This window comes from Halosimplex halobium (genome assembly GCF_051414055.1).
GTDB classification, from domain to species: domain Archaea; phylum Halobacteriota; class Halobacteria; order Halobacteriales; family Haloarculaceae; genus Halosimplex; species Halosimplex halobium.
In genome coordinates, this window is record NZ_JBLKNX010000022.1 from 1 (window position 1) to 53,173 (window position 53,173).

Below are 53,173 nucleotides of genomic sequence, written 5' to 3' on the forward strand. Positions count from 1 at the left end.
TCGGTGTCCAGTGTTTTGAAGACCTGTTCTACCGTAGCGTTATCTGGTAGGACGGAGCTGGTCGTAGACACATCAGATTCGTCCTACCGCTTCCTTGTGAGGACTTCTGCACCACCGCCATTAGTGCTGTATTTGCTGTGGGATAGGAAAAGCGTTGTTGGTGTGGTAGAATTCGGGAACTACGCCGTTAAACCTTGCAAAGAAAATACTGTGCGGTGTATTTTAGAGAAGTGGCCTTAGCCACACCCCTAAGACGGAACCAAACCCCCCGGGTAGGGTTCCGTCGCGCCGGCGACGCCCAGCTGGCGCTCGCCACCGCGGGAAAGTACAACCGAGGTTGCCGACTCGCAGCTGTAGAGTACAAATCTAATTGGAAAATACCCGGAAAACAGGGGCGAACGACAGTGATGCCTCTACTCGGGCGGGCTGCTACCCGGTGTTCAGGAACCGCCAGGCGTCGCTGATCGAGCCGTCACCGAACCGGACTTGCGCCTCGCGGTAGCGCTGCTCAGGCATCCCCGCGTCCTTCCACACGCGGAAGCCCTCGCGGATGGACTCACCCACGTCGCTCGCGACCGTCCCGTTGAATCGGAGCGTCATGCGGGCGTCGCGGGCATCGTCTACATCGACACCGTGGCGGGCCGCCCAGGCGATGAACGCGCTCATCGTCTCGTCCAGGCCGCGCTCGGCGGCTTCCATCGCCTTCGCCGTCGCCTCCGCCGCGCGTTCCAAGCTGTCGCGCGCCTCGTCGACCGCCGCGTGGACCATTTCGGCAACGTACTCCGAGCGCAACGACACCGACGCATACTCGCGCTCGACGAGATCGTCCATCTCCCGCAGCGCCCGCCGGACGGACTCGACGTGGCGGCCGTGCGCGTCCGCGATGTCTGCCGGGGCCACCTGACCCCCATCGGTCACCAGCGTCTCCATCGCCTCCCACTGCACCGGGGACAGCCCGTCTGCAAGGTGACGTACGACCACGCTCTCCTGGGACTGTTCGACCCGCGTCAGGTCCAGCCCGATAGGGTCCGGTCCGCTCTCGTCGACGGCGGGCTCGAAGTACGCATCCGCGACGAACGGCCCATGCCCATCGCTCGGCGCTACGTCCAGCCCGGCGTCGGCCAGCACCGACAGTACCGTCTGGTCCAGCTCCCGTCGGAGTCGGTCAAGGTCCCGCCACCGGACTGTCTCGTCGTCGTCGAGCAGCGACGCCTGGAGCGACGCGCCGACCTTCGGATGAGACAGCGGGTGGTCATCCGGCATCGACGCCGCTTCCCGGGCGTAGTAGTGTTTCACCTCTTTCGGGAGGGCGTGGTCCGGGAACGCCTCACGTACGCGGCTGGCGTCGAGCGTCGCCGTGTGGTAGTAGCCAGGCAGGTTCCGGCCGCGCTCGTCGTCGTCGTTCTGGACGACCTTGCGGTAGCCTGAGCGGTCGCTCTCCAAGAGGTGCCCCATCGCGGCCAGCGGGCCATCCCGGGCGTGGACGGGCCCGCTGGCGTCCGTGTGAACCCGCGCGTAGCGCTCGGCGTCCTGAATGTTCGAGTAGGGGTGCGGGTCCTCGAAGTACCGCGTCGCGATACCCAGGACTCCCGCCGCTCGTCGGAGCAATTTCGGGTAGCGGTCGAACGCGATGTTCGACCCTTTCACCCGGACGTTGATTCCCTCTCCGAACCCGTCGGGGACGGGAATCTCGACGCGGGTGCCGTCGTCTTTCTCGCCTTTCATCCCCGGCCAGCGGGGTGCTACGTGGGCCGTGAAATCCTGCTCGCCGACCGAGTCCTCCGACGGGTGGCGCATCACTTTGATGCGGTACTCGCGAATCGTTTCGATTCGGAAGTCGGTCCCCTGCGGTGTCTGACTGCCGGGGTGGACGATGTTACTCTCTTGGTAGGACAGCCGGGCGACCCACTGCTCACCGTCGGCGTGGAACTCCTCGCGCCGGGACCCATCGGCTTGCTTGACCGCGCTGTCGAGTCCGAAAAACGGCGCAAGGCCGTTATCGTTAAACAACAGGTTCGCGTTAAACTCGTGTGGGGCGAGTCGGACGGTTTGCACTTCGCTCACCCCTCGCGTTCCAATTCGGCGACGGCGCGCTGGACCCGCGCCTCGCTTTCTGCGACCGGTTGCTGACCGCCCCAGTCCCAACGAACGCGCTCGCCCGCCTCTACGTCGTACAGCCGCGACGCACGGACGAACTCCGTCACGTCGCCTCACCTCCGTCGAGACGGCGGCGAGCACGTCGTAGGAGGTTCCCAACCGTTCCCGGTGAGCGGCCGGTCTTGCGGGCGTACTCCCGCATCCCATAGCCGTCCTGCTCGATCGCCTCGTACACCTCCCGCTGGGCGTCTGACAGGGCCGACAGGTCTGCCTCGTACTCGAACAGCGACGACTGGTAGGTCACGGCCGTTCACCTCCGGTCGTCGCGGCAAACTCTCCGAGCGGCCGCTGTCGCAGCTCCGCGGGGAGCGACACGTCGGGGATACTCGGACAGTAGTGCAGCAGGTACTGGACGAACTCGCGGGGGATGGCCGACCGGATCTCCGATTCCGTCCACTCGGCGGGCACACCCTTCGCGGCGGCGAGTTCGTGGCGAACGTACTCCGAGCCGATAGAGATCTCCGCGGTACCACTCTCGTAGGCGTCGGGGACGGGGAAGCTCGTCTCGAAGTGCCGGCAATTATCGACCGGCAGCCCGAACGCTAGCCCGTTCAACCGTGCCGGCTCTTCCAGGTCGTCACACGTGGCGACGTTCTCGATGATGTACTCGTCCGGGTCGACAGCCGCGACGACTTCTCGGACGTTCAGGTCCGCGAAGGTGGGGTACCGCTCTTTCGGCGTCTCCTCCCAGTCGTAGCGGCCCATGTTGGCCCACGAGAGTTTCGAATACGCCTGACACCGCGGCGACAGCCACAGCAATTCAGGCGATTCGAAACTCCCCATGAACCCAGGGTTCGACGCGTCGCCCTGGACGAACTCACCCGGATAGGTGTCGCTGTAGTCCTCAATGTCGATGCCCAGGTGACGAACCGGAAGCTCGTCAAGTGCAAGGCCGACACCGCCCGGCCCGCTGTAGCCGTCGACGACGAACGGCTCCCCCGTCACCACCACTCACTCCCGAAACACTCCGGGTTACCGCAGAGGCTGTAGTGAGGGTACGCCGCGACGGGAACGTCGGTGAACTCGGCGTCGGTCCGGTACTCGGCTTCGACGCACGCCGGTTCGGGCTCGTCGGCGTCGGGGTCGAGCCGGTGGAGCGTGTCAGCGTACTGCGACCGGTTCCGAACGGCTGTCTCGGGGACTTCCTCCCCCTGACTGACAGCCTGGCTCATACCTGCAGCCCTCCCGTCGCAAGCGAGTCTTTGCGTCGGGGAATCGAAGGACGGCGGTGGGCCGCAGTTTGTCCCGACCTTGTGTCAGTCTCAGGGGGTCCTTCCGATACCGGAGTATCGGAAGATTCTCGGGATAGCAGCGCCGCTACCGGATGAACAGAATTGTATCCGAGTCGGGCGGCGAAGGAGTGGGCGCTGCAGGATTTGAACCCGCGACAGCTTGGTCCGAAGCCAAGCACTCTGTCCAAACTGAGCTAAGCGCCCGCACAAATCCCTACACGAGCATCGATGTTTAAACGTCCCGATCCGTGACGGGGGTACCCGAGAACACGACCAGCCGCGGGATCGTCGGCCTCCCAAGGGGGGGCGGATCCGCCGGCGGGAGCGGTCCCGTGGGCAGAGGCCATAATAAAGATTTTAACGACCGCCGCGACTAATCGACACGTATCGAGCGGACCGGTCGCGGTTCGTGTCGAAACGGTGGTGTATCCCGTAGGAATGTACGACCTCGGAACGGCGTTCGGGAACGCGACGGTGGCCCCGGGTACGAACCTGCTGGTTTCCGGACCGCCGCTGTCGGGCAAGCGCCGCATGGCCCTCGACGTGCTGGCTCACGGGTCCGAGCGCGGCGAAGGGGTCATCGTGGTCACCACCCGCGACAGCGCGAGCCGTGTCCTCAACGACTACGAGGCGCTCGTCTCCGACCCGGGCTCCGTGGACATTGGGATCGTCGACTGCGTGACGAAACACCAGGGTCGGAGCGCCCGCGACACGGACATCGTCAAGTACGCTTCCTCGCCGGAGGACATGACGGGGATCGGGATCAAGTTCTCCGAGTTCGTCGAGGAGTTCCGCCAGCAGCGGGGGATCGATAACGTCCGCGTGCTGGTCGACTCGCTGTCGACGCTGCTGATGTACTCGGACGTGCAGACCGTCTTCCGGTTCATGCACGTGTTTACGAGCCGCATCGACAACGCCGACGCGATGGGGATTCACGTCATCGAGTCGACGGCCCACGACGAGGAGACGCTGAACACGCTCCGCCAGCTGTTCGACAACGCCGTCACCGTCGAGGCGGACGGCGCGGTCTCGACGACTATCCCGGATGCGACGCCCGAGCAACTGGAGCGCTGACGCCCCCGGTATCCTGGAGCGCTGGCGGCCCGGCGACACCCGGGTGTGCCGAGGGCCGGCAGTCTTTTGCGCGTCTCGACCCACGGTACGGATATGCCAGTCGATTCCGACGAGCGACTCCGTGAGATACTCGAAGAGGACACGATCGCCGTCGTCGGGCTGTCGAGCACGCCCGGAAAGGCCGCTCACGACGTGCCGGCGTACATGCGCGAGCAGGGGTACGAGGTGATCCCGGTCAACCCCTACGCCGACGAGATCTTCGGTCGGGAGCCCTACGACTCGCTGGCCGAGGTCGAGGAGGACGTGGACATCGTGGACGTGTTCCGGCCGACCGACGAGGTGCCGGGCATCGTCGACGAGGCGCTCGACCGCGACGACGCCGGCACGGTCTGGCTGCAACTGGGTATCACCCACGACGAGGCGGGCGAGCGCGTCGAGGCGGCCGGCCGGAACTTCGTCCAGGACCGCTGTCTCAAGGTCGAACACCAGCGGCTGGCCGAGTAGCGGAGCGAGAACGACACCGCGCGGTCGGATCCGGTCAGTCGTTCGTCGTGGCGGTGTCCGGGTCGGTCGCGTCGGCCGAGGTGTCGGTCGCGTCGCCCCCGGACCCGCCGGCGTCGCTCCCGTCGGCCCCGGTCTCGCCCGATTCGGCGTCACCTTCGCCCTCCGCGTCGGGGTCGGGAAGCTCGTCGACGACGGCCTCGACGTCGACGCCCTGCTGTTCGGCGAGCGCCTCGACGATGGCGCGCTGTTCGGCCAGTTCCCGGTCCATCGCGTCGAGCTGTTCGCTGGTGGACTCGACCCGTTCCTTGAGGTCCTGGACCTGCTCGATCACCTGGTTGAGCCGCTCGTAGAGCTTCTCAGCGATGTCGGTCACGCGCTGGATCTTCTTGGCGGTGTCGCCGAATCCCATACCCGGCGGTTCGGTCGCCCCCGTTGTCCGCTTTTCGGCTCGATGCTCGGCTGGTGGACCGACGTTCGGCGTCTCCGGACGGCGGGGCCGCTGCCGGAGACCGGGGCCGTTAAAACCGGAGCGTCCGCAGTCGGGGACATGAAGCAGACGCGGCTCGCACCGCTGGTCGGCGTCGTCGGGTGCCTGCTCGTGCTCGTGTCGCTGGCCGCCCCGTACCTGCTGGTGCGGACGGCGCCCGGATCCGCGGTCGGGACCTACTACGCGGAGGGGGCGCTGAATCCGCTCGTCGCCGGGATCTTCGCGCTCGTCGCGGCCATCGTCCTCGCGGCGGGTCGCGACGAGCGGACGGATCCGCCGCTGGCCGCGGGGGTCGGCATCGCGTTCGGACTGTTCGCGACCGTCGTGATCGCGGTGTGGGCCGTGACGGTCCCCGAGCAGGTCCTGTTCGACATGGACGCGCCGGCGATCATCACCTACCACCGGTGGGCGAGCGTCGCCGTCTCGCTTCTGATCCCCGTCGCGAGCCTGTGGTGGTCGCGGACGCTCGGTCTGATCTGAGCGGAGGATCGGGAGCTGTCGGTCGCTTTTCGCGGTCGGTCCGCGGGACGGACCCGAAAGGTCCTTATGGTGGACGGCGGTAGGTCGGAGTGGACTAGGCCGGGCAGCTAGGCCCTGCTCGTCACCCGCGGTATGGCCTTCAGCGGGGGCCGAACACCGGGGGCGTCCGGTCAGACGGGCGTGGGCCCCGCGAGCCAACGTGGAAGCCTCGTCCTGCGGGGACGGCGGTCCGCGGCTTCGCGTCTGCAGGGACGCGCGGCCGCGGTTGATCGAGGGCACTCCGTCAGGCGCGGAAGCGAGCAGCGGACCCTCGGACACCCGTCGCTCGCAGGGTCGCGGGGTGGAGGAGGCAAGCGGGATTCCCCGCGCTCGAACGACCGGGCAACCCCGGGAGTCCGTCCATTCATACCACCTTTTTCATCGTCGCCTTTCCTCGCGAGCCTCCGGCTCGCTGCGGGAAGGCTCCTCGAAAAAGATGGGGCAAAAAGGCCGGCCGCTCACTGCGTTCGCGGCCGGTGAACCGGCGCCTGCGGCGCCCGATGCTCGGTGCAGACCAGCCTGTCCCCGGGTCGGCCGACGGAGCGGCCTCCCGGCCACCGCGACCGCTCCGAACCCGCCGCGACCGCTCCGAACCCGCCGCGACCGCTCCGAACCCGCCGCGACCGACGACGACCGTATCCCCGCGGAGCGCGTACCGGCGGTATGCCCACCGTCCGCACGAACGACATCGAGACGTACTACGAGCGCCGCGGCGACGGCCCGCCGGTCGTGTTCGTCCACGGGGCCATCGTCGACCACTCCCAGTGGGACCCCCAGCTCGACGCGCTGAGCGACGACTACACCACCGTAGCCTACGACGTGCGCGGCCACGGCCGCACCGGCGGGTCCCAGCGGGGCCGCTACTCGGTCGACCTGTTCGCCGACGACCTGGGCGCGCTGCTGGACGCGCTGGCGCTCGACGAGGTCGTCCTCTGCGGGCTCTCGACCGGCGGCTGCATCGCCCAGGTGTACGCCGCGCGCCACCCCGAGCGGGTGGCCGGGCTGGTGCTCGCCGACACCTTCGCCCCCGACTTTCTCTCGCTCGACGAGCGCCTCCAGCGCTCCGTCCTGCTCCGCGCGACCGTCCCGCCGGTCCGACTCGTCGGCTACGAGCGCGTCGAACGGGCGATGGTCTGGCTACAGGAACGCCTCTCGGGCGAGGGCGTCAGCGGCGACTACGAGCGGATCGAGCGCATCCGCGAGACGGGACCGAAGATGGCCACCGACGAGTTCGCGAAGGTCATCGGCGCCGTGGCGGGCTTCCACCGGACCGAGGTCCGGTTCCCCGCCATCATGGCCCCGACGCTCGTCCTCTACGGCGAGCACGAGGGGCCGTTCATGCGCCGACAGGCCCGCCACCTGGCGACCGAGATCGGCGGCGCGACGCTCCGGGCGGTCCCCGGCGGCGGCCACGCCTCGAACCTCGACAATCCCGACTTTTTCACCGACGCCCTCCGCGAACTCTTGGCGGAGGTGTATCCGGCCGAGACGGCGGAAACAGCGAGGTAATCGGGGAAAGCGGAGCGGAGCGCGGTTGCGGTGCTGTGCGGAGCAGTGCCGTTGCGGTAGCGAAGCGGTGCTGTCGCGGTGGCCGGGAGGCCGTCTCGTCGGCCGACCCGGGGAAGGGCAGGCCCGCCCCGAGCATCCGGCGCCGCAGGCGCCGGTTCACCGGACGCGAGGGAGCAAAGCGACCGAGTCGTCCGGCCTTTTTCCCCACGTTTTTGCGACGGAGGATTCCCGCAGCGCGCCTCCGGCGCGCGAGGAACTCTCCGGCGCAAAAACGTGGGTATGAAAGTGGTCTCTAGTCGTCGCCCGTCGTCGGTTCCACGAGCCCCTCGACGTTCGAGAGTTCGATGCCGCCGTGGATGTCCCGCTGGGGGTAGGGGATGTTGATGCCGGCCTCGTCGAAGCGCTGCTTGACGCTGGTGACGTACTCGCCCTGGACCTTCACGAAGTCGGCGCGGCTGGGATTCGAGATCCAGATGCGCGACTGGAGGCCGACGTAGGAGTCGGCGAGTTCGGTCAGCCGCACCGAGGGTTCGGGCTCGTCGAGGATGTCGGGGTGGTCGCGGGCCTCCTCGAGGATGATCTCGGTGGCCTCGTCGATGTCGTCCTCGTAGCCGATGCCGAAGACGAACTTCATGCGCAGTCGCTCCTTGGCGACGGGGTTCTTGATGACGCCGTCGGTGAGGTTGGAGTTGGGGACGGTCAGCAGTTCGTTGTCGAAGGTGCGGACGCGGGAGACCCGCAGGCTGATGTCCTCGACGACGCCGGCGTGGTCGTCCCACTCGATCCAGTCGCCGATGCGGAACGGCTTGTCGGTGTAGATGAAGATGCCGGCGACGAAGTTCTTCAGCACGTCCTGCATGGCGAAGCCGATCGCGAGGGTGGCCGCGGCGGCGACGGTGGCGATGGAGGTGAGGATGTTCCCGTAGTCGGCGAACGCGAAGGCGATGCCGAGCGCGCCGAACCCGATGAAGAAGTTGGTGAGCTTCCGGAGTGGCCTCCGGGCGTGCTCGTCGAGGTCACGGGCAGAGAGGAAGCGACCGACGATGGGGCTGATGACGATGCGCCCGAGCGCGTACAGCGCGACGAAGGAGACGACGAAAGTGACCGCCGACCCGATGGCGCCCGCCAGCGGCGCGTCGAGGCCGACGTTGTCGATCAGAAAGTCGGCGACGACGCCCGACCCGCCGCTCTGGAGCGGGACGAACGCGGCCCCTGTCATCGCTCGAACACCGCCGTGTGGCCGCGGGTCCGGACCACCTCGGCGCTGACCCGTTCGGCCAGCTCCTCTGCCAGCTCCTCGGTGGTGGCCCCCCCTCGGGCGGACCGGTGGAACTTCACCTTGACGAACTCGCGGTCCTGCAACTGGTCCGACAGCTCCTCCTCGACGGGGTCGAGCCCCTTCTTGCCGACCCAGACCGTCACGTCGAGTTCGTGGATCCGCTGTGCCCGCGTGGAATCGCTCATGTGTCTACCAGTAGGAACGGAGCCGTTCAAAGGTTACGGGTGGTGACGGGCCGGAAATTCGCGGTCGAGAGCGGTCGCGGGCGGTCAGTCGTAGGGGTAGCGGGCCTGGGCGCCGCAGTCGCAGGTGACGACGACGTGGCCGTCCTGCAGGCGGACGCGGGCGTTCGCACCGGGGCGGAGGTAGGCGTCACAGCGGTCGCAGGTGAAGCGGGTGAACGCCCGGGGTAAGGCGAGGCGGTTGCGCTCGGCGATGCGGCGGGCGCGGCGGACGTACCGGCGGGCGCGCTCGTCGTCGCTGTCGACGGTCGCCGCCCTGGCGAGCTCGCGCAGCCGGTCGATGCGCTCGCGGGCGATGGCCTCGGTGTCCACGTCCCGAGATGCCGCCGACCGGCAGGTATACTTTGCGTTCGGCCGGCGCCCGGCCGGTCCCGTCGGCGCCGGAGTATCGGCGGCGCCGCGCCGAGATGGCAACGCATTAAGTCCCGGTTCGCAAACCGTGGACGCATGGACCTGCCGAGGGTGGCCGCGTTCACGGACTCCTACCTGCCGACCCACAACGGCGTCACCTACACCATCCAGACCTGGCGGGACCGCTGGCACCGCCGCGGCGGTCGGATGGACGTGGTCTACCCCGACGGCGACCACGACCCCGCGGAAGGGGAGTATCCGGTCAGTAGCCTCCCCTTCCCCTTCTACGAGGGCTTTCGCGTCGGCGTCCCCGGCGTCCCCGGGGCGGTCGACAGCGCCGAAATCGTCCACGCCCACTCCCCGTTCAGTCTCGGGCTCGCCGGGCTGCGCCTCGCCCGGAAGCACGACCTGCCGTTGGTCGCCTCCTACCACACGCCGACCAGCGAGTACGCGGAGTATCTCGCCTTTACCCGGCCGATCGAGCGCGCGGTCGAGCGCAGCGCCGAGGAGTACGAGCGGCGCTTCCTCGACCGGGTCGACGTGGTCGTCGCGCCCAGCGAGCGGACCGCCGACCACGTCCGCGACACCGTGGGGACGACGACGCCCGTGGAGGTGGTCTCCAACGGCGTCGACGTGGACTTCTTCCGGCCCGCCGAGACCGAGCGATTCCGCGAGCGCCACGGGCTCCCCGAGGGGCCGCTGGTGGGCTACACCGGCCGCCACGGTTACGAGAAGAACCTCGAAGCGATCGTCGAGGCGGCCGCCGACCTCGACGTGACGCTCGTCTTCGGCGGGGACGGGCCGGCACGCGAGGACCTCGAACGGGCCGCGGCTGAGGGGGACATCGAGGCGCACTTCCTGGGGTGGCTCGACCGCGAGGAACTCCCCTCGTTCTACACCGCGCTGGACGTGTTCGCGTTCCCGAGCCCGGTCGAGACCCAGGGGATCGCGGCGCTGGAGGCCAACGCTTGTGGGACACCGGTCGCGGGCGTCGCCAGCGCCGCCCTCGCCGATACCATCGACCAGGGCGAGACCGGCTACAAGGCGCCGCCCGACGACGTGGCGGCGTTCCGCGACGTGATCGCGCGGACCCTCGCCGAGCGCGACCGCCTCGGTGAGGAGTGTCTCGCCCGCCGGGACGCCGTCAGCGTCGAGCACTCCGTCGACCGCCTCGCCGGCGTCTACGACCAGTTGCGCTGACTCACGCCTCGTCCTCGCCGAGTTCGGACCGGCCGAACGCAACGCCGAAGGCGACGCCGAGACTCAGCCCGATGGCGATGCCGAGTGGGAGGTCGTCCATCGCCGTCCCCAGCGCCACGCCCACCGCCGTGCCGAGCGCGATCCCGATCGCTATCCCCGAGCCGTCGTCGCCGCCGTTCGACTCGCCCCCGTCGGCTCCGTCCCCGTCGGCCCCGGCGCCGGCACCGGTGTCCATCCTCTCGGCATCCCGGCCGCTCGTGTCGTCGGCCATGGCGGCACGTCGACCGCCGCGGGGATAACTGTCGCTGTCGGGGGTAGCGAGCGCCGGGCGGGAGAATCCGCTGGCCGGTCAGGTCCTGTCGGCCTCGGGGTTGTTCGCGCGGCGGTAGGCCCCGACCATCTTCCAGAGGGCCCTGTCGATGTCGCCGTCCGCCGACTCGCTCTCGATCTGGCGGTACAGGTCTTCCGAGACGTCGATCTGGGGCATCACCCCATCCTACACGGTAGATACTGAAAAACCTCCTGTGAGTCGCGAACGAGTAAACGTTTTCGCGGGAGGACGGCGGGCCCGGGACGCGGCTCGGATCCCGGCGAACCGGTGGGGAACCGGTCCGGGAGTCCGACGACTGGGGGACCGGGCCGTCCGAAGACCGGGCGACCGGGCCGTCCGACGACAGGCTGGTCGGGTCAGTTCTCGGGCCGGGGGAAGGCGGTGACAACCTTCGAGACCACGTCGAACGGGTCGTAGATCGACTGGTGGCACTGGCAGTAGACGGCGTTCTCGGCGCCGTCGACTGTGGCCGACTGTTTGAACCCGGCCGGGACACAGCAGAGGTGCGTACACTTGTTGAGCCAGGCGATGAACCCCCGGTCCGTGCTCGCGGCGAGCCACTCGTCGTCCTCGGCGAGCCGCTCGATCTCCGGGCTGCGGATGACCTGGACCGGGAGCGTCGAATCCGTCTCGACCGAGCGCCAGGTCGCCGCCGCGGGCTTGCCGAGGCCGGCGTCGCCGACGCCGTTGCCCCACTCCTCGTAGTCGTCGAACATCTCGACGGCGAGTCTCGTCCCCGGTTCGAGGTCGGCCGCCCACTCGTAGCGGCCGCCGGGGTCGGCCCGCAGGAAGTTGTCCGCCTCGCTGTCGGGTTCGACCTTCGGGTGAGTCTGGATGCCGCAGTACTGGAACCACTTGCTGGAGTACGTGACGCCGCCCAGACTCGTCTTCGCCGCCCCGTCGGCGACCTCGCCGTTCTCCGTCGCCGCGGGCCACACGCCCTTGAGATACCCGTCCTCGACTGTCACCGGGATCTGCGACATCCCGCGAGGTGCCGGTCCGTCCGTGTTCTTGATCACCTTCGCCTCCACGTTCCCGCCGCCGACCCCGCTCCGGTTGGTCGGTACCGTCGTCAGCCCGGACCCGGCGACGCCGAGCGAGCCCAGGACTGCGCTCCCGACGATCCCCTTGACGAACCGACGGCGACCGGACGGCGCCGGATACTTGTCCTCGTCCATGTCACCGCGTGGCGCGGGCAGAAGTATAAGTTATTTTAAATTTCGTGTGGAATCGCGGACGACCGATGGACGGTTCCACGGTTCGTGTAACGTGCTACGGCGTGTGAAGGCCGTTCTGCGGGGAAATCAGGTCCTTCCGGTCGACGTGTCCGTGAACGAACCGGACGGATTAAAAGTGAGCCACCCACAGTTCTGTGGGTATGAACGGTGATTCCCTGGTCACCTACGTGGCGCGGTCGGAGCTGCGCTCGACGCTGCTCCGCGCGGTCGAGCGCGACCCCCGCACGACGGCTGCCCTCCACGCCGACCTCGACGTGAGCCAGTCGGGCGTCTACAAGACGCTCGACGAACTCGCCGACCGCGGGCTCGTCCGCGAGTCCGACCGGTGGGAGCTGACCGCCCGCGGTCGGCTGGTCGCGGACGAGCTGGCCCGCCAGGACGCCGTCGAGGACCTGCTCGACGACGAGTTCTGGGACGCCCACGACGTGTCGGTCCTCCCCCGGCGGTTCAGGCAACGGCTCGCCGGCGCGGGCGAGTGGGAGCTGTACCGCAACCCCGCGCGCAACCCCCAGTACCTCGAACGCTGGGCGGTCGAGCTGTTCCGGGAGGCGGACTGGCTGCGCGTCGGCGCGCAGGTGTACTACCCGCGCTTCGCCAGGATGGTCGACGAACTCGCCGACCGGGGCGTCCTCGACGCCCGGGTTGTCGTCGACGACCGCCTCGTCGACGAGGCCATCGAGCGCTACACCGACGGCCCGCCCGCCCGCATCGACGAGCGCGTCGCCGACCTGCCCTTCTCCTTTACCGTCACCGCGGACCTGGTCGCGCTCTCGCTGCCGACCCGCGACGGCGTCTCCGACCTGGACGCCGTCCTCGTCGGCTCCGGCGAGGGCGCCGTCGAACTCGGCCGCGACATCCACGCCCACTACTGGGACCGCGCGGTCCCCGTCGAGGACTACCTCGCGACCGTCTGAAAACTCCCGTCGCGGTCCCGGCTCGGGGCAGCGCGCCGCGAGTGCTGCGGGACCCCCCGTCAACAAAAGATGCGGGTGAAAAAGCGCGGCCTCGCTTCGCTCGGCCGCGAACGGTACGGTCCGCTCAGGCCAGCGCGCTCCCTGCGCGGATGATCGTCTTTTCGCCGAACGCCGGCCCCACGAGCTGGAGCCCGACGGGCAGGCCGCCGTCCGTCTCGCCGGCCGGCACGGAGATGGCCGGCAGGTTCGCCAGGTTCACCGGCGTCGTGTTGGCGTCGGCGAGGTACATCGTCAGCGGGTCCTCCAGGCTCTCGCCCATCTCCATCGGCGGGACGGGCATCGTCGGCGAGGCGAGCACGTCCGCCTCGGATAGCGCGTCGTTGATGTCCCGCTTGATCCAGGCGCGGGCGTCCTGGGCCTTCTTGTAGTACTTGTCGTGGTAGCCTGCCGAGAGGGCGTACGTACCCAGCAGGATCCGCGATTTGACCTCCTCGCCGAAGCCCTCCTCGCGAGCGCGGGCGAACGTCTCGTTCCAGTTGCCGTCGTAGCCGCCCGACTGCCCGTAGCGGACGCCGTCGAAGCGCGCGAGGTTCGAGGAGGCCTCGCTCATGGCGGTCACGTAGTAGGCCTCGACCGCGTAGCGGAGACACTCCAGGTCGACCTCGTGGTAGCTGGCGCCCCGCGACTCCAGCTCCTCGATGGCGTCCCAGAACACCTCGGTGACGCGCTCGTCGGCGCCGTCGAGTAGCTCCATCGGGATCCCGATGTCGAGGTCGTCCACGTCGCCGTCGGCGGCGGCCGCGTAGTCGTAGGCGCCTTCGCCGCGTTCCTCGGCGGCGTCACGGGTCGTCGCGTCGCGCTCGTCGGGGCCGGCGATCACTTCCAGCAGTTCGGCCGCGTCCTCGACGGTGGGCGCGATCGGTCCCACTTGCTCCAGCGAGTTGGCGTAGGCGACGATCCCGTAGCGCGAGACGAGGCCGTAGGTGGGCTTGATGCCGACGACGCCGCAGAAGGCGGCCGGCGCGCGGACCGAGCCGCCGGTGTCCGTCCCCAGCGCCATGTCGGCGTCGCCGGCGGCGACGACCGCAGCCGACCCGCCGGAGGAGCCGCCGGGGACGTGACCCTCGGCGACGGGGTTCTCGGTGGGGCCGAACGCCGAGGTCTCGGTGGTCGTCCCCATGCCGAACTCGTCCATGTTGGTCTTGCCGGGGATGGTCGCGCCCGCCTCCTTCAGGCGCTCGACGACCGTCGCGTCGAAGGGTGGGACGTAGTCGTCGAGCATCGCCGACCCGCAGGTCGTGCGGACGCCCTCGGTCGAGATGTTGTCCTTGACGGCGACCGTCTTCCCGGCGAGCGGCCCGTCCGCCGCGCCGTCGATTCGCTCCGTCGTGATGTAGCCGTTGTACTCCGTGCTCATGTGTAACTATCGCTGGCGGTCCTCACGAGACGTTCGGGCCCTTGAAGTAGCCGTCCTCGGACTCGGGGGCGTTGTCCAGCGCCTCCTCCTGGGAGAGGGAGTCGCGCACCTCGTCGGGGCGCATGACGTTGGCGAGTTCCTCCTCCTCGTCGACCTCGGGCACCTCGTCCAGCGTCTCGAAGTACTCGAGGATGTCGGCGAACTGCTCGGTGAAGCGGTCGACCTCCTCGTCGTCGAGGTCGATGCGCGCGAGATCAGCGACGTGGCGCACCTCCTCGGGCTCGACCACGTTCTCCGTGTCGCTCATGGCCGACGCGAGGCGTGGCCCGGCGGTAAGGGTTTCGATGGCCGCCCCGGCCGCGCGCGAACGGAACCCACCCGCCCCGCGACCGCCGTCGGCACCGACCCGGCCGGCCGAACCGTCGCGCGCGCCGGCGGCCGATCCACCGGAATTTCCCCGTTCGACGCCCGCTGACCGGTGGATCCCCGCCTTCGGCGGTTGTATCCGGTCGCTTGTGCTCCCCACCGAGCGCGACCGTATCTTGGAGTGTCGGCCCGTGAGAAGGGCCATAACGCGGGTTTCAATCCCCCGAGTTCGCCGCGCAGCGACGCTCGGATCGACAGATTAAGTATGGTCGAGCGCGGACGTGTGAAATTGGTCCGATTTCGGGAAAGATTTAAGTCGTCTGGTCCCCAACACATAATCCGGTGAGACGGTTTTGGCGGGGATTGCCCCGCAGAGTTTGCAACCAATGACCGACACCACTATCAGACGCCACACGAGCGAGCGCGAAGAGGCCCGCGAGCGAGACGAGGAGGAGTCGGAGGACCTGGTCTGTCCGGAGTGTGGGGGCAACCTCGCGTCGGACGCCGAGCACGGCGAGACGGTCTGCGAGGACTGCGGGCTGGTCGTCGAGGAGGACGAGATCGACCCCGGTCCGGAGTGGCGCGCGTTCGACGCCAACGAGAAAGACGAGAAGTCCCGCGTCGGCGCGCCGACGACGAACATGATGCACGACAAGGGCCTCTCGACCAACATCGGCTGGCAGGACAAGGACGCCTACGGCAACTCCCTGTCCTCGCGCCAGCGCGAGAAGATGCAGCGGCTGCGCACCTGGAACGAGCGGTTCCGCACACGCGACTCCAAGGAACGCAACCTCAAACAGGCGCTCGGCGAGATCGACCGCATGGCCTCGGCGCTGGGCCTGCCCGAGAACGTCCGCGAGACCGCCTCGGTCATCTACCGCCGCGCGCTCGACGAGGACCTGCTCCCCGGCCGCTCCATCGAGGGCGTCGCCACGTCGGCGCTGTACGCCGCGGCCCGGCAGGCCGGCACGCCGCGCAGCCTCGACGAGATCGCCGCGGTCTCCCGCGTCGACAAGGACGAGATCGCCCGCACCTACCGCTACGTCGTCCGCGAGCTGTCCCTTGAGATCCAGCCCGCCGACCCCGAGAGCTACGTGCCCCGGTTCGTCTCCGACCTCGACCTGCCCGACGAGGTCGAACGCCGCGCGCGCCAGCTGCTCGACACGGCCAAAGAGCAGGGCGTCCACTCCGGGAAGTCCCCCGTGGGACTGGCCGCCGCCGCGGTGTACGCCGCTTCGCTGCTCGCCAACGAGAAGGTCACCCAGTCGGAGGTCAGCGAAGTCGCCAACATCTCCGAGGTCACCATCCGCAATCGCTACCACGAGCTCCTCGAGGCCGAAGAGGAGTTCACCGCCCCCTGAGGACGGTTTCTCGCGCCGACAGTTTTCGGAACGCCGAAGCCCCGGGTAGCCCTGGGGCCGCCATGGAGACGACCCGACACTACACCGCGACCGTCTACGTCGTCGGCGACGGCGCCGTCGCCTTGCACGAACACGACGGGCTGGGCAAGTGGCTCCCGCCCGGCGGCCACGTCGACCGCGACGAACTCCCCCACGAGGCGGGCCTCCGGGAGGTCCGCGAGGAGACCGGCCTCGACGCCGAACTCGTCGCCGAGCGCGACGACGTGGGCTCGCCGACCGTCGACCCGCTCCCCAAGCCCCGGCACTTCCAGCTCGCCGACGTGAACGTCCACGGCGAGTTCGTCGGCCACCAGCACGTCGACCTGGTCTACTACGCCCGCACCGAGACGCGGGAGATCGACCCCGCCGACGGCGAGCAGCCGGCCGAGGCCTGGCGCTGGTTCACGGTCGAAGACCTCGAAGAGACGGACGCGCTCGACCCGGACGTGGCCGAGATCGGGGCGCGAGCGATCGAGACCGTCTCCGGCTGACGGTCACTCGACGACGTCGATCCGCTCCCTGGCGAGCCGGGTCTCGGATTCGGTGTGGCGGAGCGTGACTGTCACGGTCTGGCCGGGTTCGAGCGGGACGCGGCGCTGTTCGATCCGGAAGGCGATCTCGTCGCTGGCCGCCAGCCTGGCGCCGCTGCCGTTCGGGGCCGCGATGGCGCCGTCGATGCCGGTGCGCCCCCGGGTGAAGACGTGGTTGCCGCTGTAGTCGTCCTGGGTGAGCCGCTCGGTGGGGAGCCCGTGCAGCCTTGCTCGCTTGTCGTGGTCGGGGAGGCTCACGATCAGGTCCACGTCCGCCACGTCGACGGTGTCGCCGCTCTCGTGGCTGATCCGGACCCACCCGCTCGTCGGCCCGGTCGCGTGGACCGGCTCGGAACTGGTCGAGAGGATCGGCCCCCCGTCCGACAGCGAGTCGCCCGTCTGCATCAGCAGTCCCCCCGTGACGCCGATCATCAACACCGTGAGGCCGAACCCGAGCGCGGCCATCCCCTCCCGGGAGATGGCGCGGTCGGCGGCCCCGAACGCGCGTCCCCTCATCGCTGTCCTGCCGCTACCGCGGCGACCGCCTTAGCTCCTGTCGTTACTCAGGTTACAGATCCGCCCGCAGACGAGGTCAGCGGTGGGATCAGCACAGCGAGTCGACGTACTGCCCCACGTGGTCGTCCATCCGCCGTTTGAACCCCGCCCGGCGGGCCAGCCGGTCGAGCTCCCGCGAGACGAGGCTGCCGTACTGGACGGCCTTCTTCTCGCGGAAGGCGACGGGGTCGGGCACCCACTCGCGGACCGCCAGCCGCAGCGCCCACTTGCGCTCGCCGCGGTCCGTCACGAGCAGATCTCCCGGGAGGTCCAGCGCGGCGGCGACCACCCGGTCGTCGAGCAGCGGCGCGACCGGCTCGACCCCCGCCGCCCGGAGCGCCAGCACGTCCCGCTCCAGCTGGTCCGGCAACGTGGCGACCACCTCGCGGCGCGCCCCGCGCACTGTGTCGGCCGCGACCCGCTCGTCGTCGGGCGCACGGGCCACCTTCGCGTAGCCGCCGAACAGCTCGTCGGCCCCCTGCCCGACCGCGAGGCGGTCGTAGCCGTCCGCGGCGGCCCGCTCGGCGACCAGATACAGCGGGAGCGCGATGCTCACGTCCATCGCGTTCGTCCGCCCGGTCGCCGCCGCGACCTCCGGGACCGCCCGCTCGATATCGCCGTGGGCCAGTTCGACGACCCGGATCTCGCGGTCGAGCTTCGCGGCGGCGCTCCGGGCCGCCTCCACGTCGTGGCTGTCGGGGAAGCCGGCGACGTACAGCGGGGCCGACAGCCGCGCCGCGAGCGCCGCCGAGTCGACGCCGCCGGAGAAGGCGACCGCCAGCCCCTCCGTCGGGGCGTCGTCGACCGCCCCGCGGACTCCCTGGCGGACCGCCCGCACGGCCGCTCGCTCGTCGGTCGCCGGGTCCGGGTCCGGGAGAGTCCAGACCCGCTCGTCGCCGTCGGAGTCCCGGGCGTGACCGGCCGGGACCGGGTCGGGGTCGGACAGCGCCGCGGGGTCGAAACTCCACGTCTCGGGGTCGTCGGCCCCGGTGAAGACGGGCTGGCGACCGAGGGCGTCCCGGACGACCCTGCCGTCCGCGGCGCCGGCGAACCCGGCGGTCCCGGGCAGCGGGTCGCCGTCGGCCAGCGCCCCCCGGACGGTCGCCGGCGAGGCGCCGCGGAGCCGGTCCGTTTCGACCCCGAATTCGCGGCGGTCGCTCATGAGAACAGGCTATCGAGCGCGAGGCGGACCCGCCGTCGCGTGTTCCCGTAGGCCTGGCGCGCGCTGACCAGCCAGGGGGTCCGGCGCGTCTGCAGCGTCGTCCGGCCGTCGACGACCGCCTCGCAGATGGCGTCGGCGGTCGGCTCGTCGGCGTCGACCAGCGTCACCGCGCGGCCGACCATGTCGCTGACGTGCGCGTCGCTGCCGGCGGTGATCGGAAGTCCGTAGCGCTCGGCGAACCGGCGGGCCTGCCGGTTGGAGTAGCCGGTCACCAGCCGGGAGTTGTACACCTCGACCGCGTCGGCCTCGCGGAGCTCGGACTTCTCGATGTTCGCGAGGACGCCGCTGCGCATCTCCTGGAATGGGTGGGGGACGACGGCGATGCCCCCCTGGTCGCGGATCCGGTCGAGCGTCTCCGCGAACGACAGGCCGGGCTCGACCGCCTCGTCGACGTTCAGCCCGAGGACGTGGCCGGCGGCGCTGGAGATCTCGATCCCGGGGATCCCGACGAGGCCGTACTCCGGGGCCCGTTCGAGGAGCTCCGGGTTGGCGCTGACCTCGTCGTGGTCGGTGACCGCCAGCGCGTCGAGGCCGACCGCGGCCGCCCGCTCCAGCAGCATCTCGACGGAGTCGCGGCCGTCGTAGGAGGCCGCCGAGTGGGCGTGGAATTCGACCGAGAGCACGACCGACCGTTGCGCGGGTGTCGGCAAAAACGACTCGGTCCCGGCCACGTCCGCGGGGCCGTTCGCTTCCGTCAGGGCGCTCAGCGGTCGAGGACCCACCGGGCGGCGGTCCCGACGCCGAACCCGACCGTCCCGAGTGCGAGCACGACCGGCGTCCAGAAGGCCGCCGCGCCCGAGCCCTCGAACGACCCCGGGAGCGCGACCACCGCGTTCGGGGTGAACAGCGAGAAGTACGCGATCCGGCCCGCGACGGGCGCGGCGGCGAGCGACAGGCTGCCCGCGAGGCCGCCTCGCCGGTGGGCGGCGACCGCCGACAGGGCCGGACCGGCGACCGTCGCTACCGCCAGCACCGCCGCCACGAGCGGGGTTGCGGCCCCCGGGACGGTCCCGCTCGCCGCGAGCGCCTGGAGCACCAGGGCGACGGCGAACAGCCCCGCGGCGGTCCCGAACGCGCGGACCGCTGCCGGCCGTTCCCCCGCGAGCGCTCCCACAACTGTGTTCGGAAACGATTCGGCCATCGCTCGGTCGCTCTCCGTCATCGGCCAGCGCCCCCTCATCGGTCAGTCACCCCCGTCGGCGCCGTCGACGAGTTCCAGCGGGTCGCCGAAGCGCACGCCCCGGTCGTCGAGCAGGTGCAGGTAGTGTTCGAACTGCCCGGGGGAGTTGCCGCCGTCGTGGAACAGGAGGATGTCCCGCGAGTCGCCGTCGAGGCGGTCGGCCGCGTCGGCGACGTTCTCGGCGAGTCCCGCCTTCGTGTCGACGTTGTAGTCCTCCACGTCGACGGTCCAGAACCAGTCGCGGTCGTCGGCGTGGTCGCGCCAGAAGTCGTAGTCGATCATGTCGGCCTCGGGCGGGCGGAAGCCGCGCTCGGCGAGCACGGCCTGGAACTCGGCGGCGCGGTCGCCGCCCTTGTCGCCGAAGGGGAAGCGGAAGAGCTTCGCGGGCCGCTCGACGCCCGCGTCGGCGTACACCGCATCGATGGCCGTCTCCGTCCGGTCGACCTCGTCGGCGAACTCGTCGACAGCGATGTCTGAGGCGTGGTTGTGGTCGAAGGCGTGGTTGCCCAGCAGGTGACCCGCCTCGACGGCCTCGCGGGCGTGGTCGGCGTGGTCGGCCAGGCGCCGGCCCTCGCAGAAGAACAGGGCGCGCACGCCGTAGTCGTCGAGGACGGCGAGTTTCTCCGGGAGCGTCGCCGAGGGGGCGTCGTCGACCGTGAGGTAGGCTGTCGTCACGGCCGTACTGTCTCCCGAGCAGCCACGAAAAACTACCGGGCCGGCGGGCGTCTCCGGGGCCGCGCCGGCGGCCCGCGCTCCCCCGTCCTTTTGAGGGGCCACGCCCTCTTGGGACCGATGCGAAACTTCACGATCGGGTCCGTCTGGGGGATCCCCATCAGGATCAACGTCTCGCTGGTCGTCTTCCTCCCGATTCTCGCGTGGGTCATCGGCAGCGGCTCGCAGATCGAGACCTACGTCGACATCGTCAACACCTTCGCGCCGTACTCGTTCGACGTTGCGGCGCTCACCGCGGGGTCGACGCCGTGGGCCATCGGGGCCGGCGCCGCAATCGGGCTGTTCGTCAGCGTCGGGATCCACGAGCTCGGCCACGCCTGGGCCGCCCGCCGCTACGGCATCGGCACCCAGTCGATCACCCTCTGGCTGCTCGGCGGCATCGCCGCCCTGGAGGAGATGCCCCGCGAGTGGAACCGCGAGTTCTGGATCGCCATCGCCGGGCCGATCACGAGCGTGCTCACCGGCGTCGCCTGCTACGTCATCCTGCTGGCCGTCCCCGCCTCCGCGCCGGTCGTCGGGTTCGTCCTCGGCTGGCTCGTCGTCACGAACGTCCTGCTGGCCGTCTTCAACCTCCTGCCCGCGTTCCCGATGGACGGCGGGCGGATCCTCCGGGCGCTGCTCGCCCGGTCGCGGCCCTACGAGTCGGCGACCGCGGCCGCCGCGCGCTTCGGCACCGGATTCGCCGTGCTGTTCGGCATCGTCGGCGTGCTCAGCTTCGCGCCGATGCTGATCCTGCTGGCGCTGTTCATCTACGGCGCGGCCTCGTCGGAGTCGCGGTCGGTCATGCTCCAGGGCCTGCTCACGGGCCTGACGGTGCGCGACGTGGCGCGGCTCGACGCCGAATCCATCGACGCCGACGAGTCGGTCGCCGCCTTCACCGACCGGATGGTCCGCGACCGTCGGACCGTCTATCCCGTCGTCGACGCCGGCGAGACCGTCGGCGTGGTCACGCTGGACGCCGTGCGGCGGACCGACCCCGCCGACCACGACACGACGCGCGTCCGCGAGATCGCGACCACCGACCTGCCGCGGGTCGCGGTCGACGCGCCCGCGTTCGACGCGTTCCTCGAACTGAGCGGGCACGCCTCGGGGCACGCACTCGTCGAGGCCGACGGCGAGGTGGTCGGCCTCGTCTCCCGGGAGGACTTCGCACACGTCCTCCAGTTCCGCCGCGACGGCGTCGGGGTCGGACCGCGGGAAGCGTTCTGACGGGCGGAGTCGTGGGACCCGGCTCCGCCGTGACCGGCGGACTGCCGGGTCGTGGAGGGGTCCCCGCCCCGTCGCGCTCACTCGTCGAGCAGGTTCTCCTCGATCCCCTGGTCACCCCCGACGAGCGCCGTCAGCCGCCGCGTGCTCGCGTCGAACAGCGACACGACCGGGCCGAGCGCCACCTCGACCAGTGTGAGCGGACGCGCGACCCGGCGGCTCCACGTCCGGGCGTGGCCGAGCCCGTAGGACTTCGGCACGATCTCGCCGAAGACGAGGATGAGCGTGCTCGCCCCGACGGTCGCGAGGACGACCGCCAGCCCGGGGGAGAACACGTCGGCGACCAGCAGCGTGACGATGCTGGAGATCGCCATGTTGACGACGTTGTTCCCGACGAGGATCGTGACCAGCAGCCGGTGGGGGTCCGCGCGGAGCTCGCCCAGCGCGGCGCCGTCCGGCGACCCGTCGGCCGCCGCCTCGCGGACCCACTCCTCGGGCAGCGAGAAGATAGCCGACTCGCTGCTGGAGAAGAAGGCGCTCAGCGCGACGAGGCCGACCACCGCGGCGACCGACGGGACGAGCAGCGAGAGCGTGACCATGGGCTGACCTCGCCCACCACGCACATGAAGGCCGGGCCGATCGGTCGGTCCTGTGTCGGGCGGCCCTCGCCGTCGTGACTGACGGCCCAGCCACCGCGGACACCCGGCGTGACGGCACGACCTCGCCGTGCGCGGGGAGCGACGCCGGACGGACTGGTCTCACTCGGCGGCCCCGGGGTCACTGGGGAGCGTGGCCGCGAGCCGCTCGGCGACCGTCGGGCTGACCAGCCCGGCCAGCTCCATCGCCTCCGTCTCGTGGTCGTCGAGGTCGAGGACGCCCCGGAAGAACCACGAGACGGTCACGTACGTCTCGTGTAACTCTTCGGCCCGCTCGCGGCCCGCCTCGGTCAGTGTCACGCCCTCGTAGGGCTCGTAGTCGACCAGCCCGTCGTCGGCGAGCCGCTGGCACATCTCCGTCGCCGACGCCGGCGACCTGTCGAGCATCTCCGCGAGGGTCCCCGGCGGGACCGGCGGACTGCGCCGGTGTTCCGCGATGTAGATGGCCAGGAGGTACTGGGGAACCCCGCTCATCCGTCCGGGGCGGGCCCCGCCCTGTCGTCCGTCTCACTCGGTACGGCCGACTGCCGTCGCATGGGATTAGGCTAGCCTAAATCGCATAAAGAGGTTCCGGATTTTAGGGCGGCCGAAACTGCGGTGGTGCCGTCGCGGAGGCCAGACAGCGCCCTGTGAGCCGGTTCGGACGCGCTATCGGGCGTCAGCGGCGCCGTGCTCGCGGATGAGTGGAGGCGCAGTTCTACCGGCGATGTTCGATTCGATATCGCGGATAACGGTATATCGGTCGTGCGGACGACGCCGACAGCCGGGGAGTCCGTCAGTCCGCGGCGCCCGGAACGCCCGTCTCGCCGTCGATTCCGCGCTCTTCGGGCGTGAGATAACACTGCGGGTCGGGGCCGAACGGGTCGTCGCCGTCGGACAGCGCCCGCAGCCGCGAGGCGCCCCGGCAGATGTCCTGGTACTGGCAGTCGGCACAGCGGCCGGTGAGGTGCTCCTCGCGTTCGCGCAGCGCGCCCAGCAGCGGGTTCGACTCGTCGGTCCAGATGTCGCCGAACGGGCGGTCGCGGACGTTGCCCAGCGAGTAGCCCTGCCAGAACTGCGTGAGGTGGACGTTGCCCTGGTAGTCCACGTCCGCGACCCGCTCGCCCGTCGGGTCGCCGCCGTTCTCCAGGAGGTAGCCGTGGATCCGGTCGGCCATCGCCTCGCCCAGTTCCCGGCGGGCGTACTCGACGAGGTAGCCCGCGTCGGCGTAGTTACCCACCAGCAGCGTCTCGATCTCGTGGCCGTCGTCGTGGTACTCGCGGGTCAGCTCACAGACCCGGCGGACCGCCTCGCGGCGCTCGTCGGGGGTCAGGTCCACGTCCTGGATGTCCGCGCCGCGACCGCCGTAGTCGAGGTGGTAGAAACAGAAGCGGTCGACGCCGCGGTCGGCCAGCAGGTCCACCACGTCCGCCAGGTCGTCGGCGTTGTGGCGGGTGATCGTGTAGCGGAGGCCGGTCTTCAGTCCGGCAGCCTGGGAGGCCTCGATGCCCGCCAGCGCGCGCTCGAAGGCGCCCTCCTGGCCGCGGAAGGCGTCGTTGCGCTCGGGCATCCCGTCGACGGAGACGCCGACGTACTTGAGTCCCGCCTCGCGGAGTCGTTCGGCGCGCTCCTCGGTCAGCAGCGTCCCGTTCGTCGAGAGGACGGGGCGAAGCCCGGCGTCACTGGCGTGGGCGACCAGTTCGACCAGGTCCTCCCGGGCCAGCGGCTCGCCGCCCGAGAAGAGCACCACGGGCGCGCCGAACTCGGCGAGTTCGTCGAGGAACTGCTTGCCCTCCGCGGTGGTCATCTCGCCCGGGGCGGGTTCCGTCTCGGCGGCCGCGTAGCAGTGGTCGCAGTAGAGGTTGCACTGCTTCGTGCAGTTCCAGACGACAACCGGCCGGCGCTGTTTGCGCTCGCGGATCTGCTCTTTCTCGGACTCGTCGGCGGCGTCGTAGCGAAGCCCGTCGCCCTCCGCGTCCAGGTCACAGAGGAGCTTGCTGACCGATATCACGCGTCCTCACCCCTGGCGGGGGTCGCTTCGACCGATCCGTCGGTCGCCCCGGTCGATCCGTCGGTCTCGCCGTCGCCGGCCCGGTCCGAGAGGGCGACGCCGTCGGCGGCGAACCGCCGGGTCTCGTCGGCGGGGCAGAGCCACAGCGTCTCGGCGCTCCAGCCGAACAGCCGTGCGGCCTGTTCGCGGGCGATCTCGGCCGAGGGGGCGCTGACGCTGCCGGCGTGGGTCAGGGGCTCGCCGGACTCCTCACGGACGAACAGCTCCCACTCACGGGTCACGTCGCCGCGGGGCGCGTCGACCGTCGCGTCGAGGGCGCCGTCACCCGGAACAGGGTCGTCAGAGTCGGGGTCGGGGTCGGACATATCGGACGGGACGGACTCGCCCTTCATACCGACTCCACCGTATTTTCAGACACTGGGAACGCGGCCGCCCGCTTAGGTCGAACGGCCCGAACTACGGGGCGATGACCGAGATCCGAACCGATCCGCCGGACGCCGCCGAAGGGCGGCAGCAACGGGGCCGAGACCGCCCGATAGCTCGCCGACGGGGGTGGCCCTGATGCGGCCGCCGGTCGACACCGCCGAGCGGCCGCTCGTGCTCATCTGGGAGGTCACCCAGGCCTGCGAGCTGACCTGTGACCACTGTCGGGCGGACGCCCAGCCGGCCCGCCACCCCGACGAGCTCTCGACGGCCGAGGGGAAGCAGCTGCTCGACCAGGCGGCCGACTTCGGCGAGCGCCAGCTGGTCGTCCTCTCCGGCGGCGACCCGATGAAACGGCCGGATCTGGTGGAACTGGTCGACCACGGGACCGACCGGGGGCTGACCGTTTCCCTGACGCCCAGCGGGACGGACGAACTCGACGCCGACGCCATCGGTGACCTGGCCGACGCCGGGCTCAAGCGGATGGCCCTGAGCGTGGACGGCGCGACGCCCGAGCGCCACGACGCCTTCCGCGGCGAATCGGGGAGCTTCGAGGCGACGATGCGGGCCGCGAGACAGGCCCGGCAGGCGGGGATCCCGCTGCAGATCAACACCACGGTCTGCGCCGACACCGTCGAGGACCTGCCGGCGATCCGCGACGTGGTAGCCGACCTCGGTGCGGTGCTGTGGAGCGTGTTCTTCCTCGTCCCGGTCGGCCGCGGGCAGGTGCTCGATCCGATCTCCCCCGACCGTGCCGAGCGGGTCATGGAGTGGCTCGCCGAGGTGGCCGACGAGGCCCCGTTCGGCCTGAAGACGACGGAGGCGCCCCACTACCGCCGGGTCCGCCGACAGGCGGCCGCCGAGTCCGGGGAGGCCTCGGCGGGGGAGGCGGGTGACGCCCCCACGGACGACGAGAACCGGCGTGCGAGCGTCCTCGCGGGGGACGGCTTCGCGTTCGTGAGTCACACTGGCGAGGTGTACCCCTCGGGGTTCCTGCCGAAGTCCGCGGGCACGGTGCCCGGGGACCACGTCGCCGAGGTGTACCGCGACTCCGAACTGTTCACCGCGCTGCGCGACCGCGACGAGCTGCGCGGAAAGTGCGGCGCCTGTCCGTTCCGGAATGTCTGCGGCGGGAGTCGGTCGCGGGCGTACGCCCACACCGGCGACCCGCTGGCGAGCGACCCGCTCTGCGGGTACGTCCCGCCGGGCTACGACGGCCCGCTCCCCTGGGACGACGCGGGCGAGGCGGTCCGGGCGGAGGGTCGACCCTGAGCGGCCGGGGTAGGCGCCTGCTCGGCGGACGACCGCTCGGATATGTCCGAATCGTGTGACGTATCCGAGGCGTCGGGAGCGGACGCTCTCGGCGGGTCGCGGCCGATCGGGCCGATCGTGTGTCGGTGCGATTATAACCGTCGTCGGGTAAGTGGCCGCTAGCAATGGTCCGTGACCCGTTCGCGGACGACGAGGCGCCGGACCTCCAGGAGGTGCTCGACGCGCTCGACGACCCCGACTGTCGGGCGATCGTCACCGCCCTGGAGGAACCGATGACCGCCAGCGAAATCTCCGAGGCCAGCGACATCCCCCTCTCGACGACCTACCGGAAGCTCGAACGGCTGGAGGAGGCCCAGCTGCTGTTCGAGGGCACCGAGATCCGCCCCGACGGCCAGCACGCCAGCATCTACGAGGTCGACTTCGAGGAAGTCGTCATCGCTTTGACCGAGGAGCGAGAGTTCGAAACCGAGATCGCCCGTCGGCCCCGGACGCCGGACCAGCGGCTCGAATCGCTCTGGTCGGAGGTGCGCAAGGAAACATGAGCCCACACGCTACACCCGGAACCGTCGTACTCGTCGCGTTGAAGACCATCACGCTCATCCTCGGCGGGATGATCACCTACTTTTCCTACAAGGCCTACCGTCGGAGCGGCGCCCAGCCGCTGTGGTATCTCGCGGTCGGGTTCGGGATCGTCACCGCGGGAACGTTCCTGGCAGGCGCCATCGACCAGGCGATACGCTTCTCGCTGTTCGGCGTGAACGTCCCCTTCTTCGGCGGGAACGTCGACAACCAGACCGTCGCCGACTTCGCGCTCGCCATCGAGAGCGCGCTGACCGCGGCCGGCTTCGCCGTCATCGTCTACTCGCTGTACTCGGAGTGAGGCTGTCGGGGCCCGACTTCCGGTCCCGATGTGACCGTTTTACTCCCGTGGGAGCGGGTGGCGTGTACATCTGCCCATCCTTGCACTCTCGGACGGAGTGACCACGTCGGCGCCGGGCCGACGAGGTGCCGCGACACGTTACATAGGCCGCAGATCCGGTCGCCAGCCATCTCATCTCCCGAACGGCCGTGGACCGTCGATATATTGTATGACGCTATATCGAACGCGGTCGCCGAGATTTCGAAATCGCTCTCGCATCGCGGGCGTTCACCACGTACGGTTACTCACACCCGGACGGCCCGCCTGGAACCGCCGACCCGCGGCATTTTTGTACGATAACTGGAATTATCTCCCCATGGAGTGTGGGATGCGATGTCACTAGCAGAGATTCAGCGACCGACGAGTCGGCGTGAACGATACCGCTTCATGGCCCTGGCCGCGTCGAAGCCGTTCGCGGTCGGGGCGGTCCTCGTGCCCCTGTTGTTACCCGTGGTGGGGTACCTCTCGGGCGACGTCCGGGTGATGTTCACCGTCCACCTGTTCCTGGGCGCCTTCTGGTTCGGGACCGCGGTCCTCGGTGCGGTCGTCCTCGGCCCCGTCATGGGGAGCCTCTCCGAGGAGGCGAACGTCGAGTTCGCCGAGGGGTTCGTCCCGCGGATGAACCTGCTCATGGAGCCGGTCTCGGTCGGGGTCGTCGGATCCGGGATCGGCCTCGCCGGGATGATGGGCCTGTGGGCGTCGCCGACGCCGTCGCTGTGGGCGGCGCTCGGTCTCGCCGTCGCGCTGCTCGTCCTCGGGTTCGGGCCGCTGCACAAGTTTACGGCGGGCATGTTCGACGAGATCGCCGCCGAGGACACCGACCACGAGCGACTCGCCGCCCTCAACAGGAAGTACGGCATGCTGAGCATGGTCGAACTGCTGCTCATGGTCGCCATCGTCGCGACCATGTCCGGTCTGCGCTGGGGGTTCTGACGCGGCTACCGCCGACCCGTCGGGTCGCGGGGTCGCCGACGGAGACAGGGTCCGCGAACAGTCGGGGGCGCCTGCGATGATCGGGGCGTACTCGACAGGGAAGGGACGAACGGGGCCCGGACGGGAGGTCAGTACTCGTAGACGACCGCCTCGAACGGGCGGAAGGTCGCGCCGACGGGGTCGGCCGGGGGGTCGTCGCAGTTAGCGAGCAGGACCTCGGTGTCGCCCGCGGCGAAATCATCGGGTTCGAAGGTCGCCCGCTCGTCCGACCAGTTGCAGACGACGAGTCGGCGCTCGCCGTCGAGCGTCCGGTTGAACGCGAAGAACTGGTCGTGGTCGGGGACGAGCGGGTCGTAGTCGCCGTAGACGAACACGGGGTCGTCGTCCCGGAGGTCGATCAGCCGGCGGTAGTGGTGGAAGACCGACTCGTCGTCGGCGCGGGCGGCCGCGGCGTTGACCTCGGTGTAGTTGTCGTTGACGGGCAGCCAGGGGTCGCCGTCAGTGAAGCCGGCCCGCTCGTCGTCGCTCCACTGCATCGGCGTGCGGGCGTGGTCGCGGCTGCGGTAGTTGACCGCCTCGCGCACGTCGTCGAACGAATCGACGGTCCCCGCGTCGAGCATGTCTTCGACGAGGCCGACCGTCATCGCGTCGTCGATCTCTCCCAGGCTCTCGAACTCGGTGTTGGTCATCCCGAGCTCCTGACCCTGGTAGAGGTAGGGGGTGCCACGCATCGTCAGCAGGAAGGTGGCGATACACTTCGCCGACCGGCGCCGCTCCGACTCGTCGCCGAACCGCGAGACGATCCGCGGGTGGTCGTGGTTGCCGAGGAAGAGCGCTTCCCAGGCGGGTTCGGCGACCGCCCGCTGGTTGCGGGTCATCAGCTCCTTGAACTCGGGGAGGCTCCACTCGCCCCAGTTGTCGTCGGTCCAGTCGTCGGCCTGGTCGACGTCGAGGTGGTCGAAGTGGAACACCATGTCCAGACAGTCGCCCCGCTGGACGAACTCGCGGGCGTCGTCGGCGTCGGCGCCGCCCATCTCCCCGGCGGACATCGCCTCCTCGGGCACGACCGCGCCGAGTTCGTCGAGGAACTCGCCCAGCCGCGGGCCGAAGGTGTAGTGCTCCGACCCCAGCGGCCCCTCCTCGTCGGGGTCGCCGTCGGGGTAGCCCTCGGTCTTCGAGAGGTGGCTGATGGCGTCCATGCGGAAGCCGTCGATCCCCTTCTCGACCCACCAGGAGACGATGTCTTTGACCGCCTCGCGCACGTCGGGGTTGCGCCAGTTCAGGTCGGGCTGGTTCTCGTTGAAGACGTGGAGGTACCACGCCTCCCGCTGGTCGTCCCACGACCACGCCGACCCGCCGAACAGCGACTCCCAGTTGTTCGGGGGTTCGTCGGGCGACCCCTCGACCCAGTGGTAGTAGTCGGCGTACTCCCCGTCCTCGCGGCGCGAGCGCTGGAACCACTCGTGTTCGCTGGAGGTGTGGTTGACGACCAGGTCCATGATGAGCTTCATGTCCCGGTCGTGGAGTTCGTCGCGCAGGCGCTCCCAGTCGGCCATGTCGCCGAACTCCTCGTTGATGGCCCGGTAGTCGCGGATGTCGTAGCCGTTGTCGTGGTTCGGCGAGTCGTAGACGGGCGAGAGCCACACCACGTCGACGCCCAGCTCGTCGAGGTAGTCGACGCGCTCGGTGATACCGGGGATGTCCCCGACCCCGTCGCCGTCGCTGTCCGCGAAGCTCCGCGGGTAGACCTGATAGACGACTGCTTCTTTCCACCACTCTCGGTCGATGCGACGCTCCTGTGTCTGTCGCTGCCCTGTCATCGTTCTCCGTTCGTCGTGTCGTCGGTCGGTCGGCCGGTGGTCGCTGTGTCTGTGGTCGCTACGTCTGTGCTCGCCGCGTCGGCCTCCGGGTCGTCGAGCGGCGGCGTCAGGTAGACCCGCGCCTCCCACGGGCCGAGGTCGAGTGTCCGTCCCGGGAGTTCGGGAGCGTCGTCGTTGGCGAGCGCGAGTTCGAGGCCGTCGACGGTCACGCCGTCGGGTACCTCGAAGGTCGTCGGCCCGTCGTCGAAGTTGAGGACGACGAGCGCGCGCTCGGCGGGTCCGTCACCCTCGCCCGCGAGCGTGCGGGTGTACGCGAAAATGTCCGGGTGGTCGGGGGCGAGCAGTTCGAAGTCCCCGTAGACCAGCAGGTCGCGGTCCCGGAGCGCGACCAGGTCGCGGTAGTAGTGCAACACCGAGTCGGGGTCGGCGCGGGCCCGTTCGACGTTGACCTCGGTGTAGTTGGGGTTGACGCCGATCCACGGGTCGCCGTCGGTGAAGCCGGCCGCTTCTTCGTCGGCCCACTGCATCGGCGTGCGGGCGTTGTCGCGGCTCATCGCCTCGACGGCCTCGCGCACGTCCTCGTAGGCGTCAGCGTGGCCGTCCTCGTCGTCGACCGCCGACGCGACGTAGTTGCGCGCCTCCACGTCCCGGAGGTCCTCGCGGGACTCGAAGGGCGCGTTCGTCATCCCGATCTCCTCGCCCTGGTAGACGAACGGCGTGCCGCCGAGGGTGTGGGTGAGCGTCCCCAGCAGCTTCGCGGACTTCCGGCGGTACTCGCCGTCGTCGCCGAACCGCGAGACCATGCGGGGCTGGTCGTGGTTGTTCAGGTACAGCGAGTTCCAGCCCTCGTCGACCAGTCCCTCCTGCCACTTCGCGAGGATCTCCTTGAATTCGACCAGATCCGGGTCGTCGGCGTCCCACTTCGAGTCGCCGTGGTCGAAGGTGACGTGCTCGAACTGGAAGAGCATCGAGAGCCCGTCCCCGTCCGCGCCGACGTACTCGCGGGCGTCGTCGACGGAGACGCCGGGCGTCTCGCCGACGGCCAGGATCTCCTCGTCGTCGAGCACCTCGTCGACCATCTCGCCGACGTACTCGTGGACCCGCGGGCCGTTCATGAAGTGCTCCGCGCCGCCGGAGTCACCGCCGTCGGGGTAGCCCGCCGCCTTGGAGATCATGTTGATCACGTCCATGCGGAAGCCGTCGATGCCGCGGTCGAGCCACCACGCCATCATGTCGTAGACCGACTCGCGCACGTCGGGATTGGCCCAGTCGAGGTCGGGCTGTTTCTCGTCGAAGAGGTGGAGGTACCACGCCTCCCGTTCGTCGTCGTAGGACCACGCGGGGCCGCCGAACACCGACTGCCAGTCGTTGGGCGGTTCGTCGGGCGACCCCTCGACCCAGTGGTAGTAGTCGGCGTGCTCGCCCTCGCCGCGGCGCGAGCGCTGGAACCACTCGTGCTCGTCGGATGTGTGGTTGACCACGAGGTCCATGATCAGACGAATCCCTCGTTCGTGGAGTTCGTCGCGCAGGCGCTCCCAGTCGCTCATGTCGCCGTAGGCGTCGTCGATGGCCCGGTAGTCGGCGATGTCGTAGCCGTTGTCGGCCTGCGGGGAGGCGTAGACGGGGTTGAGCCAGACGGCGTCGACGCCCAACTCCGCCAGGTAGTCGACGCGGTCGATCAGGCCCGGCAGGTCGCCGACCCCGTCGCCGTCGCTGTCGGCGAAACTCTTCGGGTAGACCTGGTAGACGACCGCCTCCTTCCACCAGACCCGCTCGTCGTCGGCGACGCCGCTCATCGCCGGTCACCGTCCCGACTGGCCTTCGCAGTCGGCACCGCGGCCCTCGTGTGGGGCGCGGTACCGTCCCGCTCGCGTCCGGCGATTCGCTTATCACGTCGTATCGCTTGGATGCGTTTCATGGGTCGTGTCCGGAAGTCCGACGCGGACTTCGCTCGACAAATACTGACTGGAACGACTCACTTAATTCTGGCGAGGATGTTGAAGAACAGATTCAACCAAAGTTTTATGGGCCAGTCTATCATGGTCTTGAACGAGCGATGTCTGACAACCAGAACCACGGGTCGAACGGGACACCCATGTCGCGCCGGCGGATGATGCAGCTGATCGGCGCGACGGGCGTCGCGACGGGCCTCGCGGGCTGTGGTGGACAGTCGGCAGTGGAAACCGAGACGCAGGGCGACGGTGGCGACGGCGGTGACGGCGGCGACGGCGGGGACACCCCGACCGATTCGCCGACGCCGACCTCGACGCCGGTCCAGGTCGACAGCGAGGCGCTGGCGACCATTCAGGAACTGGCGTACGTGACCAACCAGGCGATGCCGGTGTTGCCGCTCCAGGAGAAGCTGGCCCAGTCGTTCCAGACGACCGACGACTGGTCGGTTCCCGGGAAGGACAGCGACAAACTCCAGCTCTACTGGCCGACCGAGTGGCTGCCCCGCTCGGGCGACTGGACGAAAAAGGAGGGTGCGGATGACAACCGCCTGACGTTCGCCCAGTGGGCGGTCCCGCAGGACTCCCAGTACAACCCCTGGAACGGGAAGAACTTCGCCGAGCCGCGTCGGATGATCTTCGACCGGTTCATGAAGTACAACCTCGCGACCCAGGAGTACTCGGGCTACGTGATCCAGGACTGGTCGGTCGACGGGACCGACGTGACCCTCAACGTGCGCGAGGGCCAGACCTGGCACAACGGCGACCCCGTCACCGCGACGGACGTGGCCAACCAGATCAAGCTCGACATCTACAACGGCGGGAGCCTCGGCAGCTTCGTCGTGCCCGAGGACATGAACAAGCTCCCCGAGCGCGTCGTCGCGGCCGACGAGACGACTGTCGAGATCTCGCTGCAGGAGGCCGTCAACCCCGACATCCTGCTGGCGTACCTCCAGCCGAAGTACCTCGTCGCTCACGAGGGGACCTACGGCGAGTACGTCACCCAGCTCGACGAGGCCGGGTCCGAGGACGCCCGGTCGGAGGCGCTCTCGGAGCTGACCGGCGAGTCCGTCCCCGAACCGGTGGGGTGTGGCCCCTTCCAGTTCGAGGACGCCGACACCCAGCGCACCCTCGTGACGAAGTACGACGACCACCCCGACGCGGGCAACATCAACTACGACGAGGTGGAGTACCTCTACAAGCCCCAGAACCAGGGCCGCTGGAACTCCCTCATCAACGAGGAGACCGACGGGTCGGCGACGCTGTTCATGCCGTCGAACAAGCTGCGCCAGCTTCCCGACTCGGTGCAGGTCAGCCTCATCCCGCGCCACTGGGGGCTCGGGCTCGTCTTCAACTTCGAACAGGAGCCGGTCGACGACCCGCGCGTCCGCAAGGCCATCGCGCACGTCGTCAACCGCGAGCAGGTCGCGAAAAACTCCGGCGCCGGCACGAACTCGAAGATCGCCGTCACCTACCCGAGCGGCCTGACCGGCGAGTTCAACGGCCAGATCGAGGGGGCGTGGCTCGAGGGCGTCACCGACGAGTTCCAGACGTACGGCCGCGGCAGCGCCCAGACGGAGCAGGCCGCCCAGCTGCTTCGCGACGCCGGCTACGAGAAGAACAACGGCACCTGGGAGAAGGACGGCGAGCCGCTCGAGCTCCCGATCAAGGGACCGTCGGGCTTCTCCGACTGGGTCGCCGGCGCGAACACGGTCGCCTCCCAGCTCAAGGACTTCGGCATCGAGGCCCAGCCGAAGATGCTCGACACCTCGACCTACTGGGGCCAGGACTACTCGAACGGCGACTTCGTCGTCGGGCTCCAGGGCTGGGCGTCGTACAACCAGTCCCATCCGTACTTCCACTTCCAGTGGTTGTTCGACTCCTGGGACGCGAAGAACGCGTGGAACCTGCCGGAGGAGTTCTCGACGCCGGTCCTGCACGACCGGGTCCGCGAGAGCGAGTCGGTCGCTCCGGCCGACCTCGTCGAAAGTCTCACGACCGCCGAAGAGTAACTACCCCGACCAATGAGCTACGTACTGAAGCGGATCGGACAATCAGTCCTCACCGTCTTCGTGGTGGTCTCGGCCAGCTTCGGCCTCATCCGGCTGCTGCCCGGCGGTCCGCTGGACTACCTGCGCGCCCAGATGATACAGCAGGGCGGCAGCTCCATGACGATGTCCGAGATCAACCGGCGCATCGCCGCACAGACCAACATCGCCGTCAACGAACCCATCTACGTCCAGTACGTCGACTACATGGCGTCGATCCTGACCGGCGACTTCGGCCGGTCGATCTGGTACGAGGAGCCCGTCGCGAGCATCATCGGCCCGGCCATCCCGTGGACGGTCTTCCTGACCGCCTCCGCGCTCTTTCTCGCGTTCACCGTGGGCGTCTCGCTGGGCGCGGTCATGGCCTACAAGGAAGGCTCGAAGTTCGACGTGGGGAGCACCGGCGTCGGCCTGGTGCTCAACTCGACGCCGGGGTACGTCGTCGCCCTGCTGTTCGTCGCGTACCTGGGCTACCGCTTCGAGTTCTTCCCGACCGGCGGCCGCTACAACTCCGCGCTGGACCCGGGCTTTCACCCCGAGTTCCTGCTGAGCGTCCTCTACCACGGGGCCCTGCCCATCGGCTCGATGGCCATCGTCGGCTTCGGCGGCTGGGCGCTGTCGATGCGAGGCAACTCCATCCGCGTGCTCGGCGAGGACTACCTGCGGGTGGCTCGCCTGCGCGGGCTCTCGACGCGGCGGATCGCGCTTCGGTACGTCGCGCGCAACGCCATCCTGCCGATGTACACCGGCCTGATGATCGCCATCGGGACGGTCTTCGGCGGGGCGGTCATCATCGAGAACATCTTCGCGTACCCGGGCGTCGGGTTCTACCTGATCCAGGCGATCAACGCCAGGGACTACCCGCTGATGATGGGCGGGTTCATTCTCATCACCGTCGCCATGGTCATCGGCATCACCATCGCCGACCTGACCTACGGGATACTCGACCCCCGCGCCAAGGGAGGTGCCTCGCGTGAGTCCTACTGACGACGAACCGGAACACGACCCCGCCTTCGACGCCATCGCCGGCGACGACGACCGCATCGACGTCGCCGAGGTCACCGGGACCGACGACGAGTCCGGCCCGTCGCGCCCGGCCATCTCCGGCCACGGGCGGAAGGGCCGGGTCGCCGCCGACCGGGGCACCGACGACGGCCTCCGCCCGGACGGCGGCGAACGTCCCGACGGAGCGGGCGAGCCCGGGGAACTACGTTCCGACGGCGCCGGGAGCTCGGTCTCGGAGTTCGAGCAGATGGCCGACGTGCAGCTGACGAAAGGCGAGCGCCGCCGCCAGTGGTTCGAGGAGAAGGTCCTCGCGCCGGCCCGGATCGTCTGGGAGGACTGGCGCGCCCGCTTCGGCGTCGTCGTCGTCACGTTCTACCTGTTGATGGGCACGGTCGGGCTCGCGCTCGTCCCGAAGCCCTCGCCCAACCAGGGGCCGCTCCTGGTCGGGGCCTTCCGGACGCTGAAGTACCCGCTCGGGACCACCTCCTCCGGGACGGACATCCTCTCGCAGATCGTCTACGCGACCCCCCAGATGCTGATCATGATCACCTCCGGCGCGGTGTTCACGGTCGTCCTCGGGACGACGATCGGCACGCTGGCCGGCTACAAGGGCGGCAAGACCGACAGCGTCCTGATGACGATCACGGACGTGATGATGACCATCCCGGGGCTGCCGCTGACGATCGTCCTCGCCGCGGTGCTCGGGATCTCCGGCAACCCCGTGGTCATCGGGGTCCTCGTCACGATCAACGCCTGGGCGGGGCTCGCACGCGCGATCCGCTCGCAGGTGCTGACGCTGCGCGACGCCGAGTACGTCGAGGCCTCCCGGATCATGGGCATCCCGACGCCGCGGATCATCGGGAGCGACATCGTCCCGAATCTGATGCCGTACATCACGATGAACTTCGTCCGGCAGGCCCGCGCGGTCATCTTCGGGGTCGTCGGGCTGTACTTCCTGGGCGTCCTGCCGTACAACAGCGACAACTGGGGCGTCATGATGAACGCCGCGGTCGGGCGAGCGGGGGCGACCTCCTCGCCGGCGGCGTTCCACTGGCTGCTCATGCCGATGCTGGCCGTCATCTTCCTCGCGCTGGGGCTGACGCTGCTCGCCCAGGGGGCCGACCGCGTGTTCAACCCGCGGGTCCGCGCCCGCCACGCCAAGACCATCGAGGACGACGGCGACGACGAGGGCGACACCGGCGGCCCCGGCGGCGCCACCAGCGCGGCCACGGGAGGTATCTGACATGGCGAGCACGCCCGACGACACGACCGGTAGCACCGACACCGAGGGCCCCTCGCGGGGCCGCGACGAGACGGCCCGGGGGACCGACGACCCCATCGTCGAGGTGCGCAACGTCAGCGTCACCTACGACCTGCAGGCCCGCGACGCGATGGTGCTCGACGACGTGAGCCTCGACCTGCGCCGCGGGGAGATCCTCGGCTGCGTCGGCGAGTCGGGCTCGGGCAAGTCCATGCTCGCCAACGCGATGATGGACGCCGTCGAGGAACCGGGGATCACTACCGGCGACGTGCGCTACTACCCCTCGGGGAACGCCGACCCGGTCCACGTCCTCGACCTGGACGACGACGACCTCAAGCAGTTCCGCTGGGAGGAGATCTCGATGGTCTTCCAGGGGGCGCTGTCCTCGTTCAACCCCACGATGACCATCGGCGGGCACTTCGAGGAGACCCTGGAGGCCCACGACTACGACGTCGACGAGGGCATGGAGCGGGCCCGCCAGCTGCTCTCGGACCTGTACCTGGACCCCGAGCGGGTGCTGAACGCCTACTCCCACGAGCTGTCCGGCGGGATGAGCCAGCGGGCGCTGATCGCCCTCTCGCTCATCCTCGAGCCGGACGTGCTCCTGATGGACGAGCCGACCGCCGCGCTGGATCTGCTGATGCAGCGGTCGATCCTCTCGCTGCTCGACGACATCAAGGAGAAGTACGAGCTGTCTATCCTCTTCATCACGCACGACCTGCCGCTGGTCGCGGGGCTGGCCGACCGGCTGGCCATCCTCTACGCGTTCGAGCTGGCGGAGGTCGGGCCGAGCGACCAGCTCGTCCGTGACTCCAGCCACCCCTACACCAGGGCGCTGCTGAAGGCGGTGCCGAACCTCGACGCGCCGCTGGAGACGATGCAGCCCATCGAGGGGACGGCGCCGAACCCGGCGCACGTCCCGGACGGCTGTCACTACGCGCCGCGGTGTCCGCTGTCCGACCAGCGCTGCCACGAGGAGAAGCCGGAGTGGTACGACGCCGGACCCGACCAGCGGTCGGCCTGTTTCTACCACGAGCAGGCCGACGAGGCCGTGCCGTTCGACGTGTCGGAGATCGCCGGGACGGTCGAGGACGCGGCGGAGACGGCCGAGCCCGACGACGCGTTCGGCGGCGACGCGAGCAGCGGGGGCAGCGCCCTGGCCGCACCGGACGACGAGACGGTCGTCTCGCTGGACGACGTGTCCATCCACTTCGAGGAGGACCAGGGGCTGCTCGCGTCGCTGACCGGCGAGCCCGAGACGGTCCACGCCGTCGACGACGTGAGCATCGACATCCCCGAGAACGACGTGCTGGCGCTGGTCGGCGAGTCCGGCTGCGGCAAGACCACGCTGGGCAAGGCGATCATCGGCGTCCAGCGGCCCACCGAGGGCAGCGTCGCCTATCGCGGCCAGGACATCTGGGACGCCAAGGACGGCGTGGGTGACCCCGAGATCGAGTACGGGGACATCCGCAAGGCGCTGCAGATCATCCACCAGGACCCCGGGGCGTCGCTGAACCCCAACCAGAAGGTCGTCACCTCGCTGGAGGCGCCGCTGAAGCGCTGGAACCCCGAGCTGTCGACCGAGGACCGCCGGGCGCGCATCTACGCGCTGCTCGACCGGGTCGGCATGACCCCGCCGGAGGACTACGCCAACCGCTTCCCCCACCAGCTCTCGGGCGGGGAGCAACAGCGCGTGGCGCTCGTCCGCGCACTGTTGATGAACCCGGACGTGATCCTCGCCGACGAGGCGGTCTCGGCGCTGGACGTGTCCCTGCGGGTGGAGACGATGGACCTGCTGCTCGAACTGCAGAACCAGTTCAACACCTCCTTCGTCTTCATCTCGCACACGCTGTCGAACGCCCGCTACCTCGCCGAGAAGGCCGACGGGCGCATCGGGATCATGTACCTCGGCGAACTCGTCGAGGTCGGCCCGCCCGACGAGGTGCTGAACGACCCCCAGCACCCCTACACGAAGGTGCTGCGGTGGGCGACGGCGAACTTAGACCCCAGCGACCAGGAGATGACGGACCCGCCGGTCCGGTCGATCGACATCCCCGACCCCGTCGACCCGCCGACGGGCTGTCGGTTCCACACGCGCTGTCCGGAGGCCCGCGAGGCCTGCGTGAGCGAGGCGCCTGACCTCGACGAGTCGGGCTCCGGCGAGCGGGCGGTCGCGTGCCACCGGGCGGACTCGAACCACCCCTACTGGGACAGCGAACCCCTGGAGGGCGTCGACGCCGCGGAGTCGCCGAACGACGGGGACTGACGATGGCGGTCCCGCGCGCCCGAGGCCGGGCCGCTCCGACATGCGGCGGTCCGGCGGGGCCGGGCGACAGCGGGACCATGAAGTGGCTCCCCGCCGATCACCGCGTACGGAGGAGGAGGGTGTGACGGCAGTCTGGCGCGCGTTCTTCACCGCGAGCGCCGTGTTGCTGGGGTTCCTGGTCCTGGCGGTCCCGTTCGTCGAACGGGGGACCGGGACGTTCGTGATCTCGGTGGTGAGCTTCGCGATGCTCGCCGTGGTGTTCGTCGCCTCGGCGGCGTTCATCCGCGCGGACTGGGACCCCTTCGAGGAGCTGTGGTGACCGGCCGCGGGGGACGGCGGGAGCGACGACTCACGGACCGAAAATGCAAGAGGAACAACCATACGTGATACCGTTCAACGGAGCGATACCATGACCGACCAAGGGATCGACGACGGCACGCTCAGGGACGAGCTGAACGTGTTCGGCTTCTCGGACACGGAGATCGACACCTACCTTGCGATCCTCGAACAGGGCGAGACGACCGTGCGGACGGTCGCGGAGGCGGCGGACGTGACCCAGCGGGCGGTGTACAACATCGCCGAGCGCCTGGAGGACCGCAACCTCGTCGTGGTCAACGACCACGCCTCGCCGACGACGATCCGGGCGCGGCCCCCCGAGGAGGCCATCGACGCGCTGTCGAACCGCCTGGAGTCGATCACCCCGACGCTGGAGGACCGGTTCAACCGGACCGAACCCCAGACGCCGGAGATCCAGATCATCAAGGCCCGCGAGACCGCGGTCAAGCGGCTCCGGACGGGGATCTCCGAGGCCGACAACGAGGTGCTCGTGGCGGTCCCGGGCCACTCCTACGAGGACATCGAGCCGGAACTGCGGGACGCCGTCGACCGCGGCGTGCTCGTCTTCCTGCTGATCGGCGGGATGGCGGATCTGGAGGTCGACGAGTCTCGACTGGAGGAGACGGCAGCGGTCGTCCGGTCGTGGTCCGAGCGACTCCCCTTCATGTACGCCGCCGACGACGAGGCGGCGATGATCGGCCACTCGGGCATCCTCTCGGGCACCCACGTCGACGAGGAGGCCGTCGCCGTCACGGAGGACAACCTGGCCGGCTCCATCGTCGGGCTGTACTTCGGCGCCTACTGGCCGGCGGCGACCGAGGTCCACGTCCGCGAGCCCGGCGACCTCCCGCGGACCTTCGAGTGGTTCCGCCACTCCGTGCTGGAGGCCGTCCTCCACCGCCGCGAGGGGACGGAACTGGAAGCGGTGGTCCGGACCGACGAGGGGCCGGAGGTCGCCGGCCGCGTCAGCCAGGTCCGCCAGGCGTTCGTCGAGCCGTCGACCAACGACTACACGCTGGAGACCAGCCTCTACCTGGAGACCGGCCGCGGCGAGGTCAGCATCGGCGGCCCCGGCTCGTTCATCGAGGAGTACGAGGGCGACGAGGTGACCCTGCGTCCGACCGACGAGTAGTCGCGGTCTCGACGGTTCTCCCCCACGTTTCGAACACCCGAAGACGTTCGGCACAACCCCTGGGAGCGTCGGTGCCGTACGCTCTCGTATGTCCACCGGACTGAACCCCGAGACGGTCGTCGCCGAGACCGGCGCACCCCGCGACGCGCCGCGGGAGACGCTGGACGTGCGCGAGCTGGGGCCGCCCAAGCCGCTGTCGAACACGCTCGAACGGCTGGTCGAGCTGGACGACGGGACGGTGCTGGTCCAGTTCAACGACCGCGCGCCACAGCACCTCTACCCCAAGCTCGACGACCGCGGCTACGAGTACGCGACCGTCGAGCGCGACGGCGTCACCGTCACGACGATCTGGCGGGCATGACCGGCGCGTCGTCGACCGGAGCGAATGAGGGCACCGACGCCGACGCCGTCGACGGTGCGGAGCGTCCGGCCGACCCGGGCGCCGAAACGACCGACCAGGCCGCCGAGACGCCCGATCCCGACGCGGCCCGCGCGCGGATCCGGGAGCGCGCCGGCGAGGTCCGCGAGCGTGAGGTCGAGACAGCACTGACGAAGCTCGACACTCGGGGCGACCTCTCGGAGCGCGACCGCGAGGCGGTCGAACGGCTCGCCGACCGGCTGGTCGCCCGGCTGCTGGCCGCGCCCGAGCGGAGCCTCCGGGCGGCGGCGGAGGGCGACGACCACGACCCCGAGACCGTCGCCACGGCGCTGTCGCTGTTCGGCGAATAGTACGTTTCGCGGCCGCGGTGGGAAAGCGAGCCGGAGAGGGTCGTCAACCCTCGGCGAGGACGAGCAGCGCGACGCTGTCCTCGCGGGCCCGCGGGGAGATGTCCTGGTCGCCGGAGAACCGGGCGGCGTCGCCGGCGGCCAGCTCGACCGTCTCGTCGCCGAGGGTCATCTCGATCTCGCCGTCGACGACGTAGCAGACGATCTCTCTGTCGGGGTGCTGGTGTGGCGGGACGCGGTCGCCCTCGTCGAGGGCGAGCCGGACGGTCTTCGGCGCCCCCTCGAAGAGGACGCCCCGGCCGTCGCCGTCCAGGTCCGGGAGGTGGACGACCTCGCTCATTCCTTGGGGAGGTCGGCGACGAATTCGTCGGTCTCGCGCCGCTCGACCGAGTAGTTCTCGGCGTCGAACTCGTCGACCTCGGCCTGGAACTCGTAGAACAGCGGCTTCGGTTCGTGGTCGTTGACGATCCGCAGCGTCTCGCCACTCGCCAGATCCTCGAAGGCCTCGTGGATCATCGGGTGGCGCTCCGGCGGCGGCACGTCGCGGATGTCGAGCGTGGTCGCTGGCATACGTCCGACGGTTGGCCGCCCGCACGCCTCTCCCTTTGCCCGAATATGTTCGGCCACGAGGACGACGTTTCGACCGAGCGCGTTCGCCACCAGATTGAGGGGGCGAGCGGACGAGGTCGGGGGTATGTCGGCGACGCTCTCGCGGTGGTCGCGGGCGCTGGTCGCGGCCGGGGTCTGCTGGCTGGTCGCCTGGCAGGCGGCCGCGCTCGCGGGGCTCCCGCGGCGGACGACGGTCGCGCTCGGGCTCTACGGGTTCGTCCTTGGGGTCGTCTTCGGGAAGGCGTACTCGCTGGTGCCCTCCTACTTCGACCGGTCGCTGGCGTGGCCGCGGGCGCCCGCGGTCCACCTGCCGCTGGCGGTCGGCGGGACCGCCGGGCTCGCCCTGGCGCCGCTGGCAAAAGTACCCGCCGTGGTGGGCTCGCTCGGCGCGACGGCGTGGGCGGCCGGCGTCGCGGTCTTCCTCGCGACGCTCGCCTGGACCGTCCGCGACAACCCGACCGGCAGCGAGACCGGGACGGGCGACCACAACGCCGACCGGCGGCCGGTCGACCGCGCCGCGAACCTGTTCGTCCCGGTCGTGTTCGCCTACCTCGCCGTGGGGTCGTGGGAGACGCTGGCCGCCCGGGTCGCCCTCGCGCCGGCGGTCCTCGATGGCTACCCGCCGCGGGCGACGCACCTGCTGGCCGCCGGCGGCGCCGCACTCCTCCTGTTCGCCGTCGGCTTCCGCCTCCTGCCCCGCTTTCTCGTCGTCGACCTCCCGTCGTGGGTGCCGTGGGCTGTCCTCCCACCGGGGGCCGTCGGCCCCGCGCTGCTGGCCGCGGGGTTGCCTGCCGGCCCCGTCTTCCGGGTGGGAGCCGTCCTCGAAGCCGTCGCCGTGGTCGGGTTCGCCGCGGCGTACGTCCGGCTCTACCGCGCCAGCGACCGCGACCGGGTAGGCTTTCTCGGCCCGCTGGTGGGGGTCGGGTTCGGCGTCCTCGCCGTCGCGCTCGGCCTGTCGTTCGCGTTCGGTCCGGTCGACCCGGCGCTGGTCGCCGCCCACTACCGCCTGAACCTGCTCGGCTTCCTCGGCCTCTCGGTCGTCGGCGTCACGTTCCAGTTCTACCCGCCGACGGTCGGTCGGTTCCCCGGCGCGGGCGACGGGCTGGCGCGGGCCGCGATGGGGCTGGTCGCCGGCGGGCTCGTCCTCGAACTCGTCGCCGCGGCGGTCCCGGTCGCGCTCGTGCCGACGGCCGGCCGGGCGCTCGCGCTCGTCGGTGCGGTCGCGTACGCATACCTCGTCCTCGGCGTGTTCGTCCAGCGGGCGCGGGACTGATCCGTCGACTGCCCGCCCACTGCACCCCGGAAAAGGCGGCCCGAACACGTTCCCGAGAAGACCCAGGGGGGAGGGGGGTGAATCCCCCGGCACATGGCCGATATCGCGACACTGACGCTGTCGGGGCTGACGGCAGCGTTTCTGCTGGGCGTGTTCGTCTGGGTCGTACGGCTGGAGGACTGGCGGTCGTACACGCCGGTCGTCGGCGGCGGGACCGGCGCCGGCGGGTACGGCACCGGCGAGGAACAGGCGCACAAACCGAGCGGGATCGTGCGCTGGCTGACGACCGTCGACCACAAGGACATCGGGCTGATGTACGGCACCTTCGCCGTCCTCGCGTTCGCCTGGGGCGGCGTCGCCGTCATGCTGATGCGGCTGGAGCTGGTCACGCCGACCTCGAACTTCATCGAGAGCAGCCTCTACAACGGGCTGCTGACGAGCCACGGGATCACGATGCTATTCCTGTTCGGGACGCCCATCCTCGCGGCGTTCTCGAACTACTTCGTGCCGCTGCTGATCGGCGCCGACGACATGGCGTTCCCGCGGATCAACGCCATCGCCTTCTGGCTGCTGCCGCCGGGGGCCGTGCTCATCTGGGCCGGGTTCTTCCTGCCGAGTCTCGCGCCCGCCCAGACCGCCTGGACGATGTACACCCCGCTCTCGATCGAGCAGCCCAACCCCGCCGTCGACCTGATGCTGCTCGGGTTGCACCTCACCGGGGTCTCGGCGACGATGGGGGCGATCAACTTCATCGCGACCATCGTCACCGAGCGCGACGAGTCGGTCAGCTGGGCAAACCTCGACATCTTCTCGTGGACCGTCCTCACCCAGTCCGGGCAGATCATCTTCGCGTTCCCCCTGCTCGGGAGCGCCCTGATCATGCTGCTGCTCGACCGCAACCTCGGGACGACGTTCTTCATGACGGGGGAGGGCGGCGGGCCGATCCTCTGGCAACACCTGTTCTGGTTCTTCGGCCACCCCGAGGTGTACATCCTCGTGCTCCCGCCGATGGGTCTCATCAGTTACATCCTCCCGAAGTTCACCGGCCGGAAGCTGTTCGGGTTCAAGTTCGTCGTCTACTCCACGCTCGCGCTGGGAGTGCTTTCGTTCGGCGTCTGGGCGCACCACATGTTCGCGACCGGTATCGACCCGCGCCTGCGCGCCTCGTTCATGGCCGTGTCGCTGGCCGTCGCGGTCCCGTCGGCTGTCAAGACGTTCAACTGGATCGCGACGATGTGGAACGGCCGACTGCGGCTCACCGCTCCGTTCCTGTTCTGCGTCGGGTTCATCGCGAACTTCATCATCGGCGGCGTGACGGGCGTCTTCGAGGCCTCGATCCCGGTCGACATGCTGCTGCACGACACCTACCACGTCGTCGCGCACTTCCACTACGTCATCATGGGCGGCATCGCCTTCGCCGTCTTCGCGGGCATCTACTACTGGTTCCCCATCTACACGGGGCGGATGTATCAGCAGACGCTGGCGAAGTGGCACTTCTGGCTGACGATGGTCGGGACCAACCTCACCTTCTTCCCGATGATCATCCTCGGCTACGCGGGGATGCCCCGCCGGTACGCCACCTACGCCGTCGAGGCCGGGCCGGAACTGCTGTTCACCGCCCTGCACCGCTCGGCGACGCTCGGCGCGCTCCTGCTCGCGTTCGGCCAGATCATCTTCGTCTGGAACCTCGTCCAGTCGTGGCTGGAGGGGCCGAAGGTCACCGACGGCGACCCCTGGGACCTCAAGGAGACCGGCCAGCACGGCCGGGAGTGGGCCTGGTTCGAACGCCAGCAGGAGACCGCGCTCGCGACCGACGGCGGTCGTGCGAGTGACGCGAGCGGGGACTCGTCGGACGAGTCCGGCGGCGAGGAGAGGGACGGCGACGGGGCGGCCGCCGGACGCACTGACGACTGACCGGCGACTGTTCGGCCACGAAGTCTCGGGTTCCTACCGATCCGTCGTATCGAGCAAGATGGCGTCGGAGACGTTGGCACCAGCGAGGTCCGCGTCGGTAACGTCCGCGGCGGCGAATTTGGCGCGTGTGAGGTCCGCATCCGATAGATCGGCACCGGTGAGCGTCGCGCGAGTCAGTCGCGCTCTGGATAGATCCGCGTCGTGAAGGTCCGCGTCGCGAAGGACCGCCACGTTGAGTTTCGCGTCGGACAGGTCGACACCGGAGAGGTCCGCCTCGCGGAGCGCGGCACCGGAGAGGTCCGCGTCGGAGAGGTCTGCTCCCGCAAGGTGTGCCCCGACGAGGAGGGACTTGGACAGGTCGACCCCGGAGAGGTCCGCATCCGGGTGGATGTCGTCGGCAGAAACCGATTCGTCGTTCGGAATCACAAACTCCGGTTCGCCCATGCGTAACCGTACTGACATTCAGTACTTAGTGGTATCCATGCGAGGCGGAGCCCCGTCGAGAGGTGGGCCCGCGGACTCGATACCGTTCGCCGGAGTCCACTGTGTTGATTGGGTAGGCCACCCAAACGGATCCCATGAGTGACGACGGCGACCGCGCCCGCATGGTAGGGATCAACCACGTCGCGCTGTCGGTCGGCGACGCCGGGGAGGCCCGGGAGTTCTACGGGTCGATCTTCGACTTCCCGGTCCGCGGGGAGACCGACTCGGCGGTGTTCCTCGACATGGGCGACCAGTTCCTCGCGCTCTCGGAGGACGCCGACGCCGGGGAGCGGGCCGATCGGCACCGCCACTTCGGGCTCGTCGTCGACGACGCGGACCTCGTCGAGCGGCGGCTCGAAGCCGAGGGGGTCGAACGGCTCGATCAGGACGGGCTGGACTTCCGCGACCCGTGGGGCAACCGGATCCAGGTCGTCCAGTACGACGAAGTGCAGTTCACCAAGGCCGACCACGTTCTCGACGGGATGGACCTCGACCTGGACAAGACCGACGCGGCGCGCGACGAACTCGCCGCGAAGGGGATGGCACCCGAGTGAGGGAGAGCGAGCCGAATCGAGCCGGCCCGGTTTCGGCCGGAGCGGAGCCGGGAACTCCGCTGGCGCCCGATCAAAGGCTCCTTTGATCCACGACAAGGCCCTTTCTTCCGTGGGGCGGCCTTCCGGGTATGGAACGGACTCGACTGCTCGCCGTGCTGATCGCACTGGTGGCCGCCGGCGGCTGTCTCGCCGCGCCCGGCCCCGGTGAGGGTGCGACGCCGACCGACTCTGTGGACCCGACCGACACGCCCGCCGAGACGCCGACCGCGACGCTGGCCGATTCGTCGCCGGGCGAGACGCCCGATTCACCTGCGTCGACGGAGACGCCGACGCCGGCGCCGCCGAGCGCGTCGGCGACGCCGAGCGAACCGACCGACGGGAACACGGTCGACTACGCCGCGCTGGCGCCGGCGTCGCAGGCGGCGTTCGACGACGCGCTCGACGGCGAGGTCTCCTTCGTGCCCGACTCGCCGTACGTCGAGGGCAACCACACTATCGAGGCGGCGGGCCCGTTCCGCGGCCACGCGTTCGTCCGCAAGGACGACCGGCTGTACCGCGTCGACACGGCCACGGACGGGCGGCTGTACGCCTCCTACGGCATCTACGCCGACCCGGCTTCGCCCGACGAGAACGCCACCGTGACCGCCTACGGAAACCTCTCCGCGTCGGTTCGCGACGAGGTCCGGTGGGCGGTCGAGAACGGCTCGTACGGCGTCCCGATGGGCAAGTGGGACTCGCTCCCCGGGGAGCTACAGGAGACCTCGCGCGTCCGATACGACGGGGAGACCTACCGCCTGAGTTACGCGGTGGGCGACTACTGGGCCGAGACGCTGAGGGTCGAGCGGGTCGAATCGGCCTCGTAACTCTGTCCTGACTGTCGTGTTAGGTAGTCTATGTGTACGAAAAACATTTACAATAGGTAGCCAATGGCACACCCATGGACGACTACTTCGACAGGACGACGTTGCGGGTGGTCGTGGTCGGTCTGGTGGCGATGGCGGCGGTCGCCGTCGGCGCGGCGACGGTGGCGTCGGCCCTCGACACTGGGACCCCGGCGGCCGACAGTTCGGTCGAGCGGGACTCCGGCGGCGTGTCGGATCCCCCGCTGGGAACGCCGTCGAACCCGAACGAGGGGCCGCCCGAGGAGGGGACGCCGGTCGGACCGCCCAGGGAGCCCGGGGAACCGCTCGAACTGACGCGGTGCGTCCAGCCGCTGACGACGTGGTGGGGCGGGCTGGTCTACTTCGGCGCGCTCGCGGCGGCGGTCGGGATGATCAAGCGCCGCTACTCCTTCGGCGCCTCGTTCCTCGGGCTGTACGCGCTGGCGCCGCCGGCGCTGCTCTCGTATTTCCTCTCGACGGACTGTCCGAGCTACGACAGCCCGGGCATCGGGCCGGGGAACGTCACCAACACGGTTCTCCCCGGTGACGGTGGCGACCCGCTCGTCACGAACCTCCCCGCGGAGGCGGTGCTGGGCGTCTTCGGCGTCGTCCTCGTCGGGACCGCGGCCGCGCTGTACCGCGCCTCGGGCGGCGACACTATCTCCGAGATCGACGACCGCGACGTCGAGGCGGACGACGCCGACCCGCTCACCCCCCGGGACCTGGCGGCCGCGGCCGGCCGCGCCGCGGACCGGCTCGAAGACCACAACGCGGACGTGGACAACGAGGTCTACCGCGCGTGGTGGGAGATGACCAGCATGCTCGACGTGGCCGACCCCGACACGGCGACCCCCGGCGAGTTCGCCGACGCCGCCGTCGCCGCCGGCATGGGCGAAGACGACGTGGCCGAGCTGACGCGGCTGTTCGAGGAGGTCCGCTACGGCGAGCGCGACCCCGCCAGCCGCGAGAAAGTCGCCCTCTCGGTGTTCCGGTCCATCGAGCACGCCTACGGCGAGCGAACTGACGATTCTGACGGCGAGGGGACCGACGAGTCCGACGGCGAACGTCGTTAGCGACCGGTCGACCTTCGAGTGACCGGGAGTGGTGTCACACCCGAACCGTCTCTGTAATTGGCTGTATCGACCGCGTTCGACAGTTCTCGACGACCGCTATCGCTACTGACGGCGGGTGTTGAACGCTCTCGCCGCGCTCGCTGTATCGGTGACCGCACTCGACAGCGAGTGCTGAATGCTCTCGCCGCGCTCGCTAGCTGGAGTGTCTACCGATGGAAACAGCGGACGCTGCAAGCTCTCGCCGCGCTCGCTAGCTGGAGTGTCTACCGCTGGAAACAGCAGACGCTACAAGCCCTCGCCGCGCTCGCTAGCTGGAGTGTCTACCGCTGGAAACAGCAGGCGATGAAAGCCCTCGCCGCGCTCGCGGTCGCTGAGCGGGATATCCTCGCGGCCCAGGGGCCGCTTCGGATAGTGGCCCGTTCAGGCGACTAAATTGGACGCGAGCGCGCCTCGCCCTTTCAGTCCACCAGGGACAGCACAGCACGGCACCGCGACCATCCCGCACAGCATGGCACCGCGACCGCTCCGCACAGCACCGCAGACAGCCACATACCTCCCCAGCCGATTGCGCTTCTCGGCCTGCGGCCTGTGATGACTCATCCCTCGCGCGGTGCTGTCGCGACACGAGAGTCGCGACAGCGCGCGCCGACCGCACCGCCCACTGTTCGTCGTCTCCGGACAGCACACACCCGCCATGCATCTTTTGCTCCCGCGGGCCGAACCCGGCGTATGCGCCGGGCGCTCGTCGCGCTGCTCGTCGTTCTCGCGGGCTGTAGCGCCCTGGCTCCCGGAACGGACCGGCCGACGGTGACGCCGGCGCCGGTGCCGACCGACTCGCCGCTCCCCCCGGGTGTCGAGCCGGACGGTGTGGCCGACGCGTCGGCGCTCGCGAACGCACACGCGGCCGCGCTCGGGAACCGGAGCTACACGCTCGTCACGAACCGGACGGTTCGGGCGGCGAACGGGTCGCTCAGGTCGGCGCTGACCGTCCGGCTCGCCCTCTCGGCGGCGCCCGCGCGGGACTACCACGCGAGGGTGTCGGTCGAGGGGCCGGGGGCGCCACTCGTCATCGGCGAACCGCCGACCCGGGCCGAGTACTGGGCGAACGACGAGGTGTACCTCCGCCGCCAGACCATCGACAACCGGACCGAGTACAGCCGCTACGACGACACCGACGCCTACGTCGGCACCTGGAGCTTCTGGCTCGGGACCGTCGCGCTCGACCTCGGACCCGAGACGGACCTGCGATCGACGCTCGAAGGGTTCGAGACGCGGGTCGCCGACCGGTCGCCGGAGGGCGATCGGGTCCACATCGTCGGGACGACCGTCCGCTCCGAGGGGTTCGTCGGCGACTCCACGGTCGACAACGTGGAGAACGCGACCCTCCACGCGTTCGTCGCCGGATCGGGGTTCGTGAGTTCGTACCACGTCGTCTACGACGCGACCGTCGACGGCGAGCGCGTCCGCGTCCGGCGGAGCGTCGGGTTCGAGCGGGTCGGCGCGACGACGGTCGACCGGCCGACGTGGTACGACGAGGCGATGGAACGGGGGTAGGAGAGGGCGACTCGACACGGTCGCTCCGGGGCGGCGAACCCGTTCGGGACCGGCCGTTTCCGGCCGCGGCCCGAACCGGGAGTATGAGCGACAGAGCCGCCGCCCTGTCGGCGCTCGCCGAGCGGGTGGCCGACCGCGAGGGCGTCGTCGACGCCTGGACGGCCAAGAGCTTCACCGACCGCCTGTTCGTCGTCGAGATCCCGAGCGAGGGGGCGCTGCCGGAGTCGGTCCGCGAGACGCTGCACGACCACGACCTGCGGGAGGCCGACGAGGTGTACGAGGTCGAGGGCGCGGCCGACGCGGACTTCGCCGGCGACCTCGCCGACGGCCGCCGCTACCGGTTCGTCGACGTGCAGTCCCGAGGCGACCTCCAGTCGTACGTCGTCGAGTAGCGGAGAGAACAAAAGCGAGCGGCCGCCGCCGGGTGCGATGTCTGACAGAGGTGGCGGGTTCGGGAGCGGCGGGTGTCGCTGTCGGGACGGGAAGTATCGTCAGCGTGGGGCGGTCAGCCCTCGTAGCCGGCGTACTCCATGAGCTGGGCGAAGATGTCGGAGTCCATCGCGTCCCTGTACACAATGGCACCGACCATCCCGCCGGGGTAGGAGTTGCCGTTCATCGCGTGGAACACCTTGTGGCAGTGCATGAGGTAGATGCCGGGGTCGGCGTCAGCCTCGAACTCGACAGTCTTGCGCTCCGCGGGCGCGATGTTGAGCACGTCCTCCTTGTAGCGGGCCGCCTCGGGGATCTGCGAGCCGTCCTTCTCGACGACCTCGAAGCGGTGGTTGTGGGTGTGCATCGGGTGCATCATGTACCCGTTGTTGGCGAAGTGGATGCGGACGGTGTCGCCCTGCTCGACGATGACCGGCGAGCCGTCCTCGGGGTGGAGCGTCCGCGGGGCGGACTTGCCGTTGATGGTGAAGACGTTGGGGTCACGATTGCGCGGACTGTAGTCGACATCCATCCCCGCCATCTGCTTGTTGAGCCGGTTGTCCCACTCCTTCATCGTCATGAACGTCTCCACGTCGGCCTCCTCGTAGCCCTCCGGGTCGACCCGGAAGAAGCCGTACATCCCCATGTCGATGTGGCGATGGGTCTGGTAGTGGCAGTGGTAGAGGTGGGTCCCCGGAACGTTGGCGGGGATCTCGTAGGTGTGGCTCTCGCCCGGCGGGACGGTGATGCCCGTGGTGGTCGGGACGCCGTCGTCCTCCCAGTTCTTCCGGACGCCGTGGAAGTGGACGGTGTGGGGGCGCTTGCCGTCCGTGTTGTCAAGCGTCACCTCCATGTCCTCGCCCTCGGTCGTCCGGAGGATCGGGCCCGGGACAGAGGGCTCGCGGTCGTCCGCCTGGAACGCCCAGGTGGCCGGCAGGTCGACGGGCCCGCCCATGTTCTCCAGCGGGTGGACCTCGTGGTAGGAGGGGACGCTCCGCAGCGTCACCTGGTTGCCCTGCTCGTCGACGTTGACGACCTCCGGCGGGGAGGTCTTGGGGAGATCCGCGGGATTGGCGGTCTGTGCGGGGGTCGAACCGCCCTGCGATTCGACCTCGGAGACGGTCACGCCCTCGCTGCCCGACGGGGCGGCCTGACAGCCCGACAGGGCCATGAAGCCGGTCGTGCCGGCGGCGGCCTTGGCGAACTCGCGACGCGACATGTCCGTTCCGGGCGCACCGATGTTGTCGGTCATGCTCAGTTCGGAGTTGGGAGTACTATCATAAAGCCCGGCAAGGGGATTCCCAGGGCCTGAAAACAGACCCCAGCATCGGGGGTCGGTGTAATATAAACAGGGCCGAACCGGTTCGCACTTTTCCACCGGGTGCGAATATGTTCGTCCGATCCCGGGTCGGCCCTCGGTCGAGCCGTGGAGTCGGCGGGGAGCCGCCGGGCCGTCGCAGACAGCGCTTTTGAGGCTGGCCCGTGGAGGTAGTGACATGTACGACGACATCCTCTTCCCGACCGACGGGAGCGACGCGGCCGAGACGGCCCTCGACGCGGCCATCGCCGCGGCCGACGCCCACGACGCGACGCTGCACGTGCTGTACGTCGCCGATACCAACCAGCCCAGCCTGGCGAACGTCCAGGGCCAGGTCCGGGACGTGCTGGAGGGCGAGGGCCGCGACATCGTCGAGGAAGCGGCCGGGAAGGCCCGCCGCGCCGGCGTCGAGACGGTCGACGAGGTGGTCCAGGGCGGCCCCTCGCGGACGATCTGCGACTACGTCGACGACCGCGGGATCGACCTGGTGGTGATGGGCACCCGGGGGAGCCGCGACATCGAGCGGATCATCCTCGGGAGCGTCACCGAGCGGGTGGTCCGCAACAGCGTGGCGCCGGTGCTGGTCGTCCCGCCCGAGAGCGACCCCACGTACCCGCCCGAGTCGATCCTCGTCGGCACGGACGGCAGCGAGGGCTCGGCGGCGGCCGTCGACGAGGGGGTCGGCATCGCCGCGGCCACCGGCGGGGCCCTCCACGTCGTGTCGGTCCTCGAATCGAACGTGCTGGGCATCGACCTGGGGTCCTCGCGGCTCGCCGAGGCCCGCGAGCAGCGCGAGACGGAGGCGCTCGTCCCCGCCAGGGAGCGCGCCGACGAGCGGGGCGTCGCCGTCGAGACCGTCCTCGAAGAGGGCGACGTCGTCGACCGGCTCGTCGAGTACGTCGACGACCACGGGATCGGTCTGGTCGTCGTCGGCACCCACGGCCGGACCGGCCTCGACAAGCGGATCCTCGGGAGCGTCACCGAGAACCTGATGCGCTCGGCCTCGGTCCCGGTGCTGTCCGTCCGGGCGTCCACCGAGTAGGCGAGCGCGGGCGGAAACGACGGCGGCCGACCCGGACGGAAACGACGGCGGCCGACCCGGACGGAAACGACGGCGGCCGACCCGGACGGAAACGACGGCGGCCGACCCGACCGAGCGCTCCAGCCCCGGCGAGACGCCGGCCTCCGGGCGCGCATGGAAAGCGATTTAGCCGGCCGGGAGCGACCGTCCGGTAATGAGTCTGTCCGACGCCGACCACGAGCTCGTGGTCGAGGAGCTGGGCCGGGAGCCCACCCGGGCCGAGGCCGCGCTGTTCGAGAACCTCTGGAGCGAGCACTGCGCCTACCGCTCGTCGTGGCCGCTGCTGAGCGCCTTCGACAGCGAGGGCGACCAGGTGGTCGTAGGTCCCGGCGACGACGCGGGAGTCGTCTCAATCCCGTCGGACGAGGGCGAGACCTACATCACGATGGGGATCGAGAGTCACAACCACCCCTCCTACGTGGACCCGTTCGACGGCGCGGCCACCGGCGTCGGCGGCATCGTCCGCGACACCCTCTCGATGGGTGCCTACCCCATCGCGCTCGCGGACTCCCTCTATTTCGGCGACTTCGACCGCGAACACTCCCGCTATCTCTTCGAGGGCGTCGTCGAGGGCATCTCCCACTACGGCAACTGCATCGGCGTCCCCACCGTCACCGGCTCGACGGCCTTCCACGACGACTACGAGGGCAACCCCCTCGTGAACGTCGCCTGCGTCGGGCTGATCGACGACCCCGACCGACTGGTCACCGCGGAGGCCCAGGAACCGGGGAACAAGCTGCTGCTCGTCGGCAACTCGACGGGCCGTGACGGCCTCGGGGGCGCCTCCTTCGCCAGCGAGGACCTCGCCGAGGACGCCGAAACCGAGGACCGCCCGGCGGTCCAGGTCGGCGACCCCTACACCGAGAAGCTCCTGATCGAGGCCAACGAGGCCCTGATCGACGAGGGCCTGATCGAATCGGCCCGGGACCTGGGCGCGGCGGGGCTGGGCGGCGCGTCCTCCGAGATGGTCGCCAAGGGCGGCCTCGGGGCGGACATCGAGCTGACGAACGTCCACGAGCGCGAGCCGAACATGAACGCCATGGAGTACCTGCTCGCCGAGAGCCAGGAGCGGATGTGCTACGAGGTCCGCCCGGAGAACGTCGACCGCGTGAAGGCGATCGCAGACCGCTACGATCTGGGCGCCTCGGTCATCGGCGAGGTCACCGACGGCAACTACGTCTGCACGTTCGAGGGCGAGGTCGTCGTCGACGCGCCCGCGGAGTTCCTCGGCGACGGCGCGCCGTACAACGACCTGCCCGCCGAGGAACCGGCGGAACAGGAGCGGGACCTCCCGGAGAGCGTCGACCTGACGGAGGCGTTCGAGGCCGTCGTCGGCAGTCCGAACACCGCCTCGAAAGAGTGGGTCTACCGGCAGTACGACCACGAGGTGCAGGTCCGCACCGCCACGCGGCCGGGCGACGACGCGGCCGTGCTGGCGATCAGGGAAGCCGGAACCGGGCTGGCGTTCTCCTCGGGCGCCGACCCCAACTGGACGGCGGCCGCACCGTACGAGGGCGCCCGCGCGGTCGCGCTGGAGAACGCCACCAACGTCGCCGCGAAGGGCGCGACGCCCCACGCCGCGGTCGACTGCCTCAACGGCGGCAACCCCGAGAAGCCCGACGT

General features: G+C 69.7%; 61 protein-coding genes, 1 tRNA gene and 1 other RNA gene (1 of these 63 cut by a window edge). 33 read left to right on the forward strand and 30 right to left on the reverse strand.

The window, feature by feature from the left end:
* Positions 1-240, forward strand: a 240-nt coding sequence (locus tag ACMGFG_RS20350) for a hypothetical protein (RefSeq protein ID WP_436932136.1), incomplete at its 5' end; no start/stop codon positions are given.
* A gap of 189 nt (positions 241-429) precedes the next feature.
* Here the strand turns inward: ACMGFG_RS20350 and ACMGFG_RS20355 are convergent.
* The 6 genes from ACMGFG_RS20355 to ACMGFG_RS20380 form a co-directional block, all read right to left on the reverse strand.
* Complete coding sequence (locus ACMGFG_RS20355) at positions 430-2,055, reverse strand: DUF7845 domain-containing protein (protein ID WP_436932228.1); 1,626 nt, start codon at positions 2,053-2,055, stop codon at positions 430-432.
* A gap of 5 nt (positions 2,056-2,060) precedes the next feature.
* Positions 2,061-2,204 (reverse strand): hypothetical protein, encoded by a 144-nt coding sequence (locus tag ACMGFG_RS20360; protein ID WP_436932137.1) that lies wholly within the window; start codon positions 2,202-2,204, stop codon positions 2,061-2,063.
* Positions 2,201-2,401, reverse strand: coding sequence for a sigma factor-like helix-turn-helix DNA-binding protein (locus tag ACMGFG_RS20365; protein ID WP_436932138.1), 201 nt, complete (start codon positions 2,399-2,401; stop codon positions 2,201-2,203). The genes ACMGFG_RS20360 and ACMGFG_RS20365 overlap by 4 nt, the downstream gene beginning before the upstream one ends.
* Positions 2,398-3,102, reverse strand: a complete 705-nt coding sequence (locus tag ACMGFG_RS20370) for a hypothetical protein (RefSeq protein ID WP_436932139.1) — start codon at positions 3,100-3,102, stop codon at positions 2,398-2,400. Before ACMGFG_RS20370 ends, ACMGFG_RS20365 begins: the two co-directional genes overlap by 4 nt.
* Positions 3,099-3,329 (reverse strand): hypothetical protein, encoded by a 231-nt coding sequence (locus ACMGFG_RS20375; protein WP_436932140.1) that lies wholly within the window; start codon positions 3,327-3,329, stop codon positions 3,099-3,101. The genes ACMGFG_RS20370 and ACMGFG_RS20375 overlap by 4 nt, the downstream gene beginning before the upstream one ends.
* A gap of 189 nt (positions 3,330-3,518) precedes the next feature.
* A tRNA-Arg gene (locus tag ACMGFG_RS20380) sits at positions 3,519-3,593 on the reverse strand.
* A gap of 234 nt (positions 3,594-3,827) precedes the next feature.
* On the opposite strand from ACMGFG_RS20380, the gene ACMGFG_RS20385 reads away from it, so the two are divergent.
* Positions 3,828-4,463, forward strand: coding sequence for an RAD55 family ATPase (locus ACMGFG_RS20385; protein WP_436932141.1), 636 nt, complete (start codon positions 3,828-3,830; stop codon positions 4,461-4,463).
* A 93-nt stretch (positions 4,464-4,556) separates the two neighbouring features.
* The gene (locus ACMGFG_RS20390; protein ID WP_436932142.1) at positions 4,557-4,967 is read left to right on the forward strand and encodes a CoA-binding protein; all 411 of its coding nucleotides are present in this window, start codon (positions 4,557-4,559) and stop codon (positions 4,965-4,967) included.
* A gap of 34 nt (positions 4,968-5,001) precedes the next feature.
* On the opposite strand, the gene ACMGFG_RS20395 is transcribed toward ACMGFG_RS20390, so the two are convergent.
* On the reverse strand, positions 5,002-5,376 hold the full coding sequence (locus tag ACMGFG_RS20395; RefSeq protein ID WP_436932143.1) for a DUF5798 family protein: 375 nt from the start codon (positions 5,374-5,376) through the stop codon (positions 5,002-5,004).
* Between the two features lie 138 nt (positions 5,377-5,514).
* On the opposite strand from ACMGFG_RS20395, the gene ACMGFG_RS20400 reads away from it, so the two are divergent.
* From ACMGFG_RS20400 to ACMGFG_RS20410, 3 genes are all read left to right on the forward strand, one after another.
* Positions 5,515-5,934, forward strand: a complete 420-nt coding sequence (locus tag ACMGFG_RS20400; protein WP_436932144.1) for a DUF7548 family protein — start codon at positions 5,515-5,517, stop codon at positions 5,932-5,934.
* A gap of 87 nt (positions 5,935-6,021) precedes the next feature.
* An RNA gene (gene ffs / locus ACMGFG_RS20405) (signal recognition particle sRNA) lies at positions 6,022-6,335 on the forward strand.
* Between the two features lie 301 nt (positions 6,336-6,636).
* Positions 6,637-7,482: an alpha/beta fold hydrolase gene (locus ACMGFG_RS20410; protein ID WP_436932145.1), complete on the forward strand. Its 846-nt coding sequence runs from the start codon at positions 6,637-6,639 to the stop codon at positions 7,480-7,482.
* A 292-nt stretch (positions 7,483-7,774) separates the two neighbouring features.
* Here ACMGFG_RS20410 and ACMGFG_RS20415 read toward each other — a convergent pair whose 3' ends face one another.
* The 3 genes from ACMGFG_RS20415 to ACMGFG_RS20425 form a co-directional block, all read right to left on the reverse strand.
* Positions 7,775-8,701: a mechanosensitive ion channel family protein gene (locus tag ACMGFG_RS20415; protein WP_436932146.1), complete on the reverse strand. Its 927-nt coding sequence runs from the start codon at positions 8,699-8,701 to the stop codon at positions 7,775-7,777.
* The gene (locus ACMGFG_RS20420; RefSeq protein ID WP_436932147.1) at positions 8,698-8,946 is read right to left on the reverse strand and encodes a YhbY family RNA-binding protein; all 249 of its coding nucleotides are present in this window, start codon (positions 8,944-8,946) and stop codon (positions 8,698-8,700) included. The genes ACMGFG_RS20415 and ACMGFG_RS20420 overlap by 4 nt, the downstream gene beginning before the upstream one ends.
* Positions 8,947-9,030: 84 nt before the next feature.
* A complete protein-coding gene (locus ACMGFG_RS20425; RefSeq protein WP_436932148.1) occupies positions 9,031-9,315 on the reverse strand; it encodes a ribonuclease P protein component 4 in 285 nt (94 codons plus the stop codon).
* A 135-nt stretch (positions 9,316-9,450) separates the two neighbouring features.
* Between ACMGFG_RS20425 and ACMGFG_RS20430 the strand changes: the two genes are divergently transcribed.
* On the forward strand, positions 9,451-10,554 hold the full coding sequence (locus ACMGFG_RS20430; protein ID WP_436932149.1) for a glycosyltransferase: 1,104 nt from the start codon (positions 9,451-9,453) through the stop codon (positions 10,552-10,554).
* A 1-nt stretch (position 10,555) separates the two neighbouring features.
* Here ACMGFG_RS20430 and ACMGFG_RS20435 read toward each other — a convergent pair whose 3' ends face one another.
* From ACMGFG_RS20435 to ACMGFG_RS20445, 3 genes are all read right to left on the reverse strand, one after another.
* Complete coding sequence (locus tag ACMGFG_RS20435; protein ID WP_436932150.1) at positions 10,556-10,825, reverse strand: glycine zipper domain-containing protein; 270 nt, start codon at positions 10,823-10,825, stop codon at positions 10,556-10,558.
* A 78-nt stretch (positions 10,826-10,903) separates the two neighbouring features.
* Positions 10,904-11,041, reverse strand: a complete 138-nt coding sequence (locus ACMGFG_RS20440; protein WP_436932151.1) for a DUF8556 family small protein — start codon at positions 11,039-11,041, stop codon at positions 10,904-10,906.
* Positions 11,042-11,241: 200 nt separating this feature from the next.
* Positions 11,242-12,063 (reverse strand): ubiquinol-cytochrome c reductase iron-sulfur subunit, encoded by an 822-nt coding sequence (locus ACMGFG_RS20445; protein ID WP_436932152.1) that lies wholly within the window; start codon positions 12,061-12,063, stop codon positions 11,242-11,244.
* A gap of 200 nt (positions 12,064-12,263) precedes the next feature.
* Between ACMGFG_RS20445 and ACMGFG_RS20450 the strand changes: the two genes are divergently transcribed.
* Positions 12,264-13,037: a helix-turn-helix transcriptional regulator gene (locus ACMGFG_RS20450; RefSeq protein WP_436932153.1), complete on the forward strand. Its 774-nt coding sequence runs from the start codon at positions 12,264-12,266 to the stop codon at positions 13,035-13,037.
* A 124-nt stretch (positions 13,038-13,161) separates the two neighbouring features.
* Here ACMGFG_RS20450 and gatA read toward each other — a convergent pair whose 3' ends face one another.
* Positions 13,162-14,454 carry an Asp-tRNA(Asn)/Glu-tRNA(Gln) amidotransferase subunit GatA gene (gene gatA, locus ACMGFG_RS20455; protein WP_436932154.1) on the reverse strand — a complete coding sequence of 431 codons (1,293 nt, stop codon included), beginning with the start codon at positions 14,452-14,454 and terminating at the stop codon, positions 13,162-13,164.
* 22 nt (positions 14,455-14,476) lie between these two features.
* Positions 14,477-14,761: an Asp-tRNA(Asn)/Glu-tRNA(Gln) amidotransferase subunit GatC gene (gene gatC / locus ACMGFG_RS20460; RefSeq protein WP_436932155.1), complete on the reverse strand. Its 285-nt coding sequence runs from the start codon at positions 14,759-14,761 to the stop codon at positions 14,477-14,479.
* A gap of 445 nt (positions 14,762-15,206) precedes the next feature.
* On the opposite strand from gatC, the gene ACMGFG_RS20465 reads away from it, so the two are divergent.
* Positions 15,207-16,181, forward strand: coding sequence for a transcription initiation factor IIB (locus ACMGFG_RS20465; RefSeq protein ID WP_436932156.1), 975 nt, complete (start codon positions 15,207-15,209; stop codon positions 16,179-16,181).
* 62 nt (positions 16,182-16,243) lie between these two features.
* Entirely contained in the window at positions 16,244-16,711 is a 468-nt protein-coding gene (locus ACMGFG_RS20470) for an NUDIX hydrolase (protein ID WP_436932157.1), read from the forward strand.
* 3 nt (positions 16,712-16,714) lie between these two features.
* On the opposite strand, the gene ACMGFG_RS20475 is transcribed toward ACMGFG_RS20470, so the two are convergent.
* The 5 genes from ACMGFG_RS20475 to ACMGFG_RS20495 form a co-directional block, all read right to left on the reverse strand.
* Complete coding sequence (locus ACMGFG_RS20475; protein WP_436932158.1) at positions 16,715-17,266, reverse strand: hypothetical protein; 552 nt, start codon at positions 17,264-17,266, stop codon at positions 16,715-16,717.
* A gap of 88 nt (positions 17,267-17,354) precedes the next feature.
* Entirely contained in the window at positions 17,355-18,467 is a 1,113-nt protein-coding gene (locus ACMGFG_RS20480; protein WP_436932159.1) for an asparagine synthase C-terminal domain-containing protein, read from the reverse strand.
* Positions 18,464-19,150 carry a CehA/McbA family metallohydrolase gene (locus tag ACMGFG_RS20485; protein WP_436932160.1) on the reverse strand — a complete coding sequence of 229 codons (687 nt, stop codon included), beginning with the start codon at positions 19,148-19,150 and terminating at the stop codon, positions 18,464-18,466. The genes ACMGFG_RS20480 and ACMGFG_RS20485 overlap by 4 nt, the downstream gene beginning before the upstream one ends.
* An 80-nt stretch (positions 19,151-19,230) precedes the next feature.
* Positions 19,231-19,689 (reverse strand): hypothetical protein, encoded by a 459-nt coding sequence (locus ACMGFG_RS20490; protein WP_436932161.1) that lies wholly within the window; start codon positions 19,687-19,689, stop codon positions 19,231-19,233.
* A 21-nt stretch (positions 19,690-19,710) separates the two neighbouring features.
* Positions 19,711-20,382 (reverse strand): polysaccharide deacetylase family protein, encoded by a 672-nt coding sequence (locus tag ACMGFG_RS20495; RefSeq protein WP_436932162.1) that lies wholly within the window; start codon positions 20,380-20,382, stop codon positions 19,711-19,713.
* Positions 20,383-20,499: 117 nt separating this feature from the next.
* Here ACMGFG_RS20495 and ACMGFG_RS20500 point away from each other — a divergent pair, with 117 nt between their 5' ends.
* Positions 20,500-21,648, forward strand: coding sequence for a site-2 protease family protein (locus ACMGFG_RS20500; protein ID WP_436932163.1), 1,149 nt, complete (start codon positions 20,500-20,502; stop codon positions 21,646-21,648).
* Between the two features lie 77 nt (positions 21,649-21,725).
* On the opposite strand, the gene ACMGFG_RS20505 is transcribed toward ACMGFG_RS20500, so the two are convergent.
* From ACMGFG_RS20505 to ACMGFG_RS20520, 4 genes are all read right to left on the reverse strand, one after another.
* A complete protein-coding gene (locus ACMGFG_RS20505) occupies positions 21,726-22,244 on the reverse strand; it encodes a CNNM domain-containing protein (protein WP_436932164.1) in 519 nt (172 codons plus the stop codon).
* A gap of 159 nt (positions 22,245-22,403) precedes the next feature.
* Positions 22,404-22,775: a metal-dependent transcriptional regulator gene (locus ACMGFG_RS20510; protein ID WP_436932165.1), complete on the reverse strand. Its 372-nt coding sequence runs from the start codon at positions 22,773-22,775 to the stop codon at positions 22,404-22,406.
* Between the two features lie 301 nt (positions 22,776-23,076).
* Positions 23,077-24,291 (reverse strand): TIGR04347 family pseudo-SAM/SPASM protein, encoded by a 1,215-nt coding sequence (locus ACMGFG_RS20515; RefSeq protein ID WP_436932166.1) that lies wholly within the window; start codon positions 24,289-24,291, stop codon positions 23,077-23,079.
* On the reverse strand, positions 24,288-24,683 hold the full coding sequence (locus ACMGFG_RS20520; protein ID WP_436932167.1) for an Htur_1727 family rSAM-partnered candidate RiPP: 396 nt from the start codon (positions 24,681-24,683) through the stop codon (positions 24,288-24,290). The genes ACMGFG_RS20515 and ACMGFG_RS20520 overlap by 4 nt, the downstream gene beginning before the upstream one ends.
* Positions 24,684-24,852: 169 nt before the next feature.
* Between ACMGFG_RS20520 and ACMGFG_RS20525 the strand changes: the two genes are divergently transcribed.
* The 4 genes from ACMGFG_RS20525 (at position 24,853) to ACMGFG_RS20540 (ending at position 27,838) form a co-directional block, all read left to right on the forward strand.
* Positions 24,853-25,986: a TIGR04053 family radical SAM/SPASM domain-containing protein gene (locus ACMGFG_RS20525; RefSeq protein ID WP_436932168.1), complete on the forward strand. Its 1,134-nt coding sequence runs from the start codon at positions 24,853-24,855 to the stop codon at positions 25,984-25,986.
* Positions 25,987-26,150: 164 nt separating this feature from the next.
* Positions 26,151-26,528: a helix-turn-helix domain-containing protein gene (locus ACMGFG_RS20530; protein WP_436932169.1), complete on the forward strand. Its 378-nt coding sequence runs from the start codon at positions 26,151-26,153 to the stop codon at positions 26,526-26,528.
* Positions 26,525-26,866 (forward strand): DUF7521 family protein, encoded by a 342-nt coding sequence (locus tag ACMGFG_RS20535; protein ID WP_436932170.1) that lies wholly within the window; start codon positions 26,525-26,527, stop codon positions 26,864-26,866. Before ACMGFG_RS20530 ends, ACMGFG_RS20535 begins: the two co-directional genes overlap by 4 nt.
* A 372-nt stretch (positions 26,867-27,238) precedes the next feature.
* Entirely contained in the window at positions 27,239-27,838 is a 600-nt protein-coding gene (locus tag ACMGFG_RS20540) for a hypothetical protein (protein ID WP_436932171.1), read from the forward strand.
* Between the two features lie 128 nt (positions 27,839-27,966).
* On the opposite strand, the gene ACMGFG_RS20545 is transcribed toward ACMGFG_RS20540, so the two are convergent.
* A complete protein-coding gene (locus ACMGFG_RS20545; RefSeq protein ID WP_436932172.1) occupies positions 27,967-29,658 on the reverse strand; it encodes a glycoside hydrolase family 13 protein in 1,692 nt (563 codons plus the stop codon).
* Positions 29,655-31,454: a glycoside hydrolase family 13 protein gene (locus ACMGFG_RS20550; protein WP_436932173.1), complete on the reverse strand. Its 1,800-nt coding sequence runs from the start codon at positions 31,452-31,454 to the stop codon at positions 29,655-29,657. The genes ACMGFG_RS20545 and ACMGFG_RS20550 overlap by 4 nt, the downstream gene beginning before the upstream one ends.
* Before the next feature lie 260 nt (positions 31,455-31,714).
* Between ACMGFG_RS20550 and ACMGFG_RS20555 the strand changes: the two genes are divergently transcribed.
* The 8 genes from ACMGFG_RS20555 (at position 31,715) to ACMGFG_RS20590 (ending at position 40,384) form a co-directional block, all read left to right on the forward strand.
* Positions 31,715-33,619, forward strand: a complete 1,905-nt coding sequence (locus ACMGFG_RS20555) for an ABC transporter substrate-binding protein (RefSeq protein WP_436932174.1) — start codon at positions 31,715-31,717, stop codon at positions 33,617-33,619.
* A gap of 12 nt (positions 33,620-33,631) precedes the next feature.
* Positions 33,632-34,642 (forward strand): ABC transporter permease, encoded by a 1,011-nt coding sequence (locus ACMGFG_RS20560; RefSeq protein WP_436932175.1) that lies wholly within the window; start codon positions 33,632-33,634, stop codon positions 34,640-34,642.
* Complete coding sequence (locus ACMGFG_RS20565; protein WP_436932176.1) at positions 34,629-35,903, forward strand: ABC transporter permease; 1,275 nt, start codon at positions 34,629-34,631, stop codon at positions 35,901-35,903. Before ACMGFG_RS20560 ends, ACMGFG_RS20565 begins: the two co-directional genes overlap by 14 nt.
* Position 35,904: 1 nt before the next feature.
* Positions 35,905-38,187, forward strand: a complete 2,283-nt coding sequence (locus ACMGFG_RS20570; protein WP_436932177.1) for an ABC transporter ATP-binding protein — start codon at positions 35,905-35,907, stop codon at positions 38,185-38,187.
* 121 nt (positions 38,188-38,308) lie between these two features.
* The gene (locus ACMGFG_RS20575; RefSeq protein WP_436932178.1) at positions 38,309-38,506 is read left to right on the forward strand and encodes a hypothetical protein; all 198 of its coding nucleotides are present in this window, start codon (positions 38,309-38,311) and stop codon (positions 38,504-38,506) included.
* A gap of 90 nt (positions 38,507-38,596) precedes the next feature.
* A complete protein-coding gene (locus tag ACMGFG_RS20580) occupies positions 38,597-39,655 on the forward strand; it encodes a TrmB family transcriptional regulator (RefSeq protein ID WP_436932179.1) in 1,059 nt (352 codons plus the stop codon).
* 88 nt (positions 39,656-39,743) lie between these two features.
* Positions 39,744-40,016 (forward strand): DUF2249 domain-containing protein, encoded by a 273-nt coding sequence (locus ACMGFG_RS20585; protein WP_436932180.1) that lies wholly within the window; start codon positions 39,744-39,746, stop codon positions 40,014-40,016.
* Complete coding sequence (locus tag ACMGFG_RS20590; protein WP_436932181.1) at positions 40,013-40,384, forward strand: glutamyl-tRNA reductase; 372 nt, start codon at positions 40,013-40,015, stop codon at positions 40,382-40,384. The genes ACMGFG_RS20585 and ACMGFG_RS20590 overlap by 4 nt, the downstream gene beginning before the upstream one ends.
* A gap of 43 nt (positions 40,385-40,427) precedes the next feature.
* On the opposite strand, the gene ACMGFG_RS20595 is transcribed toward ACMGFG_RS20590, so the two are convergent.
* Both ACMGFG_RS20595 and ACMGFG_RS20600 read right to left on the reverse strand, forming a co-directional pair.
* On the reverse strand, positions 40,428-40,721 hold the full coding sequence (locus ACMGFG_RS20595; protein WP_436932182.1) for a cupin domain-containing protein: 294 nt from the start codon (positions 40,719-40,721) through the stop codon (positions 40,428-40,430).
* Positions 40,718-40,951, reverse strand: a complete 234-nt coding sequence (locus ACMGFG_RS20600; RefSeq protein ID WP_436932183.1) for a DUF2249 domain-containing protein — start codon at positions 40,949-40,951, stop codon at positions 40,718-40,720. The genes ACMGFG_RS20595 and ACMGFG_RS20600 overlap by 4 nt, the downstream gene beginning before the upstream one ends.
* Before the next feature lie 124 nt (positions 40,952-41,075).
* Here ACMGFG_RS20600 and ACMGFG_RS20605 point away from each other — a divergent pair, with 124 nt between their 5' ends.
* Entirely contained in the window at positions 41,076-42,263 is a 1,188-nt protein-coding gene (locus ACMGFG_RS20605; RefSeq protein ID WP_436932184.1) for a hypothetical protein, read from the forward strand.
* A 93-nt stretch (positions 42,264-42,356) separates the two neighbouring features.
* Positions 42,357-44,177, forward strand: a complete 1,821-nt coding sequence (gene ctaD / locus ACMGFG_RS20610; RefSeq protein WP_436932185.1) for a cytochrome c oxidase subunit I — start codon at positions 42,357-42,359, stop codon at positions 44,175-44,177.
* A gap of 33 nt (positions 44,178-44,210) precedes the next feature.
* On the opposite strand, the gene ACMGFG_RS20615 is transcribed toward ctaD, so the two are convergent.
* On the reverse strand, positions 44,211-44,621 hold the full coding sequence (locus tag ACMGFG_RS20615; RefSeq protein WP_436932186.1) for a pentapeptide repeat-containing protein: 411 nt from the start codon (positions 44,619-44,621) through the stop codon (positions 44,211-44,213).
* Positions 44,622-44,755: 134 nt separating this feature from the next.
* On the opposite strand from ACMGFG_RS20615, the gene ACMGFG_RS20620 reads away from it, so the two are divergent.
* From ACMGFG_RS20620 to ACMGFG_RS20645, 6 genes are all read left to right on the forward strand, one after another.
* Positions 44,756-45,214, forward strand: coding sequence for a VOC family protein (locus tag ACMGFG_RS20620; RefSeq protein ID WP_436932187.1), 459 nt, complete (start codon positions 44,756-44,758; stop codon positions 45,212-45,214).
* A gap of 128 nt (positions 45,215-45,342) precedes the next feature.
* Entirely contained in the window at positions 45,343-46,077 is a 735-nt protein-coding gene (locus ACMGFG_RS20625; RefSeq protein WP_436932188.1) for a DUF7979 domain-containing protein, read from the forward strand.
* 74 nt (positions 46,078-46,151) lie between these two features.
* Positions 46,152-47,168 (forward strand): DUF4129 domain-containing protein, encoded by a 1,017-nt coding sequence (locus tag ACMGFG_RS20630; protein ID WP_436932189.1) that lies wholly within the window; start codon positions 46,152-46,154, stop codon positions 47,166-47,168.
* Between the two features lie 168 nt (positions 47,169-47,336).
* Positions 47,337-47,600, forward strand: coding sequence for a hypothetical protein (locus ACMGFG_RS20635; protein WP_436932190.1), 264 nt, complete (start codon positions 47,337-47,339; stop codon positions 47,598-47,600).
* A gap of 297 nt (positions 47,601-47,897) precedes the next feature.
* A complete protein-coding gene (locus tag ACMGFG_RS20640) occupies positions 47,898-48,722 on the forward strand; it encodes a DUF7537 family lipoprotein (protein ID WP_436932191.1) in 825 nt (274 codons plus the stop codon).
* Between the two features lie 83 nt (positions 48,723-48,805).
* On the forward strand, positions 48,806-49,114 hold the full coding sequence (locus tag ACMGFG_RS20645; protein WP_436932192.1) for a hypothetical protein: 309 nt from the start codon (positions 48,806-48,808) through the stop codon (positions 49,112-49,114).
* Positions 49,115-49,227: 113 nt separating this feature from the next.
* Here the strand turns inward: ACMGFG_RS20645 and ACMGFG_RS20650 are convergent, their stop codons facing one another.
* Positions 49,228-50,403: a multicopper oxidase domain-containing protein gene (locus ACMGFG_RS20650; protein ID WP_436932193.1), complete on the reverse strand. Its 1,176-nt coding sequence runs from the start codon at positions 50,401-50,403 to the stop codon at positions 49,228-49,230.
* Positions 50,404-50,647: 244 nt separating this feature from the next.
* On the opposite strand from ACMGFG_RS20650, the gene ACMGFG_RS20655 reads away from it, so the two are divergent.
* On the forward strand, positions 50,648-51,511 hold the full coding sequence (locus ACMGFG_RS20655) for a universal stress protein (protein ID WP_436932194.1): 864 nt from the start codon (positions 50,648-50,650) through the stop codon (positions 51,509-51,511).
* Positions 51,512-51,704: 193 nt separating this feature from the next.
* A protein-coding gene (purL, locus tag ACMGFG_RS20660; protein WP_436932195.1) for a phosphoribosylformylglycinamidine synthase subunit PurL crosses the window boundary here: on the forward strand, positions 51,705-53,173 show its 5' portion. It continues 691 nt past the right edge of the window; the window shows 1,469 of its 2,160 coding nt (coding positions 1-1,469); its start codon is at positions 51,705-51,707; its stop codon lies beyond the right edge, outside the window.

Bases quoted from the DNA above. Each gene is read 5' to 3' on its own strand.
- ACMGFG_RS20595 (WP_436932182.1), bottom strand. From the start codon at position 40,721: ATGAGCGAGGTCGTCCACCTCCCGGACCTGGACGGCGACGGCCGGGGC.
- ACMGFG_RS20475 (WP_436932158.1), bottom strand. From the start codon at position 17,266: ATGAGGGGACGCGCGTTCGGGGCCGCCGACCGCGCCATCTCCCGGGAG.
- ACMGFG_RS20615 (WP_436932186.1), bottom strand. From the start codon at position 44,621: ATGGGCGAACCGGAGTTTGTGATTCCGAACGACGAATCGGTTTCTGCC.
- ACMGFG_RS20510 (WP_436932165.1), bottom strand. From the start codon at position 22,775: ATGAGCGGGGTTCCCCAGTACCTCCTGGCCATCTACATCGCGGAACAC.
- ACMGFG_RS20605 (WP_436932184.1), top strand. From the start codon at position 41,076: ATGTCGGCGACGCTCTCGCGGTGGTCGCGGGCGCTGGTCGCGGCCGGG.
- ctaD (WP_436932185.1), top strand. From the start codon at position 42,357: ATGGCCGATATCGCGACACTGACGCTGTCGGGGCTGACGGCAGCGTTT.
- ACMGFG_RS20645 (WP_436932192.1), top strand. From the start codon at position 48,806: ATGAGCGACAGAGCCGCCGCCCTGTCGGCGCTCGCCGAGCGGGTGGCC.
- ACMGFG_RS20440 (WP_436932151.1), bottom strand. From the start codon at position 11,041: ATGCCCCAGATCGACGTCTCGGAAGACCTGTACCGCCAGATCGAGAGC.
- ACMGFG_RS20400 (WP_436932144.1), top strand. From the start codon at position 5,515: ATGAAGCAGACGCGGCTCGCACCGCTGGTCGGCGTCGTCGGGTGCCTG.
- ACMGFG_RS20390 (WP_436932142.1), top strand. From the start codon at position 4,557: ATGCCAGTCGATTCCGACGAGCGACTCCGTGAGATACTCGAAGAGGAC.
- ACMGFG_RS20450 (WP_436932153.1), top strand. From the start codon at position 12,264: ATGAACGGTGATTCCCTGGTCACCTACGTGGCGCGGTCGGAGCTGCGC.
- ACMGFG_RS20375 (WP_436932140.1), bottom strand. From the start codon at position 3,329: ATGAGCCAGGCTGTCAGTCAGGGGGAGGAAGTCCCCGAGACAGCCGTT.
- gatA (WP_436932154.1), bottom strand. From the start codon at position 14,454: ATGAGCACGGAGTACAACGGCTACATCACGACGGAGCGAATCGACGGC.
- ACMGFG_RS20505 (WP_436932164.1), bottom strand. From the start codon at position 22,244: ATGGTCACGCTCTCGCTGCTCGTCCCGTCGGTCGCCGCGGTGGTCGGC.
- ACMGFG_RS20520 (WP_436932167.1), bottom strand. From the start codon at position 24,683: ATGAAGGGCGAGTCCGTCCCGTCCGATATGTCCGACCCCGACCCCGAC.
- ACMGFG_RS20530 (WP_436932169.1), top strand. From the start codon at position 26,151: ATGGTCCGTGACCCGTTCGCGGACGACGAGGCGCCGGACCTCCAGGAG.
- ACMGFG_RS20580 (WP_436932179.1), top strand. From the start codon at position 38,597: ATGACCGACCAAGGGATCGACGACGGCACGCTCAGGGACGAGCTGAAC.
- ACMGFG_RS20535 (WP_436932170.1), top strand. From the start codon at position 26,525: ATGAGCCCACACGCTACACCCGGAACCGTCGTACTCGTCGCGTTGAAG.
- ACMGFG_RS20470 (WP_436932157.1), top strand. From the start codon at position 16,244: ATGGAGACGACCCGACACTACACCGCGACCGTCTACGTCGTCGGCGAC.
- ACMGFG_RS20630 (WP_436932189.1), top strand. From the start codon at position 46,152: ATGGACGACTACTTCGACAGGACGACGTTGCGGGTGGTCGTGGTCGGT.
- ACMGFG_RS20550 (WP_436932173.1), bottom strand. From the start codon at position 31,454: ATGAGCGGCGTCGCCGACGACGAGCGGGTCTGGTGGAAGGAGGCGGTC.
- ACMGFG_RS20560 (WP_436932175.1), top strand. From the start codon at position 33,632: ATGAGCTACGTACTGAAGCGGATCGGACAATCAGTCCTCACCGTCTTC.
- ACMGFG_RS20555 (WP_436932174.1), top strand. From the start codon at position 31,715: ATGTCTGACAACCAGAACCACGGGTCGAACGGGACACCCATGTCGCGC.
- ACMGFG_RS20445 (WP_436932152.1), bottom strand. From the start codon at position 12,063: ATGGACGAGGACAAGTATCCGGCGCCGTCCGGTCGCCGTCGGTTCGTC.
- ACMGFG_RS20435 (WP_436932150.1), bottom strand. From the start codon at position 10,825: ATGGCCGACGACACGAGCGGCCGGGATGCCGAGAGGATGGACACCGGT.
- ACMGFG_RS20420 (WP_436932147.1), bottom strand. From the start codon at position 8,946: ATGAGCGATTCCACGCGGGCACAGCGGATCCACGAACTCGACGTGACG.
- ACMGFG_RS20480 (WP_436932159.1), bottom strand. From the start codon at position 18,467: ATGAGCGACCGCCGCGAATTCGGGGTCGAAACGGACCGGCTCCGCGGC.
- ACMGFG_RS20620 (WP_436932187.1), top strand. From the start codon at position 44,756: ATGAGTGACGACGGCGACCGCGCCCGCATGGTAGGGATCAACCACGTC.
- ACMGFG_RS20640 (WP_436932191.1), top strand. From the start codon at position 47,898: ATGCGCCGGGCGCTCGTCGCGCTGCTCGTCGTTCTCGCGGGCTGTAGC.
- ACMGFG_RS20625 (WP_436932188.1), top strand. From the start codon at position 45,343: ATGGAACGGACTCGACTGCTCGCCGTGCTGATCGCACTGGTGGCCGCC.
- ACMGFG_RS20650 (WP_436932193.1), bottom strand. From the start codon at position 50,403: ATGACCGACAACATCGGTGCGCCCGGAACGGACATGTCGCGTCGCGAG.
- ACMGFG_RS20410 (WP_436932145.1), top strand. From the start codon at position 6,637: ATGCCCACCGTCCGCACGAACGACATCGAGACGTACTACGAGCGCCGC.
- gatC (WP_436932155.1), bottom strand. From the start codon at position 14,761: ATGAGCGACACGGAGAACGTGGTCGAGCCCGAGGAGGTGCGCCACGTC.
- ACMGFG_RS20540 (WP_436932171.1), top strand. From the start codon at position 27,239: ATGTCACTAGCAGAGATTCAGCGACCGACGAGTCGGCGTGAACGATAC.
- ACMGFG_RS20655 (WP_436932194.1), top strand. From the start codon at position 50,648: ATGTACGACGACATCCTCTTCCCGACCGACGGGAGCGACGCGGCCGAG.
- ACMGFG_RS20600 (WP_436932183.1), bottom strand. From the start codon at position 40,951: ATGCCAGCGACCACGCTCGACATCCGCGACGTGCCGCCGCCGGAGCGC.
- ACMGFG_RS20385 (WP_436932141.1), top strand. From the start codon at position 3,828: ATGTACGACCTCGGAACGGCGTTCGGGAACGCGACGGTGGCCCCGGGT.
- ACMGFG_RS20395 (WP_436932143.1), bottom strand. From the start codon at position 5,376: ATGGGATTCGGCGACACCGCCAAGAAGATCCAGCGCGTGACCGACATC.
- ACMGFG_RS20500 (WP_436932163.1), top strand. From the start codon at position 20,500: ATGCGAAACTTCACGATCGGGTCCGTCTGGGGGATCCCCATCAGGATC.
- ACMGFG_RS20590 (WP_436932181.1), top strand. From the start codon at position 40,013: ATGACCGGCGCGTCGTCGACCGGAGCGAATGAGGGCACCGACGCCGAC.
- ACMGFG_RS20490 (WP_436932161.1), bottom strand. From the start codon at position 19,689: ATGACGGAGAGCGACCGAGCGATGGCCGAATCGTTTCCGAACACAGTT.
- ACMGFG_RS20465 (WP_436932156.1), top strand. From the start codon at position 15,207: ATGACCGACACCACTATCAGACGCCACACGAGCGAGCGCGAAGAGGCC.
- ACMGFG_RS20545 (WP_436932172.1), bottom strand. From the start codon at position 29,658: ATGACAGGGCAGCGACAGACACAGGAGCGTCGCATCGACCGAGAGTGG.
- ACMGFG_RS20430 (WP_436932149.1), top strand. From the start codon at position 9,451: ATGGACCTGCCGAGGGTGGCCGCGTTCACGGACTCCTACCTGCCGACC.
- ACMGFG_RS20570 (WP_436932177.1), top strand. From the start codon at position 35,905: ATGGCGAGCACGCCCGACGACACGACCGGTAGCACCGACACCGAGGGC.
- ACMGFG_RS20525 (WP_436932168.1), top strand. From the start codon at position 24,853: ATGCGGCCGCCGGTCGACACCGCCGAGCGGCCGCTCGTGCTCATCTGG.
- ACMGFG_RS20585 (WP_436932180.1), top strand. From the start codon at position 39,744: ATGTCCACCGGACTGAACCCCGAGACGGTCGTCGCCGAGACCGGCGCA.
- ACMGFG_RS20415 (WP_436932146.1), bottom strand. From the start codon at position 8,701: ATGACAGGGGCCGCGTTCGTCCCGCTCCAGAGCGGCGGGTCGGGCGTC.